At 50.5% G+C, this 57,671-nt stretch carries 51 protein-coding genes, 1 tRNA gene and 2 other RNA genes (2 of these 54 running past the window's edge); 29 read left to right on the top strand and 25 right to left on the bottom strand.

The genetic code is table 11. The features are described 5' to 3' along the window. Positions 1-1,336: the start of an adenylate/guanylate cyclase domain-containing protein gene (locus tag BGX16_RS13085; RefSeq protein ID WP_100426445.1), read on the bottom strand. The gene continues 1,502 nt to the left of window position 1, outside the view; 1,336 of the gene's 2,838 nt are visible here — the first part of the coding sequence; its start codon is at positions 1,334-1,336; its stop codon lies beyond the left edge, outside the window. A gap of 101 nt (positions 1,337-1,437) precedes the next feature. Between BGX16_RS13085 and BGX16_RS13090 the strand changes: the two genes are divergently transcribed. The 6 genes from BGX16_RS13090 to BGX16_RS13115 are packed head-to-tail and all read left to right on the top strand — an operon-like array spanning position 1,438 to position 7,933. Beyond that, entirely contained in the window at positions 1,438-4,350 is a 2,913-nt protein-coding gene (locus BGX16_RS13090) for an FtsK/SpoIIIE family DNA translocase (protein ID WP_100426446.1), read from the top strand. Continuing rightward, positions 4,338-5,312: a DNA-methyltransferase gene (locus tag BGX16_RS13095; RefSeq protein ID WP_100426447.1), complete on the top strand. Its 975-nt coding sequence runs from the start codon at positions 4,338-4,340 to the stop codon at positions 5,310-5,312. Before BGX16_RS13090 ends, BGX16_RS13095 begins: the two co-directional genes overlap by 13 nt. Positions 5,313-5,342: 30 nt before the next feature. Further along, positions 5,343-5,756 (top strand): hypothetical protein, encoded by a 414-nt coding sequence (locus tag BGX16_RS13100; protein WP_100426448.1) that lies wholly within the window; start codon positions 5,343-5,345, stop codon positions 5,754-5,756. Beyond that, positions 5,753-6,289, top strand: coding sequence for a hypothetical protein (locus BGX16_RS13105; RefSeq protein ID WP_100426449.1), 537 nt, complete (start codon positions 5,753-5,755; stop codon positions 6,287-6,289). Before BGX16_RS13100 ends, BGX16_RS13105 begins: the two co-directional genes overlap by 4 nt. Continuing rightward, positions 6,279-6,914, top strand: coding sequence for a nicotinate-nicotinamide nucleotide adenylyltransferase (locus tag BGX16_RS13110; RefSeq protein WP_100426450.1), 636 nt, complete (start codon positions 6,279-6,281; stop codon positions 6,912-6,914). The genes BGX16_RS13105 and BGX16_RS13110 overlap by 11 nt, the downstream gene beginning before the upstream one ends. Then, complete coding sequence (locus BGX16_RS13115; RefSeq protein ID WP_100426451.1) at positions 6,911-7,933, top strand: pseudouridine synthase; 1,023 nt, start codon at positions 6,911-6,913, stop codon at positions 7,931-7,933. Before BGX16_RS13110 ends, BGX16_RS13115 begins: the two co-directional genes overlap by 4 nt. On the opposite strand, the gene BGX16_RS13120 is transcribed toward BGX16_RS13115, so the two are convergent. Continuing rightward, entirely contained in the window at positions 7,848-8,636 is a 789-nt protein-coding gene (locus tag BGX16_RS13120) for a hypothetical protein (protein WP_100426866.1), read from the bottom strand. The genes BGX16_RS13115 and BGX16_RS13120 overlap by 86 nt on opposite strands. 239 nt (positions 8,637-8,875) lie before the next feature. On the opposite strand from BGX16_RS13120, the gene rpsO reads away from it, so the two are divergent. Together rpsO and pnp are read left to right on the top strand one after the other, a co-directional pair. Beyond that, entirely contained in the window at positions 8,876-9,148 is a 273-nt protein-coding gene (gene rpsO, locus BGX16_RS13125) for a 30S ribosomal protein S15 (protein WP_100426452.1), read from the top strand. Between the two features lie 16 nt (positions 9,149-9,164). Then, on the top strand, positions 9,165-11,372 hold the full coding sequence (pnp, locus tag BGX16_RS13130) for a polyribonucleotide nucleotidyltransferase (RefSeq protein WP_100426453.1): 2,208 nt from the start codon (positions 9,165-9,167) through the stop codon (positions 11,370-11,372). Positions 11,373-11,507: 135 nt separating this feature from the next. On the opposite strand, the gene BGX16_RS13135 is transcribed toward pnp, so the two are convergent. From BGX16_RS13135 to BGX16_RS13155, 5 genes are all read right to left on the bottom strand, one after another. Next, the gene (locus BGX16_RS13135) at positions 11,508-12,518 is read right to left on the bottom strand and encodes a glycoside hydrolase family 5 protein (protein ID WP_100426454.1); all 1,011 of its coding nucleotides are present in this window, start codon (positions 12,516-12,518) and stop codon (positions 11,508-11,510) included. Positions 12,519-12,532: 14 nt separating this feature from the next. Continuing rightward, entirely contained in the window at positions 12,533-13,423 is an 891-nt protein-coding gene (locus BGX16_RS13140; protein WP_100426455.1) for a CvfB family protein, read from the bottom strand. Between the two features lie 264 nt (positions 13,424-13,687). Continuing rightward, positions 13,688-14,413, bottom strand: coding sequence for a ribonuclease PH (rph, locus tag BGX16_RS13145; protein ID WP_100426456.1), 726 nt, complete (start codon positions 14,411-14,413; stop codon positions 13,688-13,690). A gap of 1 nt (position 14,414) precedes the next feature. Next, a complete protein-coding gene (locus tag BGX16_RS13150) occupies positions 14,415-15,275 on the bottom strand; it encodes a prephenate dehydratase (RefSeq protein WP_100426457.1) in 861 nt (286 codons plus the stop codon). Further along, the gene (locus BGX16_RS13155; RefSeq protein ID WP_157798058.1) at positions 15,272-15,730 is read right to left on the bottom strand and encodes a C40 family peptidase; all 459 of its coding nucleotides are present in this window, start codon (positions 15,728-15,730) and stop codon (positions 15,272-15,274) included. The genes BGX16_RS13150 and BGX16_RS13155 overlap by 4 nt, the downstream gene beginning before the upstream one ends. 107 nt (positions 15,731-15,837) lie before the next feature. Here BGX16_RS13155 and hemN point away from each other — a divergent pair, with 107 nt between their 5' ends. From hemN to BGX16_RS13180, 5 genes are all read left to right on the top strand, one after another. Further along, a complete protein-coding gene (hemN, locus tag BGX16_RS13160) occupies positions 15,838-17,199 on the top strand; it encodes an oxygen-independent coproporphyrinogen III oxidase (RefSeq protein ID WP_100426459.1) in 1,362 nt (453 codons plus the stop codon). 70 nt (positions 17,200-17,269) lie between these two features. Next, positions 17,270-18,112, top strand: a complete 843-nt coding sequence (locus tag BGX16_RS13165; protein ID WP_100426460.1) for a carboxypeptidase-like regulatory domain-containing protein — start codon at positions 17,270-17,272, stop codon at positions 18,110-18,112. Between the two features lie 64 nt (positions 18,113-18,176). After that, a complete protein-coding gene (locus BGX16_RS13170) occupies positions 18,177-20,678 on the top strand; it encodes an NPCBM/NEW2 domain-containing protein (protein WP_100426461.1) in 2,502 nt (833 codons plus the stop codon). A 1-nt stretch (position 20,679) separates the two neighbouring features. Then, positions 20,680-21,771, top strand: coding sequence for a glycosyltransferase (locus BGX16_RS13175; RefSeq protein WP_100426462.1), 1,092 nt, complete (start codon positions 20,680-20,682; stop codon positions 21,769-21,771). 9 nt (positions 21,772-21,780) lie between these two features. Beyond that, complete coding sequence (locus BGX16_RS13180) at positions 21,781-22,482, top strand: hypothetical protein (protein WP_100426463.1); 702 nt, start codon at positions 21,781-21,783, stop codon at positions 22,480-22,482. Positions 22,483-22,546: 64 nt separating this feature from the next. Here BGX16_RS13180 and BGX16_RS13185 read toward each other — a convergent pair whose 3' ends face one another. Continuing rightward, complete coding sequence (locus tag BGX16_RS13185; RefSeq protein WP_100426464.1) at positions 22,547-23,248, bottom strand: N-formylglutamate amidohydrolase; 702 nt, start codon at positions 23,246-23,248, stop codon at positions 22,547-22,549. Between the two features lie 147 nt (positions 23,249-23,395). Between BGX16_RS13185 and thiS the strand changes: the two genes are divergently transcribed. The 6 genes from thiS (at position 23,396) to thiE (ending at position 28,029) form a co-directional block, all read left to right on the top strand. Beyond that, on the top strand, positions 23,396-23,605 hold the full coding sequence (gene thiS, locus BGX16_RS13190) for a sulfur carrier protein ThiS (RefSeq protein WP_157798059.1): 210 nt from the start codon (positions 23,396-23,398) through the stop codon (positions 23,603-23,605). After that, positions 23,605-24,276: a thiamine biosynthesis protein ThiF gene (gene thiF / locus BGX16_RS13195; RefSeq protein ID WP_100426466.1), complete on the top strand. Its 672-nt coding sequence runs from the start codon at positions 23,605-23,607 to the stop codon at positions 24,274-24,276. The genes thiS and thiF overlap by 1 nt, the downstream gene beginning before the upstream one ends. Further along, the gene (locus BGX16_RS13200) at positions 24,266-25,036 is read left to right on the top strand and encodes a thiazole synthase (protein ID WP_100426467.1); all 771 of its coding nucleotides are present in this window, start codon (positions 24,266-24,268) and stop codon (positions 25,034-25,036) included. Before thiF ends, BGX16_RS13200 begins: the two co-directional genes overlap by 11 nt. A 10-nt stretch (positions 25,037-25,046) precedes the next feature. Continuing rightward, the gene (locus tag BGX16_RS13205) at positions 25,047-25,925 is read left to right on the top strand and encodes a hypothetical protein (protein WP_100426468.1); all 879 of its coding nucleotides are present in this window, start codon (positions 25,047-25,049) and stop codon (positions 25,923-25,925) included. A 14-nt stretch (positions 25,926-25,939) separates the two neighbouring features. Beyond that, a complete protein-coding gene (thiH, locus tag BGX16_RS13210; RefSeq protein ID WP_100426469.1) occupies positions 25,940-27,286 on the top strand; it encodes a 2-iminoacetate synthase ThiH in 1,347 nt (448 codons plus the stop codon). 116 nt (positions 27,287-27,402) lie between these two features. Then, entirely contained in the window at positions 27,403-28,029 is a 627-nt protein-coding gene (thiE, locus tag BGX16_RS13215; protein WP_100426470.1) for a thiamine phosphate synthase, read from the top strand. Here thiE and BGX16_RS13220 read toward each other — a convergent pair whose 3' ends face one another. The 8 genes from BGX16_RS13220 to groES form a co-directional block, all read right to left on the bottom strand. Beyond that, a complete protein-coding gene (locus BGX16_RS13220) occupies positions 28,030-29,262 on the bottom strand; it encodes a glutamate-cysteine ligase family protein (protein ID WP_100426471.1) in 1,233 nt (410 codons plus the stop codon). Next, positions 29,259-30,767, bottom strand: coding sequence for a RimK family protein (locus BGX16_RS13225; RefSeq protein ID WP_100426472.1), 1,509 nt, complete (start codon positions 30,765-30,767; stop codon positions 29,259-29,261). The genes BGX16_RS13220 and BGX16_RS13225 overlap by 4 nt, the downstream gene beginning before the upstream one ends. Continuing rightward, complete coding sequence (locus BGX16_RS13230; protein WP_100426473.1) at positions 30,764-31,465, bottom strand: type II toxin-antitoxin system CcdA family antitoxin; 702 nt, start codon at positions 31,463-31,465, stop codon at positions 30,764-30,766. Before BGX16_RS13230 ends, BGX16_RS13225 begins: the two co-directional genes overlap by 4 nt. Positions 31,466-31,491: 26 nt before the next feature. After that, positions 31,492-32,631, bottom strand: coding sequence for a molecular chaperone DnaJ (gene dnaJ, locus BGX16_RS13235; protein ID WP_100426474.1), 1,140 nt, complete (start codon positions 32,629-32,631; stop codon positions 31,492-31,494). Between the two features lie 119 nt (positions 32,632-32,750). Then, entirely contained in the window at positions 32,751-34,661 is a 1,911-nt protein-coding gene (gene dnaK / locus BGX16_RS13240) for a molecular chaperone DnaK (RefSeq protein ID WP_100426475.1), read from the bottom strand. A 113-nt stretch (positions 34,662-34,774) separates the two neighbouring features. Further along, the gene (locus BGX16_RS13245; protein WP_100426476.1) at positions 34,775-35,428 is read right to left on the bottom strand and encodes a nucleotide exchange factor GrpE; all 654 of its coding nucleotides are present in this window, start codon (positions 35,426-35,428) and stop codon (positions 34,775-34,777) included. Positions 35,429-35,609: 181 nt separating this feature from the next. Then, positions 35,610-37,238, bottom strand: a complete 1,629-nt coding sequence (groL, locus tag BGX16_RS13250) for a chaperonin GroEL (protein WP_100426477.1) — start codon at positions 37,236-37,238, stop codon at positions 35,610-35,612. 47 nt (positions 37,239-37,285) lie between these two features. After that, positions 37,286-37,567: a co-chaperone GroES gene (groES, locus tag BGX16_RS13255; RefSeq protein ID WP_100426478.1), complete on the bottom strand. Its 282-nt coding sequence runs from the start codon at positions 37,565-37,567 to the stop codon at positions 37,286-37,288. 230 nt (positions 37,568-37,797) lie between these two features. Here groES and BGX16_RS13260 point away from each other — a divergent pair, with 230 nt between their 5' ends. Continuing rightward, positions 37,798-38,532 carry an IMP cyclohydrolase gene (locus tag BGX16_RS13260; RefSeq protein WP_100426479.1) on the top strand — a complete coding sequence of 245 codons (735 nt, stop codon included), beginning with the start codon at positions 37,798-37,800 and terminating at the stop codon, positions 38,530-38,532. A 78-nt stretch (positions 38,533-38,610) separates the two neighbouring features. Next, complete coding sequence (locus BGX16_RS15055) at positions 38,611-39,054, top strand: acetolactate decarboxylase (RefSeq protein ID WP_100426480.1); 444 nt, start codon at positions 38,611-38,613, stop codon at positions 39,052-39,054. On the opposite strand, the gene BGX16_RS13270 is transcribed toward BGX16_RS15055, so the two are convergent. Together BGX16_RS13270 and BGX16_RS13275 are read right to left on the bottom strand one after the other, a co-directional pair. Beyond that, positions 39,024-39,770 (bottom strand): amino acid ABC transporter ATP-binding protein, encoded by a 747-nt coding sequence (locus BGX16_RS13270; protein ID WP_100426481.1) that lies wholly within the window; start codon positions 39,768-39,770, stop codon positions 39,024-39,026. The two genes, BGX16_RS15055 and BGX16_RS13270, sit on opposite strands and share 31 nt — an antisense overlap. Next, positions 39,760-41,253 carry an ABC transporter substrate-binding protein/permease gene (locus BGX16_RS13275; RefSeq protein ID WP_100426482.1) on the bottom strand — a complete coding sequence of 498 codons (1,494 nt, stop codon included), beginning with the start codon at positions 41,251-41,253 and terminating at the stop codon, positions 39,760-39,762. Before BGX16_RS13275 ends, BGX16_RS13270 begins: the two co-directional genes overlap by 11 nt. 131 nt (positions 41,254-41,384) lie before the next feature. On the opposite strand from BGX16_RS13275, the gene BGX16_RS13280 reads away from it, so the two are divergent. The 3 genes from BGX16_RS13280 to ssrA all read left to right on the top strand — a co-directional run bounded on the left by BGX16_RS13280 (position 41,385) and on the right by ssrA (position 44,548). Next, the gene (locus tag BGX16_RS13280; protein ID WP_100426483.1) at positions 41,385-41,675 is read left to right on the top strand and encodes a hypothetical protein; all 291 of its coding nucleotides are present in this window, start codon (positions 41,385-41,387) and stop codon (positions 41,673-41,675) included. A 152-nt stretch (positions 41,676-41,827) separates the two neighbouring features. Further along, positions 41,828-44,101 carry a DUF6055 domain-containing protein gene (locus tag BGX16_RS13285; RefSeq protein WP_157798060.1) on the top strand — a complete coding sequence of 758 codons (2,274 nt, stop codon included), beginning with the start codon at positions 41,828-41,830 and terminating at the stop codon, positions 44,099-44,101. Between the two features lie 90 nt (positions 44,102-44,191). After that, positions 44,192-44,548, top strand: a transfer-messenger RNA (tmRNA) gene (gene ssrA / locus BGX16_RS13290). Positions 44,549-44,607: 59 nt separating this feature from the next. Here ssrA and trpF read toward each other — a convergent pair. From trpF to ligA, 5 genes are all read right to left on the bottom strand, one after another. Further along, on the bottom strand, positions 44,608-46,083 hold the full coding sequence (gene trpF, locus BGX16_RS13295) for a bifunctional indole-3-glycerol phosphate synthase/phosphoribosylanthranilate isomerase (RefSeq protein ID WP_100426485.1): 1,476 nt from the start codon (positions 46,081-46,083) through the stop codon (positions 44,608-44,610). A gap of 67 nt (positions 46,084-46,150) precedes the next feature. Further along, positions 46,151-46,474: a hypothetical protein gene (locus BGX16_RS13300; RefSeq protein ID WP_100426486.1), complete on the bottom strand. Its 324-nt coding sequence runs from the start codon at positions 46,472-46,474 to the stop codon at positions 46,151-46,153. A gap of 23 nt (positions 46,475-46,497) precedes the next feature. Beyond that, a tRNA-Ser gene (locus tag BGX16_RS13305) sits at positions 46,498-46,582 on the bottom strand. 97 nt (positions 46,583-46,679) lie between these two features. Then, the gene (locus tag BGX16_RS13310) at positions 46,680-48,377 is read right to left on the bottom strand and encodes a M3 family oligoendopeptidase (RefSeq protein WP_100426487.1); all 1,698 of its coding nucleotides are present in this window, start codon (positions 48,375-48,377) and stop codon (positions 46,680-46,682) included. Beyond that, positions 48,374-50,371 carry an NAD-dependent DNA ligase LigA gene (ligA, locus tag BGX16_RS13315; protein WP_100426867.1) on the bottom strand — a complete coding sequence of 666 codons (1,998 nt, stop codon included), beginning with the start codon at positions 50,369-50,371 and terminating at the stop codon, positions 48,374-48,376. The genes BGX16_RS13310 and ligA overlap by 4 nt, the downstream gene beginning before the upstream one ends. Before the next feature lie 46 nt (positions 50,372-50,417). On the opposite strand from ligA, the gene BGX16_RS13320 reads away from it, so the two are divergent. The 3 genes from BGX16_RS13320 to BGX16_RS13330 are packed head-to-tail and all read left to right on the top strand — an operon-like array spanning position 50,418 to position 53,897. Then, positions 50,418-51,275, top strand: coding sequence for a hypothetical protein (locus BGX16_RS13320; RefSeq protein WP_100426488.1), 858 nt, complete (start codon positions 50,418-50,420; stop codon positions 51,273-51,275). 2 nt (positions 51,276-51,277) lie between these two features. Further along, on the top strand, positions 51,278-52,633 hold the full coding sequence (locus tag BGX16_RS13325) for an aldehyde dehydrogenase family protein (RefSeq protein ID WP_100426489.1): 1,356 nt from the start codon (positions 51,278-51,280) through the stop codon (positions 52,631-52,633). Positions 52,634-52,637: 4 nt separating this feature from the next. After that, positions 52,638-53,897 carry a DUF763 domain-containing protein gene (locus BGX16_RS13330; protein ID WP_100426490.1) on the top strand — a complete coding sequence of 420 codons (1,260 nt, stop codon included), beginning with the start codon at positions 52,638-52,640 and terminating at the stop codon, positions 53,895-53,897. Here the strand turns inward: BGX16_RS13330 and rdgB are convergent. Next, positions 53,894-54,517, bottom strand: coding sequence for an RdgB/HAM1 family non-canonical purine NTP pyrophosphatase (rdgB, locus tag BGX16_RS13335; RefSeq protein WP_100426491.1), 624 nt, complete (start codon positions 54,515-54,517; stop codon positions 53,894-53,896). The two genes, BGX16_RS13330 and rdgB, sit on opposite strands and share 4 nt — an antisense overlap. Before the next feature lie 85 nt (positions 54,518-54,602). Next, positions 54,603-54,972: RNase P RNA component class A (gene rnpB, locus BGX16_RS13340), an RNA gene on the bottom strand. A gap of 34 nt (positions 54,973-55,006) precedes the next feature. Here rnpB and BGX16_RS13345 point away from each other — a divergent pair. Beyond that, on the top strand, positions 55,007-57,274 hold the full coding sequence (locus tag BGX16_RS13345; RefSeq protein ID WP_100426492.1) for a DUF748 domain-containing protein: 2,268 nt from the start codon (positions 55,007-55,009) through the stop codon (positions 57,272-57,274). Next, positions 57,271-57,671, top strand: partial view of a BamA/TamA family outer membrane protein gene (locus BGX16_RS13350; RefSeq protein ID WP_100426493.1) — the 5' end (the start) only. Its footprint extends 1,354 nt past the window's final position; only the first 401 of its 1,755 coding nucleotides appear in the window; it begins with the start codon at positions 57,271-57,273; its stop codon lies beyond the right edge, outside the window. Before BGX16_RS13345 ends, BGX16_RS13350 begins: the two co-directional genes overlap by 4 nt.

Genomic DNA, 57,671 nt, shown 5'->3' on the forward strand with positions numbered 1-57,671 from the left:
CGATCGGGATGCGCTTCCGTTTTCCAAAGCGCATTTCTTCACCGGTCTTTAACGCATTGATCGCATTCGTGTCGGCGGCAAAAAGGGAGTCTAAAACGTCGGCGGAAAGAATGGAATAGTTCGAAAGCCAACGTTTCTTTTTGACGTTGTAGTGAAAGTCGAGAGTGGCTGAAAGCCATAGCGTTTTGCCTTTTGGAAGGTCCTTCAGTTCGCGGGCGAAAGCCTGAATGCTTTCCTTGTCAAAGTCGGTCAGTTCTTCGTCGTCCATATCGAAATCCCCCTCGTTTGTCATGATGGAGATATTCCCGTTCGTATCCTTGTATGCTTGGATTTGCGGCGTGATTTCTTGCAGGGAATCCGGGATGCTGTCTTTGTGGTTCGGGCGAGAGAGGAGAGACGCCTTGTTCTTGAAGACTTGGCGGATCATCGGGTAAGTGATCTGCGGATAGGTGGTGCGGAGAGTGCCAAGACTATCGCGGTAAATGCCGAAAGGCTTGCCGAGATCGATGTATTCTCCCATCTTGATTTGGACTGAATCCGGATGCGTTTTAAAAAGGTGCATGACCGTGACAAGCGATATCGCCGGGTAAATTTGACTGGAATCACGGGGCCAGATTTCTGCATTCGGAAAACGGTAAAGCAGGCGCATTTTGCGGAGAACGCCATCTTCATCGGGTGTTGCGTTGACAACGCCAAAGTTTTTTGCCGCATGGGAAAGTTCCGGGAAGACGTTGTCGAGGAGATCTTTGGATTCCACGTTTTCAAGATTTGTCACCTGTTCCAAGTGGAAGGTCGGTTTGGCGGCGACATCTCTTGCGCGAATATTCGTACTCAGGGGCATCCATTGGGATTGATGCTTGTAATCGGTGCGGGAACTGAATGTGCCGCAGACGATGACGTTTGGATTATCGGCAATCGTTCGCACGAGAACGGAATCGTAGTCGTAGGCTTGGCGGATCTTGTCGAAGTCGTAGCGCCATTCCTTTTCGGGATAAAGAGCGTACAACATTTGCTGAGCACGGATCGCGTTGCGGTTTCCAAAGTCCGCATTCTTAAAAAGAATGTCAAAAGAAATCGATGCGGCACCGCCCTCTTCGAGTTTTTGCACGACTTGAGCGTGCATGTCTCTTGTCCATTCGTTGTAGGGTCCGTATTTGCTCAAAGAATTTTCGTCGATATCAACGATCAGAATGTCTTCCGGGTGATCTTCATTGATTTCGGAAGCATGCTTCGAAAAGGCATCGTAAAAGATGTATTCGGTGCGGAGGAGCATGGAATGCGGAATCAATGCGACGAGGTGCGCAAGGAGAATCCCGGCGAATAGCCCTGCCACCATTCTTTTTATTTTTTTAGGATGCTTGAATTTCACATTCAAAACATAGAAAAGTAGTGCGATTGTCAAATGTGACAAATGGAAATGGCTATATTTTATGCACTATGACGGATAGCAAAAAGAAGATGGATAAAGGTTCCAAAAAGACAAAAAAGAAGGGAAAATCGACGGACCCGAAGACCGTGAAGCGCATTTTTGGTGTGGCGTTCTTCGCTTTCGGCCTTTTCTTGCTGGTCGCCTTGGTCTCGTTTATCGGCAGTGAAAAGAACTGGCTCGGGCCGATTTTTGGTACGCTTTTCCCACAGGCTGTCGTCTATGTGTTTGGAAAGTTCTCGGCAACGGTTCTTTCTGTTTGCGCGATTTGCTGGGGCGTTTGGCTGTTGCTCGCCGGGGAATTTCCGAAACTTTTGCGCACCTGTATTGGATTTTCGGCGTTGTCCGTGCTTTGCCCTGCGATGCTTGCACTGACTTCAACCCTTTCTGGGACGCTGTCGTTAAACACGGATGCGCTTTACGGGGCGGGTGGACGCTTTGGCTATTTTTTGGTGCAGAGTCTGATTTGGCCGATCTTTGGGAGGGAAAATTTTGCGTTCCCGTTTGCGATTTTGTGCGTAATCCTGCTTGCGATTTTTGTGATTTCTTTTGGACTTCGCCCGTCGCATTTTGCCTTTATCAAGATTCCGTTTGATTGTATCGCGGGCTGGTGGGCAAACCGCCCTTGCAGAGAATCCCTGTCGATTGAAAAGGAAGAAGCCCCGGTCAACAAGTCCCTGGCAAAGGCGAAAGAGAAAGCTCTCAAGGCAAAGATCCCCGCTCCGGAATGGGACAGCGATTATACGATTTACTCGGGCAAGGCAAAGCCTTTCCGCGGAATCCCTGGAGCATTTGACGGGACGATTCCCGTGCAGCAGAGCGATACCGTGATCCGCCAATTCTCTCCGTCGAACGAACCGACCGAGATGGACACTCCAAAGCAAAAGGCGCCTGTTGAAAACGCCTCGCCTGCATACGATACTTTGGGCGGTTATGCGAATGCAGCTGAAAAGGAAATCGAAGAAAAGGAACGTTTCCTGCGTGAAAACGAATGGAACATGGGCGCTATGGAAATTCGCAATCTGCGCGATGAAGTCGCTCGACTGCGTCAGGTTCAGCAGATGAACGACTGGGAAAACAATCGCCACGGTCGTCCGTCGATCAAGGGTATCGTGGAACGTCAGGATGGTACGGATCCGGACAAGCCTTTGGAAGAACTGAAGACGAATGTCCAGAATGCGGTACCGGTGGATGTTTTGAATGAAGACGCTCCTTCGGTAGAAGAAACTTCGACTCTTTCGCCGACCGAGGCGGAACTTGCCGCCGCACCTGTTCAAAAATACGATGCCTATGAAATTCCGAAGGTGCCGGATATTCTCGATGTTCCTCCGGAACAAAAGCCCGATTATACGGCTGAGGAACTCGATGAAATCAGTCATCAGCTGGAAGAACAACTCGAAAACTTTAAAGTCAAGGGTAAAGTGCTAGGCATTTCGACAGGCCCGATGATTACGCGCTTTGAAGTGGAACCGGGTCCGGGTGTCAAAGTTTCTCGCTTTGCTTCGTTGCATGAAGATTTGGCGCTAGCACTCAAGGCGAAGTCCATTCGAATTCTTGCGCCGATTCCTGGAAAATCCCTCGTTGGCGTGGAAGTGCCGAACCGCAAATTGCAAACGGTTTATTGCCGAGATATCTTTGAAAGCCCGCTCTTTAAGCCGCAGCCGGATAAGCTCATTATCGCTCTTGGCAAGGATATTACGGGCTATCCGTACACGATGGACCTTTGCCGTGCGCCGCATATTTTGATCGCCGGTCAGACAGGTTCCGGTAAGTCCGTCTGTATCAATACGCTTATGGCGAGCCTTCTCTTTAGCAAGACTCCGGATGAACTCCGCATGATTCTTGTGGACCCGAAGGTGGTGGAACTCAAACTTTATGAAGCTATTCCGCACCTGCTTGCGCCTGTCGTGACGCAGCCGGACCAAGCGGTGAGCGCTTTGAAGTGGGCCTGCGTCGAAATGGACCGCCGCTATGAAGAACTCGCCAAGTGGAAGGTGCGCAACCTGGTCGGTTATAACGCAAAGCGCAAGGAACAGCTCGAACTGATCGAAAGAGCGGAAAAGGCCCGAGCCGAATACGAAGCGGAAAAGATTGTAGCAGAATCCGCCATCGAAAAGCAAAAGGCGGAACGCGCAGCGAAGATCGCCGCAGGCGAAGATCCGGGAAATGATCCGACAATCCAGATTCCGACTCCTCCGGCCGATATGCGGATTATGCCGTCTGAACGCATGGAAAATATGCCCTACATCCTGATCGTGATCGATGAACTTGCAGACTTGATGATGGTCGCCGGCAAGGAAGTGGAAAAGTACATCGCCCGTATCGCTCAAAAGGCCCGTGCGGTAGGTATTCATCTGGTGATTGCGACGCAGCGTCCTTCCGTCAACGTGATTACGGGTCTTATCAAGGCGAACCTCCCGGCACGTATCAGCTTTAAGGTGGCTTCACAGGTGGACTCCCGTACGGTGATGGACCGCGCCGGTGCTGAAAAGCTTTTAGGCCGTGGTGACATGCTTTACCGTTCGGGCGAAGATCCGGAACCGTCCCGCGTGCACGGTGGATTCTTGACCGATGAAGAAGTGGAAAAACTCGCGGATGCCTGCTCCCAGCAGAACGTACATTACGAACGACTCGAAACCTTTGAAATCGACGATCCGTCCGAAATGGGCGAAGACGGCGACGGCGCTCCGGGTTTTGCGGGCAAAATCGATCCGCTCGCCTTGTCGGTGGCGCGTTACGGCATTGAACGCGGCTCGCTTTCGACGTCGGAAGTGCAGCGCCATTTCTCGGTGGGCTTTAGCCGTGCCGGTAAGATCGTCGATCAGCTCGAACGTTTGAATATCTGCGGTCCCAAGCGCGGTTCGAAATCGCGTGTGATGCTTGTGACCGATGAAGCTTCCTTAAGCGAAAGATGGCCGGAATAAAGCCTAAAGTCAGAGCGCCTCGCAACCGGACGATTGCCCTCTCGGAATCGGAACTTTCCCGCTATGCAAAAAAACTTTTGAAGGTTTCGTCGAAGCCGTCTGCATTTGCACTCCAGAATCTTCTCGGAAAAACGATTCTCGGCGATACTTTGACCGTGCTTTCTCGGATTCCTGCTGAAGTTGCAGACTTGATCATCGTCGATCCGCCGTATAATTTGGCGAAGAATTTTAACGGTTCCCGTTTTTCGGCAATGTCCGATGCGGAATATGAAGCCTATCTGGATTCCTGGATGGGGGAACTTGTTCGTGTGCTCAAGCCGGACGGTTCGCTGTACGTCTGCGGCGATTGGAGGTCTTCCTGTGCCATTCAACGCTCCCTGCAAAGCAAGCTCTGCGTCTTGAACCGCATTACGTGGGGCCGTGAAAAGGGACGTGGCGCTTCAGCAAACTGGAAAAATGGCATGGAGGACATCTGGTTTGCCGTCAAGGATCCGCAAAATTACTGCTTTAACTTGGACGCGGTTCGTTTGCGTCGCCGTGTCATCGCTCCGTACAAATTAAACGGTGAACCCAAGGATTGGAACGATTCCGAATCGGGCAAGTTCCGCGATACCGCTCCGTCGAATTTTTGGGACGATATCAGCATCCCGTTCTGGAGCATGCCCGAAAACACGGACCATCCGACGCAGAAACCGGAAAAGCTCATAGCAAAGCTCATTCTCGCCTCTTCCAGGCCGGAAAGTATTGTCTTTGACCCGTTCCTCGGCAGCGGCACCACGAGTGTTGTTGCCAAAAAGCTCGGACGTCAGTTTTTTGGCATCGAACAGAATCTTGAATACGCATGCCTTTGCGAAAAAAGGCTTGAAATCGCGGGCGATGACGCTTCGATTCAAGGCTATACCGACGGAGTCTTCTGGGAACGCAATTCCTTAGGCGCTCAAAAGTCCAAAAAGAATCCATAACGTCAAAGAAGCTTTCTATATTGAGCTCTGATGGTTACCGCTTGTTCCTATATTCTAATCGTTGCGTCTGTTATCGTTTTCGGATACAGCCTTTCGCTGTTGCTCGATAACTTTGGAGCGATGCAAAAGAAGGTCGCGGATTATCGGGAAATGCTTTCGGAATTCGATGAACCGCTCGGCAATACGCGGTGGGTGAATTCCATTCAGAACGTCTCCCTTTTGCTCGGTTATGTTTCGGCGGCTTACTTTGCCGGTTTTGCGTATTGGGTACTTTCGTTGGTTACACTCAAGTTCACCCTGTCGTGCCTGCTTTCCGATCGATTCCACTGCTTGATTTTGAATAACCAGAAAACGGTTTCTAAAAGCATTTACCGGTGGCACAAGTTGGACGCTTTGTCGAATGTTTTGATCTGTTTCTTTATGCTCCTTGCGATGGTCCTATGAAACAGATTTTCTGCATCCTCGCCCTTTTGTTTGTGACTTCCGCATTTGCGCAGAAGTTGCCGTTTGTGGTCGGTGCTGTGGCAGAAACGGGCTATGGCATTTTGAGCGACGGTACGGATGGGGCGGGCCTAAACCGGATGACGCCTTTTATCGGGGCGTGGATCAACGAAATCGGTTATTGCCGTTTGGGTTATGGCTTGTACAATTATTCGCGGACGGATGCGGACGGGGAACATCTTTCGGTCAAGTCTCGCGCGTTTAATGTGACTCTTGGAGCTTCTCTCGGCGGGCCAGGCAGACCTTATTTGATAGGTTCGTTTTCAAGAGCGAAACAGCTTGCCAATATAGGGGATGTGACTTGGAATGAATGGGGCGTTGGTGGAGGTGCGACCTTCCAAATGTTACCGACGGCGGCGATTGTCACCGAACTCGAGTATCGTTGGATCCGTTCGCATTACGATCCGGTAAAGGAACTGCGTGTGGGCGGTACCCGGCTCCAATTCAATGTTGGTTTTGTTGTCTATGTCTACTAAAACGGTTGCGATTTTCGGTGGTGCCTTTGATCCGATTCATCAGGATCATGTTCGCCTCGCGAAGCTTTGTCTCGATATTCGACTTTGTGATGAACTCTGGTTTATTCCGAGCCCGGACCGCTGGGATAAGAAACTTTTTGCGTCGGCGGAAGACCGCTTGAACATGCTGGATCTGGTGATCGGGGACGATTCCCGGATTGCGGTTTCCGAAATGGAATTGCAGATGGAGGATTACCGCGGCTCTTACGTCACCATGAGCACGCTCCGAGAAAAATACCCGGACTTGAATTTTAGACTTCTCGTCGGTGCTGACAGCTACGTCGGCATTCCGCATTGGCGCGACCCGCTGCATTTTTACGGCACCGAATTCAACGGTCCGCGGCTCTTGAAAGAATTCGAACTGATCGTCTTCGAGCGCCGCGGAATCCCTATGCCCGATCCGCAGGAACACAAGGCGAAAGGCTATGCCGATATCTTTCTTGTCGGAAAGGAACAGGGCTTTGACGGCAAGTTTGCAAGCAGCGACATCCGCAAGGAACTTTTCTTCGGCTCGGGAAAGAACCCCGAAGGCCTCGATTCGAAAGTCTTTGAATACATTCGAAAGAACCATCTTTACCGCTTATGAGCAGCGTCCCGCAGACGATGTACTTTGAAAGCGTTGTTCGAAACGAACAGCGGGGCATGACTCTTGCCGATGAACTTTCTGTCCGCTTCACGTACCATTCTAAAGAGGAATGGCTGTCGAAGATCGAACAGGGCCTTGTGACATTGAACGGAGTCGTGGCGACTCCCGAAATGATTGTGATGCCCAAAGACAAGGTCGTTTACCGTGTCGACAATTACACAGAACCGGAAGTGCCGACAGATTTTGAAACGCTTTACGAAGACGATGATTTTTTGATCGTTTCCAAGCCTGCGGGAATCCCGGTGCATCACACGGGGCACATTTTTTACAACACGTTCACCGGCGTGATCCGCCGCGCGTTCAAGAATGAAGAGCTTTCCCCAATGCATCGTCTAGACCGAGATACGGGCGGCATTATGATTTTTGCGAAGGACAAGGATACGGCGAAACGCTTTGAAAAATCCCTCGACTTGATTCTTCTTCGCAAGGTTTACCTGGCGGTTGTCCGCGGGGAATTCCCGGAAGGCGAAATCCTTTGTGAAGAACCTCTTCGTGAAGACCCGAACCATTTCATCCGTATTAAGATGTTTCCGTTTGCAAACGGCAAGCCTTGCAAGACCGTATTTCACAGGGTTGCCGTTTTCCATGAAAAGATCGGCGATATCGAAGCGCCGTTTTCGCTTGTCGAAGCGGAACTCTTTACCGGACGCAAGCATCAGATCCGGGCGCATCTTTCGCATTTAGGCTATCCCGTCGTCGGCGATAAACTCTATTCCTTTGACGGGGATTATTACAAGAAGCTCGTCAGCGGAAATGGACCTTTGACGGAAGAAGATTTTCAAAAGCTCGGGGCAAAAACGCAGATGCTCTTTGCGTACCGTGCACAGATCCGGATTCCGGGAAAGGAACCTCACTGGTTTATTTCACACAAATTTACTTCGGAGATGGAGGCTGTAATTCAACGCCTCCCGCAGCCCTTACCCGACGCTTCAACTCTTGATTCAGAGGCCAGTAGATAGCGGCAAAAAGAACGTATCCGCAAAGCAATACAATCCAATGGTTCCAGCCGAGACGCGTTTCGATGAAATGCATTTCGACGAACATGAACGGAGCCGCGATCAAAAAAAGCGGAAGCTGTCTGCACTGATCGCCTAAGGAATGACGGCTCTCGTAGCTTACGATGGAATTCATCATGGGGAAGCTTGTGCAGAATCCTCCCATCCAATTTTTAATCAGCATCAGTCCGCTCACGACAAAGGCGATTGCCGGCGCTTTGATGTAAACCGGGAGCGGCGTCTTGTAACGGACGCCCGGCTTGTACGTCTGCGTCTGGAAAAGTATGATGCCGAGAATACAGTCGAAAATGCATACACCGATAAAGAAGGCTTCGCTGTCGGGAACGCGCGGCATTAAAAAGGTGCCGAGGCAAACGAAAAAGGCGAGCCCTGCGATAATGCTTAAAACGATTGGAACCTTGGCCTTGTAATGCAGGATCCGCACGATGTGCACATACAAAAGGCACATGAAGCCCGAGATAGCATTGGACGCTCCCATCGGAAGTCCGACTGCGATATAGGCGAATCCGCAGGGAATGGGAATCGTCGCCGTTACCGCTTTCAGTTGCGGGTCCTTCAAATAGGCGCTGATCGTGCCGAGGGCCGAGACGATAATCACGAGCAGCCAATCATAAAAGGCGAAGTGGAAGTTCAAGGATTCGAGCATTTTGAGCTCAAATGTAGCAAATACAGGAAAAAAGTCTTTTTTTACCCTTTTTTGGCCCCGGTTCGCCATTTCGGAGTGCTCACAAAAATGTTTTTTACTATGTTTGACTTCACGTACTTGCATTTTATCTTGGTCCTGCACCAGTTGTCGCCAATTCCACTGGGTGCTTGCAGGGAACTCGGATATAAACATGTAATAGTTACGTGCATTCACAATCAAAACAAAAGGAATGGACTACAATGGCTACCATTACGCAAGAAAAGATCAAGGAACTCACCTCCAAGTTTGGTGCAAATGAAAACGACACTGGTAACGTCCGCGTTCAGATTGCAATTCTCACCGAACGCATCAAGAATTTGACCGAACATGCTAAGACCCACAAGAAGGATCATCACTCTCTTCGCGGTCTTTCCCAGATGGTTGCTCAGCGTAAGACCCTTGTTAAGTACCTCTCCAACAAGGACATCAACGCCGCTCGTCAGTTGATCAAGGATCTCGGACTCCGCGGTTAATCTTTAAGGAAAGCTTATGGAATATAAGATGCTCGCGGCTAAGGAAATGAAGACGCAGCTCCCGGATGGGACTGAAGTCGTCTTCGAAACCGGCCGCCTCGCCAAGCAGGCTTCGGGCTCTGCCGTCGTCAAGATCGGCGACGCGTTCTTGCTCGCTACGGTCTGCTTTGGCCCTGAAAAGGAAGGGGATTTCTTCCCTCTGACCGTCGAATATCGCGAAAAGGCCTACGCTGCTGGTCGCCTCCCGGGCGGTTACAACAAGCGTGAAGCCGGTCGTCCGAGCGACGATGAAATTCTCTCCGCTCGTATCATCGACCGTCCGATTCGCCCGATGTTCCCGGACAACTTCACCCGCGAAGTGCAGGTGATCGTTAACGTTCTTTCCGCTGACAAGAAGTTTGCTCCGGACGTCTTCGGCGTTTCCGCAGCTTCTCTCGCGATCGGCCTCTCCGAACTCCCGTTCGAAGAACAGGTTGCAGCTGTCCGCGTCGCCGTGATCGGTGATGAATATATCGTCAATCCGTCTTATGAACAGGTTTCTGTCGCCGATCTGGACCTCGTGGTCGCCGGTACCGAAAATTCGGTCTGCATGGTGGAAGGCGGAGCTTACGAAGTTTCTGAAGACACGATGATCAAGGCCATCACGACAGGTCATGAAGCGATCAAGGTTCTTTGCAAGGCTCAGGCTGAACTCGTCGCTCAGTTCGCCAAGCAGAAGATGGTCCTCACCCCGAAGAACAAGGGTGAAGTTTACGAAAAGCTCGAAGCGACAGTCAAGGAAGTCATTTTCGACGAATTGAACGAAGCTCTCCATGCCAACATGGTGAAGACTCAGCTCTATCCGAAGATGGCGGAACTCTCGGACAAGGTTTGCGCAGACCCGAAGATTCTCGCGATCATCGGCGAAGGCGACGAACAGGATCCGGCTCTCCTCGCAGACGCAAAGGCTATCTTCTCGGAACTCGAACGCTCCACGATGCGTACAATGATCTTGAACGAAGGTCGTCGTATCGATGGCCGTAAGACCACCGAAGTCCGTCCGATTGAAATTCAGCTCGGCGTTCTTCCGAGTGCTCACGGTTCGGGCGTGTTCCAGCGTGGCGAAACCCAGGCTCTCGTGACCTGCACTCTCGGCACCAAGGCCGACGAACAGCGTTACGAAACGCTCCAGGGCGAAGGCTCCAAGAGCTACATGCTCCATTACAACTTCCCGCCGTTCTGCGTGGGTGAATGCAAGAAGCTCGGTATGTCCCGCCGCGAAATCGGTCACGGTCACCTGGCTGAACGTTCCCTCAAGGCTGTGCTTCCGGTGACGGAAGACTTCCCGTACACGATCCGCATCGTGTCTGAAATTCTTGAATCCAACGGCTCCTCTTCGATGGCTTCCGTCTGTGGCGGTACGCTTTCCTTGATGGACGCTGGTGTTCCTATCAAGGCACCGGTGGCTGGCGTTGCTATGGGTCTCATTTCTGAAACCGGCCACGCTGACGACGAAAAAATCAAGATCTTGACCGACATTACGGGTACGGAAGATCACCTTGGCGATATGGACTTCAAGGTCACGGGTACCGAGGAAGGTATCACCGCGTTCCAGATGGACATCAAGATCAAGGGTATCACTCCGGAACTCATGCGCAAGGCTTTGGATCAGGCTCGTGAAGGCCGTCTACATATCTTGAGCAAGATCAAGGAAGCTATCCCGGCTCCGCGCGACCACTTGTCTCCGAAGGCTCCGACGATGCTCAAGATGCGCATCCCGACCTCCAAGATCCGTGACGTGATCGGCTCCGGTGGCGCTGTGATCAAGGGCATGCAGGCTCAGACCGGCTGCCAGATCAACATCGATGAATCCGGCATGATCGACATCGCTGCTCCGAACGCTAAGGCTGGTGCAGTCTGCCGTCGCATGATCGAAGAACTCACTGCAGAACCGGAACCGGGCCGCATTTATAAGGGCAAGGTCAAGACGATTCAGCCGTTTGGCGCATTCGTCGAAATCCTCCCGGGCCGTGACGGTCTCGTGCACATCTCCGAACTCGCCGACTACCGTGTCGAAAAGGTCGAAGACATCGTGCATGTCGGTGACGAAGTCACCGTCCTCTGCTTGGGCGTCGATCCGAAGGGCAAGGTGAAGCTTTCGATTAAGGCTTTGCAGCACAAGGATCAGCCGGCAGCTGAACAGGCTCAGGGCGAAGCTCCTGTTGCTGAACAGCCGCAAGCTTAATCCCATTTCGTAGAAATGAAAAGTCCCAGGTGAACGCCTGGGATTTTTTTGCTTTAAAATTGATGGATCTTGACTTCTTTTTTCTAGATCGGTTCTTTCAGTTTTCGATTCGGCTTTTACCTTCTCTAAAACTTTTTACTTCAACATAAAATCGCGGAGCGGCTTGTAATGTTCTCCGGTAAAGCCGAAGTCCATTTCCTTATAGCTCCACAGAGCGTGACCGATGCCGTATTTATCAAAGACCTGATGGACATCGCGGAACCATTTGACCGTTTCAAAAGCGTTCGCCAGTTCAATGACTCCGTATTCGCCACAGTACAGCGGAACGCCGTGTGCCGTGGCCGTTTCGACCGCTTCCTTCAAAAATTCTTCGAAGAATTCCGGTCCCATTTTTTTGCACTTTGCACGGAAAATGTTTTCGCCCATGTAACCGAGGGCCAGGGACTCCTTGCGGAAAAAATCCATGTCATCGGTATAAGGGATATCTCTATCGTTGTTCAACGCTTCGACCCAGTAAGCCTTTTGGTGCGTAAAGAGCAGAGGCTCGTACAGGTGGAAGGTGTAGATGATGTTCTTTGACGGAGGGGGAACAAGGTCCTTTACAAAAGAGGCGCTATTCCAGCAGACGCCGCCGTAAATAATCGGAGTTTCAGGAGCGTTCTTGCGAATAGTTTCGACCGCTTTCACTATCAGCTTGTTCCACGGATCGATAAATTCTAGGTTCGTCACTTCGTTCAAAAGTTCAAAGACGACGTTTTCATCTTGCGAATAACGTTTGGAAACGCGGTCCCAAATGCCGAGGAAGCGTTCCTGAGCCTTGGCGTTGTTGAAAAGATTGTTCTTCTCTTGATTTCCGAAGTCGTTAAAGTCGTAGCCCGCCGTCTTGTGCAAGTCAAGAATGACGTTCAGACCGTGCTTTTTTCCCCAGGCGACGGCGTTGTCGAGATACTTGTAATTTTCTTCGAGAAGTTCGCCGTTATCCTTTTCGATGAGGTTGTAATCGAAGGGAATGCGCACATGGTCAAACTTCCAGTTTGCGATCTGCTGAAAGTCTTTTTCCGTGATGAAAGTTTCATAGCGTTCGAGCGTGTAATTGCACTGCGAAAGCCATCCACCGAGATTGATTCCTTTTTTGAGTGTCAACATGGGAAACCTTTGGGTTAGCGGGAACGGAAGTTCTTTTTGGAAATGCGGCGCGGGTAACGACGCGGTTCCTTTTTCGGAGCGAGTCGAATGCCGTCGTTGAGGATCAAGATGCGTCCCTGACGGAAGAGTCCGCCGATGACCTTCTTGAAAGCTTTTTTGGAAAGACCGAATTCCTGCTGGATTTCTTCCGGCGAACTGCTGTCGGAGAACGGGAGACGTCCACCGGCCGCTTCGAGCTTTTTCATGATGCCGTCTGCGGCATCCATCGTCGCATGGTAGCCGACCGGTTTTAAGCTCAGAGAGATACGTCCGTCTTCGCGGATGTTCTGAATGTAGCCTTCGCCACAGTCGCCGATTTCAAACGTATCGGTAATCGTGGAATCCAGATGCAAACGTCCCGAGTAGCGGTAGTTGACGAGGAAGTCCACGTAATCTTCTGCGACGTCGTACACGACGAGATCGACCTTCTGTGAAATGTGCAGGTCGCGCGTGTTGCGGTCGATAAAGGCTTTGATTTTTTCCGTCGCTACAATCCGTGCGGTACGTTCATCTTCCAGGATGTACACGACGCAACGGTCGCCCGGTTCCAAAACACCGAGCTGCTGCTTGTAAGGGAGGAAAAGATCTTTATCGAGACCCCAGTCGAGGAACGCGCCGATGTCATTCACATCTTTGACTTCGAGGACGGCAAATTCGCCGACAGTTGCGTAAGGCTTCTGGGTCGTCGCAATCGGACGGCCTTCGTTGTCGACGTAAATGAACACTTCCAGTTCGTCGCCTTCGCATAAATCGTTCGGAGCCTTGGATCCCGGCAAAAGGACGCGTCCACCGCTTTCTACTTCCAGATAGAAACCTTGCGGTTTGATTTCTTCAACGCGGGCGTATTCAAACTGACCAATATGCATAATAACCTCTATTCCAAAGGTAGAAATTTATAGGCAAGAAGAAATTCCAAATTGGAATATGTTGTTTTGGAAGATGCTTGAGAAGGATTTTTGTTGCAATCTCGAGAATATGGGTGTACTTTATAGATGTGACTGGAAAAGAGCTTCGGCGAAAGGTTCGCAGAAGGCAATGCCTTCGGGACTCGTAGATGTTTCCTTCCGTGGCTCCCGGTTTCTATAAAGCCTGCCTCGCTCGGGGCGGGCTTTATTGTTTTAAAATTCCTGTTACGGAAGTTCGTCGCTTCCGATAGCCTGCATCTGGAGCGGGTAAATTTCCTTGCAGGCTTTTTCTCCGAGATCGATGAGCGTGTTCAAGGTGGCACGGTCAAAATCCGAATGTTCGCCGGTTCCTTGGACTTCGATAAAGGATTTTGCGTCGCGCATGACGATGTTCATGTCTACGTCTGCTGCAGAATCTTCGACGTAGCACAGGTCGAGCAGAGGTTCGCCCTTGACGACGCCGACAGAAATCGCGGTGACCGCATGCTTCAAAATTTGAGTTTCGATACCGAGGTTCTTCTTGATTTTTTTGAGTGCGAGCGCAAGGGCGACAAATCCGCCGATGATGCTTGCCGTTCGCGTTCCTCCGTCTGCCTGGATTACGTCACAGTCGACGACGATCGCATTTTCTCCGAGAGCGTTCAGGTCGGCGGCTCCGCGGAGAGAGCGCCCGATCAGGCGTTGGATTTCCTGGGTGCGGCCCGATGCGCCTTTGCGTTCGCGTTCGACGCGCTTGCCCGTACTCTGCGGGAGCAGGGAATATTCGGCGGTAATCCAGCCACGGCCTTTTCCGGCAAGCCATGCGGGGACTTCCGGGAGGAGCGTCGCATTGCAGATGACACGCGTGTTTCCCATTTCGATTAAAACAGAACCGTCTGCAGAAGAAATAAAGCCGGTGGTCATTTTGACCGGGCGAGTTTCGTTGAACTTTCGACTGTCGATGCGTTCCATGTTAAGCCTCGTACTTTAAGCGTTCTGTTTTTCCGCGGACAAAAGAACCCAAGCGGTAGGTGAAATTCGTGTACCGGTTCAGTTCTTCAAAAGCTTCGATTACCTTCGGATCTTTGGGGTTTGCGAGAATCGACGCGTAGAAGATGTATCCCCAGGGTTTATCTGGATTCGGGCGGCTTTCGATACGGGTCATGTTGATGCCACGCTTTGCGAAGGCTCCGAGGGCGCCGTACAGGGCGCCCGGTTTGTCGTCGTTCGCCAGTTCAAAGAGGATGACCGTTTTGATGTTTTCGGAAGCGGAAACATCGACTGGAGCCTTTTGAATCGCGTAAAAACGGGTGAAGTTCACGCCCTTGATGTTTTCGAGGTTCGTGCGGAGAACGTCTAAGCCGTAGAGCTTGGCTGCATAGGTGCTTGCAATGCCGCCATCGGTCAGATTTTTGCGTTTGGCGACTTCTTCAGCGGAGCCTGCCGTGTCGAAGAAAATGACCTTTTCAATCGAAGGATTTTCTTCAAAGAAGTGGCTACACTGGGCGAGTGCCTGCGGATGGCTCATCACGTGCTTCAGCGATTCGATAGAAGCGCCTTTGTTGGCGCAAAGGCAATGTTCGATCTGGAGCTGGACTTCTCCGATAATCGGATGACGCCACTTGGCGAGCAGGTCGTAGTTTTCGTAGATTGATCCTGCGGTGGAGTTTTCGATAGGAATCGCTCCGCCGTCTGCCTTGCCGGTTTCGATCGCCTGGTAGATTTCTTCGAAGGTGTCCATCGGAAGAACGTCGATGTCTTCACCGAAAAGGTAACGGGCGGCGGATTCGCTGTATGCGCCTCGGCGTCCTTGGAATGCGATTTTCTTTTTCATTGAATTCTCCGCGCGCCCTTGTAACGGGGCTGCCAGTAAGGGTCGGACATCGGGCTGATCATAACGCCCTTGGATGTACTGGCGTGGGTAAAGCTTCCTTCTTCTAGGTACACGCCGACGTGGTCAACGCCTGCGCCACCGCCGAAGAAGACCAGGTCTCCGGTCTTGAGGTCGTCCTTAGCGATTTTTTTTCCCATCTGGTACATTTGGGATGAACTGTGGGGAAGGGAGACGCCTGTTTTTTCCTTGTAGATATTCATGACGTAGCCCGAACAGTCGGTTCCGTTTCGGGATGCCTTGCCGTATTTGTACGGGGTCCCGATCCACGGCTTGATGATGGTCATCCAGTCGGCGGTCGTCCCGGAGGCGTTTGCCATCACCTGGTTTGTATGCTGTTCGCCCTTGGAAAGCCTGTAGGAACCGGTGGTTCGATCATAGCTTGGACGAAGCGGCATCGTGCAGGCTGTAAAAAAGCACACGAGCGAAGCGCATAAAATGGTACAAGAAAGTTTCATTGGCGTAAAATCTAAAAAAAAGCCGGTCTGTTTGTTATATTAGGGTCATGGACAATGGAATGATCGACTTCCTTTTGAAGTATAATACGAATGCTCCCCGTTATACGAGTTATCCTCCGGCGAATCTTTTTCATGCCGCAGAAAGTAAGGCTCAGGTGGAACGCATATGGCGTGATTCCAACGTTCTCAAGCCTCAGAATGTGAGTTTCTACTTTCACATTCCATTCTGTAAAAAACGCTGCCTCTTTTGTGGCTGTACGGCGGAACTCCTTCCGGGCAAACAGGATGAACTCGTCCGCTACTTTAACGCTCTTTTTGCGGAAATGGACGAAAAGCTCCCGTGGATCGATGCTTCACGTCCGGTGACGCAGGTGCACTTTGGAGGGGGAACGCCTTCTGCTGTTCCGTATTCCTTCCTTGAAAAGATTCTGAACAAATTAAGGGAGCGCTTTACGTTCGCCCCGCATGCAGAAATTGCGATCGAATGCAATCCGTCGTTAATCGACGAGCCGCGCCTGCGGGAACTCGCCCAGATGGGCTTTAACCGCGTGAGCTACGGAATCCAGGATTTCGACCCGCAGGTTTTAAAGAACGTCGGACGCGATCCTTCGATCTTGCCGGTGAAGGAACTCTTGACCCTTTCCCGCGAACTGAACTTTACAGGCATCAATCTGGACCTGATTTACGGTTTGCCTTCACAGACCGAAGCCGCTTTCTATAAGAGCGTCGAACTCGCCGCTGAGGCTCATCCGGACCGCATCGCGCTTTTCAGTTATGCGCACGTCCCTTGGGTCAAAAAGGCGCAGAAGGCGCTCGAAAAGTTCCCGCTGCCGACTCCGCACGAAAAGCTCGGCTTTTTCCTCGAAGCGCGCGATATGTTCAAGAAGGCGGGCTTTGTGGACGTGGGAATGGACCATTTCTGCGACCCGAAGGATTCCTTGTCGATAGCGCTTTCCGAAGGCCTTTTGCACCGTAACTTCCAAGGCTACTGCACACGTGCGACGACCGGTGAAGTTTACGCTTTTGGTTCGAGCGCCATTTCGCAGCTCGATAACGCTTACTCGCAGAACATCCACGAAAGCAGAAAGTACGTGGAACTGCAGGAAGCGCACCAGATGACGGAAATTCGCTGCGAGGAAATTTCATACGAAGAACGGATCATTCGCGACGCCATCGAACATTTGATGTGCAACCGCAAATTGAAAGTCTTAGAAGAAGAAAAACGCGTCCTCGGTGCGGGCTGGGATCGGCTTCTCGCTCTCGAAGATGACAAGCTTTTGGTCAAAAAGTCCGATTTTGAGGTAGAAGCGACTGAACTAGGGACTTTGGTCATCCGTTATCTGGCGATGCAGCTCGATCCGCTGATGCAGAAAGTGCAGCGGGAAGGCGTTTTTTCCAAGACGATTTAAGATTCCGGTGGACGGCTTCCCTTTTTTTTTTATTTTTGGACCACTAAAAACATTTAGAGGTAGTTTCGATATGAAAAAAGTTTTGCTCCCTATTGCGACTGCGGCTATTGCACTTTCCCTTTTTGGTTGCGATAAGTCCGGTACGGTTTCTGGCCAGGTTTTGGATGCTTTCACCGGCAAGCCGATTGAAATGCCGACCGTGTGGATGGATTCCACGATCTACGGTACGCAGAGCCAGAACTACGCATATAAGGATATGCTCAAGGAAGGTAAGTTCAAGTTCGAAGGCGTGTCTGTCGGTTCCTATTTAATCAAGGCCCGCCGTAGCAAGTACATTCTCGGTCAGCAAAAGTTCACGACCACGAACGATAACCCGAACCTTGAAATCACCCTTTACGAATATCCGGACACTGTGTCCCCGGGTATGTACATCGCTGGAGCAGAAGGCGGCACGAAGATTACGAACAACTGGGCTATCTTCTCCACGACTTGCAAGGAATCCGTCGCAGGTCTCCGCACGAGCTTTGAACAGGATATGAGCGCTTCCGCTCCGTCCCAGAAGGGCAAGAAGGCATCCAAGAAGGATATCAAGGTGAACAAGCTCCCAGAACCGAAGGTGATGGACGCTTCCCTTGACGTTCTCTACTGCAACCCGGGTTCTGTGACGGTTGCTGTCGAAGCGGCGGCTTATCCGGCTGTGGCGGCTGCTGTTTCTGCTCACGCAGACTGCCAGGGCTTCGACAATGACAAGAAGGGTATTTTCCCGGACGTCTCGAAGAAGACCGAACTCGCTGTCGAATATAAGGCTGAAGGCCTTTTCTCGGTGAAGGGCAACCTTCCGAAGGGCAAGCAGTTCATCGTGTTTTCTTCCAACGGCAAGACTCTCCAGTCTTACTACGTGGAAGTGAAGTAATTCAGATTTAAATCTTGAAACCCGCGGGCATGGCTTGCGGGTTTCTTTTTATCCTCGGGGAGTTATGAAGCAAGATCAAGTTCCGTTTTCGATTACGCGTAAAGAAGGTTGGATCATTGTTTTGACGCTTTTCGTCCTGGTCGCGGCCTTCCTTGTTTTTAACCATCTTTCGGTTCCGTATGCCAGATCCTGGGATATCGAATGGGGCTATTATGCGACTCTCGGTACCTTCCTTATCCTTGTTTCGGGACTCGTGGTGAACGCAAAAGAAATCTTTGGCCGTGTCAAGAGCCATGTGCCCTCTACCAAAAGTTTAATCGTTCTCGCATTCCTTCTTGTGTTCTTTACGCTTTTTTCGGTGAATCACATCGAGAATTCACACCGAGTCCTTTCGGATGAAACGAGCTGGGAATCGATGGGCTTGCAGATGTACTTTGAGCATTCGGGGGGCGTTTGCAATGAAGGCATTTGGAACGACGGAACCTTAGACTGTAAAGTCGAGGTGAACAACTTCAAAGGCAAGACCCTGGCTTTTGTCTATTCCCTCGTATTCCGGTTCGCCGATCCGAACCGCGATACGGCTTTGCTTGTCAATTTCCCGTTCTACCTGCTAAGCCTTGTGGCATTTTTCCTTGCGCTGTCTATCTGGTTTAAGAATGACTGGCTTGCGCTTGCGGCGACGGTTTTTCTCGGTGGCATGCCGATTTACCTGTTGCAGTCACGGTCCGCTTCGACGGAAGTCCTTTATATTGCAATCCTTTCGCTTTTGATGGCTTGGTATGCACTTGTGCCGCCGAAAGAGGTGAAGTGGAAGCATTTTTTGCTGACGGTTCCGCTGCTCGGCCTTTTTTCGGGAACGCGTCAGGAAACGGTCTTTGCCTTTGTGCCGTTTGCGCTGTATTACGTGCGCTATTTCCGTGGGGAATTTTACAGACTTCCGCTGTTTGTGCTTTCAACGATTGCGGTGAGCTGGCCTGCGGTGAATACGATGGCTGCGTACCGCGGTTATGATTTCCAGGGCGGGACTCATGCTGCGCATTCGCTTTCGAACTTCTGGTTCAACCTCAAGACGGACATTGTGAAGATGATGAACTTCGAAGGCGATCCTTCGCACGGGGGAATTCTCCAGAATCCGTTCTATACGACCTTTACGATAATCCTGCTTTTGGCTACGGCCTGGCTCCTGTATCGCATGATTTTCAAGAAGCGTTACCGCCGTGGTTTTGTACTTGGAATCTTCTTCTGCATTCAAATTTTTGTGATTCTTTTGAACGTGTCGGGAACCTTTGAAATCGACATCAACCAGCGTTACGTGCTGGTTGCCCTTCCGCTGTTTGCGCTGATCATGGCGCTCGGTATCGGGGATTTTGTATCCACCTGTTTCCTAGATGAAAAGCGTTCTGCGATTGTGACGGTTCTTGCGGCCATCGTGCTTTCGGTCGGGCTTGCTCTTGTACATGCGCCTAGCTTTGATGCGAACATGCTCTATTACAAGAACAAGCTTTTGGGCGAAGAGAATTATCTGAATACCTATTTGAAGCAGCTTCCGAAAAAATCGATCTACATCTATTCCCGTCCGTGGCAGATGCTCGCTTCGGGACATTCGAGCTTTAGTGAACGCTCCTTTATGGGGTGGTCTGCAGATGATTTTGCGAAATACCAGGCGATGAGCGGTGGAAACATTTACCTTGTCCGCGGTCAGGATGGCTATGGCAAGGTGAACCGCGAATCCCGTGTCGTAGGCTTTAAAACCACGGACCAGATTAACACGATTCTCGAAGGCTATAAAGTGGAAAAAGTCCTTGCGGAAAACCGTCTGTTCGGTTATCCGCTCACGATCCACAAAATCCTTGCGAAGCACGGACTTTCGATTTACGCACAGGGACTTTCGGTGAGCGAATTCGACAGCAACCGTTTTACGATCACGAAGAATTTCCCGGAATCCGTTGCCTATGATGTTTTTGTGGGCGATTCCTTGCTCGCACATGGAGTCTTGGATTCCGCAACGGATTCTTTGATAATCGCGGAACAGGCTCCGGGGCTTTCCAGATACAACTTCAACTTCTACGTTCCAGAAGATACGATTCGCCTTTCGAGAGATGCTTTTGTTGCAGGCGATGCGGTGCAGCTTCTTTCGACGCTCCCGTTTGAAAGCGTTTCGCAGGACTGGGGGGACGCCCAGCGCGATCAGAGCGTGGAACATCACACGCTTCACGTCGGCGGTGAATTCTACCGTTACGGTTTCGGTTCCCATGCAAATTCTCGCATTGTGCTGGATCTTTGCGCAGACGGTAAGTGCGTTGACGGTTCTCTTAGCGGGACGCTGCATGCGGTCGTCGGTCTTGATGAAGAAAGCGCTTGCGGTGACGGTGCGGAATTTGCCGTTCACGTTGGAGACCGTGAAATCTGGCATTCGAAGCGTTTGTATTCGGGAGATGCGATGAAGCTCCAGATCCCATTGGAAAAGGCTTCGCTTTTGGAACTTCGAGTGATCAAGGGCGACAACATGGATTGTGACCACGGCGACTGGGCTAACGCCTGGATTTCGAATATCGGAGACCGTTAGCATGAAGATCTTGGTGGCGCCGCTTGATTGGGGCCTTGGACATGCGACGCGTACGATTCCGATAATCTATCAGTTTCTTTCGCGCGGTTGGAAGGTCAATCTGGCGGTGTCTGGTCGTGTTGCCGCCTTGTACAAAGGCCAGTTTCCGAATTTGGAACAGATTCCGGTTCCGGGATATCGGATTGAATATCCGAGGCGCGGTTTTGAAATGCCGCTTTGGCTTTTGAAAAATTCCACACGTTTGATGAGCGTGATTCTTCAAGAGCAGAAGGTAGCACAAAAACTGGTGCGGGAACGCGGTTATGACGTAATCTTTTCGGACAACCGTTTTGGATTCCACGCCGAAGGCGCTTACAATATTTACATGACGCATCAGCTGAGTATCGCTTTTCCGGGACCGTTTAAGGCCTTGGAAAAAATCGGTGTAGCTTGGCACAAACGGGAAATGTCCCGCTTTGATACCATCTGGGTTCCGGATTTTTCGGAATATCCTGGAATGGCGGGAAAGCTTTCGCACGTGCCAAAGGCGAAGGCGGAATACGTCGGAGCGCTTTCACGCTTTGCGGATATGGACTTTTTGAATATGCATTGGGAAAAGAAGTATCGCTTCGTCGCGATCCTCTCAGGCCCAGAACCCATGCGCTCTTCATTTGAAAAGGCGCTTCTCAAAGCCTTCGAAAAAATCCCTGGCGAACATGTCATCATTCGAGGATTTCCGGGCGACGCCGCGTTGCCGAAGGCTCCGTCGAATGTCAAACTCTTCAATCATCTAGAAACTGTAGAATTTGCAAGGACCGTGCAGAGCGCGGAATATTGCATTTCCCGTCCGGGCTACAGCACCGTGATGGACATGATTTACCTGGGCGCAAACTGTATTTTTGTGCCGACGCCCGGCCAGACGGAACAGCTTTACTTGGGAAAGACTTTGCACAGCGCTCGAAAGGCGGGACTTTTGAAGCAGGATGAAATCTCTGCCAAGACCTTGACTGCGGCGATGCGTGAAAAGCACAGATCGTGGGACTTTAACGCGTCCGGAAACCAGCTCTCCCAGGCGATTGACCGCTTGGAATCGAAACTTTCTTCCACTGTTTAAGAGGATTCAATGAAACCCTTTACCGTTGCATTCCCGCTCCCGTGTACGCTTGAAGACGCTCCGAAGTTCCTGCTTGAAAAGCTGAACCTCGACACGTCGAAAAAGCAGGTGATGATTCCGGGCTCTTCGATCTTCTATGCGCCGATTCTGCAAGGTGCTGCGGAAGGCCTTGAAACGATCTTTGCAGAACACGCACCGCTTTCGGATGAAGAATCCAAGGCTCTCGCCGCGCACAAGAGCCTTTTCTTTGTGGAATTCTTTGTGAAGAATCCAGATGAATTCAAGTCGTTCCTGTTTGCGGCCAAGAAGATTTTGGACGCGGGTGCTCTCGGTGTTTACGTGGAAAATTCGGGTTGCGCCTGGAGCGCCAAGGCTTTTGCGGACCTTACATCGGGCGAAGTGCCGATGGAAGCTTTTGTGAATGTGATCCAAACTTCGGATTCTCTTTTCACTCTTGGACTTGAACCTTTCAATTTGCCGGACCTTTGCACGGCGGTAAAGGACCCTTTGTCTGTAGATGAATGCCGCGCCGTTTTGATGGCTGCTGCCGCTTCGATTTTTGAAGATGGCGCAGAATACGGTTCGGGCGAAAAGTGGAAGGACGAAGATCGTGAATTCGAATTCAAAAAAGAATCCAAGGCTCCGTTCGGCAAGGACGCTCCGGAATTCAATTCGCAGGGTTACGCAAGACTCGTGCTGCGTTCCAAGTAAAAGCTTAAAACCAAAAAGAAAGGCTCGCCCATGGACGAGTCTTTTCTTTGGAATTTCGAAAAAACTATTCCGGCAGGGATTCGGCGAGGAGCTGCGCCACGTCTGCTGGATTCGAATGGGTGAGCATCCCCTGGTTGAATTCGATTTCGAAACCCAGATACTCCGAATCCTTGTACTGCTTGCGAAGTGCGGTCGCGTGTCCGTCGGTCTTGCCAAGGTACGGGTAGTTAAAACGGACGCGCAGTTCCGGGAAGTAGGTTTCCAGGTTTTTCTTGAGAGCCTTGGCGTAGGCGGCTTCCTTTTTGCGGGAAGGGTCGTACAGAATGCCGATGTCCGCATTGCGCACCTTACCATCGAGTTCCGGGGTAAAGCTATGGATGGAAAGGTGAATGATTTGGGAAGGATTCTTTTTGGAAAGCTCCGCCTTGACCGCACCGAGAAAAGCGTCGCGGAAACCGTCCCAGTAGCCTTCCATGCGTTGCTTTTCCACATCGGTCGCCTGTTCGGTGAATTCCGAGTAACGGTGGTTCTTGTTGCTGTTGCGGTTCAGGTCGATCGCAAGGCGGGTATAGGCGCCCTGGATTGCGTACGAGGTACGGAGGATTTTTGCGAGTTCCCAAAAAACGTCTCCGGCACCGATGTCGTAACCGCGGTGCGTTTTTAAGACAGCTTTTGCTTCCTTGCTTTTGAAGTGAGCCTTCAAAAATTCTGGAACGGCGTTCGAAGCGTGTTCACTACTCAAGAAAAGGACGGATTTTTTCTGCATAGCCTATATTATAGAAATTCGTACGCTTCACTCCAGCGAAATAATATTTATTTTTTAGCTAGATCATACGGGAGCTGGTGTGTACCGGCTGAGAGGAAGTTTTTAACTTCGACCGCACCTGATTTGGATAATGCCAACGGAGGTACTATGATAAAAGTAAACGGTGTCGATATCGATACGGATGGAAAATCCTTTGCGGGAAAATCCATCGCCGAATATCTTTCAACCACAAATTTTGATTCGAAACGGATTGCCGTTGAAAAAAACGGTGAAATCGTTCCTAAGGCAAAGTACGCAGAAACGCTCCTCGCGGATGGCGACACCTTGGAAGTGGTCAGCTTTGTAGGAGGCGGCTGATGTCGAACCTCCCTTCTAAAGAAGAAATGTTCCGGGCTCTAGTCGAACGACAGGGCTTAGAAAATGTGCAAAAGTTGCAGGCGGCGACGGTGGCGGTTTGCGGCCTTGGCGGTCTAGGTTCGAATGTGGCGATTGCGCTTGCTCGCGCTGGAGTGGGGAAGCTCATTTTGGTCGACTGCGATACGGTGGATGTCACGAATTTGCACCGTCAGCAGTATAAGGCGTGCCAGGTGGGGATGCCCAAAACGGACGCTCTTTCCCAGAATCTGAAAGAGATCGCGCCTTACATTCAAATAGAAACGCATTTTGTCCGCATGACCGAAGAAAGCACGCTCGCCCTGGTCGACCGTGCAGATGTTGTCTGCGAAGCCTTTGACAAAGCCGAAGCGAAGGCGATGCTTGTGAACACGGTCCTCGAAAAAAATCCTGGACAGGTTCTGGTTGCCGCATCGGGAATGGCGGGCTTTGATTCGGCGAATACCATCTTGACCCGAAAGGTCATGAAAAACTTTTACCTGTGCGGAGACGGCACAAGCGACGTGAATCAGGGCATTGGACTGATAGCCCCGCGCGTGATGGCTTGTGCAGCGCATGAGGCTTTGACAATTATCCGCATTCTTTGCGGAATGGAAAATAAAATCGCAAAGAAGGAATGTGAAAATGGAAAATGATAAACTGGTGATTGGCGGTCATGCATTCGGATCCCGCTTTATTCTAGGTTCCGGCAAATATTCTTTGAAGCTTATCGAAGCGGCGGTGCAGTATGCGGGTGCAGAAATCATCACGTGTGCGGTGCGTCGCGCAAATACCAAGGAACATGAAAATATCCTCGATTACATTCCGAAGAGTGCAACTCTTTTGCCGAATACTTCGGGTGCGCGAAATGCGGAAGAAGCGGTGCGTATTGCACGCCTTGCCCGTGAACTCGGCTGCGGTGATTTTGTAAAAATCGAAATCATGCGCGACTCCAAATATCTTTTGCCGGATAACTATGAAACGGTGAAGGCTACGGAAGTCCTTGCGAAGGAAGGCTTTGTCGTAATGCCGTACATGTATCCGGATCTGAATGTGGCGCGTGATCTGGTGAATGCAGGCGCTGCTGCTGTGATGCCGCTTGCGTCGCCGATCGGTTCGAACCGGGGTCTTGCGACGAAGGATTTCATCCAGATTTTGATTGACGAAATTGAACTCCCGATTATTGTGGATGCTGGCATCGGTAAGCCGTCTGAAGCATGCGCCGCCATGGAAATGGGCGCAGCCGCCATTATGGCGAATACGGCTCTTGCCACAGCGGGCGATTTGCCTCGTATGGCCGCTGCCTTTAAGTCTGCAATCGAAGCTGGTAGAAACGCTTACCTTGCTGGCCTTGGCCGCGTGCTTTCCCGTGGAGCAAGTTCCAGCGACCCGCTCACAGGATTCCTCCGCGACTAAGGACTTTTATATGAATCGTTTTGCTTCCGCTATTTTCGTTCTTACCGTCGCGGCTGCGGCTTATGCGACTACTTGTCTCGATGCATATCGCTACGCTGATATGGGTGTTCATAGTTACATTCAAGTGTACGATGCGTATGTAGATAGCTCGTATCAATATTGGGCCGATGATGACTTCGTAATGTCAAAATATGAGTACGAGAATGGAGCAATATCTAAGATTACCAGGAATGATTCAGGTAAAGAAGTTGCTCAACAAATCAATATTTTTAATGATGATTCAAAGTTAAGCGGAACCGGAGAAGAATTCTACTATCAGAAAAGTATCAACGGGGATACGATTTCGGTTTTATTCAAAATATTTGAAGATGGAAAGGAAATCGTTTACGACCTGGGAAAATATTTTACTTCGGGTAGTATCAGCTATTCCAAAGAGTATAGGGAAAAGTATTGTGAAGAAGGGTCTTGCTATTCGGAGCTTAATGTTTACACGTATATAAGCAACGACACTTTGTATGATATTGTGGTTCAATCTTATGAAGATGGCTATTTGGACACAACACAGCATGAAATTGTGATTCTAGATTCTCAAGATTCCTTAAAATGTTCTGAGTGGTATTATGATGATGAAGATAGGGAATTCTACGAACACACAAAAATAGAAGTCATTGATGATGAAGGTGGATTTGTTGTTGTTTCTACGCGATTACACGATGGGTATTTAAGAAAAGATTTTATGCGTTATGTGAATGGTAAAGTTCCTGAAAATGAGGGCGTAACTCATGTTGGACGTCGCGCCATTGTAAATCCTACACCTAGTAAAATGTTTATGCGAGATCTTAAAGGTCGTAAGCAGAACAAACGCGTACCTTATCACGTTATCTTTTAAGTGGTTGAATTTTTATGTCTGAAAAAGAATATCACGACGAACGTTTTTTGATAGATTCCGAAGCCCTGTCTCCAGCTGTGCTCGAACGCAAACATCGTTTGGAAAAGGACCCGAATTCCCGAACCAATTTTATGGAATACATGAAGGGAATGGAAGTTCTCAAGTCCGATATTTACGGACGTGTGATGGGCCATGTTGATACTTATGATTATTCCAAGTACACGGCTGCCGATGTGCGCCGAGCCTTGGAACATGACACTTGCTCGATCGAAGACTTTAAGGCTCTTCTTTCTCCGGCAGCGGCTCCGTATTTGGAAAAAATGGCGCAGAAGGCAAAACTCGAAACGAGCAAGCACTTTGGCAATACGGTCTATTTCTTTACGCCGCTCTACATCGCCAACTACTGCGAAAACTACTGCGTCTATTGCGGCTTCAACTGCTACAACAAAATCAAACGCGTCCAGCTTTCCATGGAGCAGATCGAGCGCGAAATGAAAATCATCGCCGACAGCGGCATGGAAGAAGTGCTGATCCTTACCGGCGAAAGCCGTGCCAAGAGCAGCGTGGAATACATCGGCGATGCCTGCAAGATTGCTCACAAGTACTTCCGCATGGTTGGCGTTGAAGTCTATCCGATGAACACGGACGAGTACAAGTACCTGCATGAATGCGGCGTTGACTACGTTACCGTTTTCCAGGAAACTTACGACAAGGTCCGCTACGAACAGCTTCACTTGCTTGGCCACAAGCGCGTGTACCCGTACCGCTTTGACTCTCAGGAACGCGCCCTCATGGGTGGAATGCGCGGTTGCGGATTCTCCGCTTTGCTCGGCCTTTCCGATTTCAGAAAGGACGCCTTGGCGAGCGCTTTGCACGTTTACTATTTGCAAAAGAAGTATCCGCATGCGGAAATGAGCCTTTCCTGCCCAAGACTTCGCCCGATTGTGAACAACGACAAGATCAATCCGTTAGATGTTCACGAACGTGAACTTTGCCAGATCCTCTGTGCATACCGTATCTTTTTGCCGTTTGTCGGCATCACCGTTTCGAGTCGCGAAAGCAAGGAATTCCGCAATGGCATCGTCAAAATCTGTGCCACGAAGATTTCCGCAGGCGTCTCCACGGGCATCGGCGATCACGAAAGCAAGTACAAGATGGATTCCTGCAATCCGCGTACAACCGAAGAAAACGCCGCGAAGGCGGCTGCCCAAAAAGGCGAAGCCGTTCCAACAGAATCGGCTAATGATGGGGAAGGCGATGAACAGTTTGAAATCAACGATTCTCGCAGCTTCGGAACGATGTATAAGGATATCAGTAACGAAGGCTTGCAGCCGGTTCTCAACGATTACCTTTATGTGTAGTGTTCAAGTTGAATTTGGAACCATTGAGTTGCAATATTGAAAAAGATTTTTTTAGCGTGATGGAAAACGCTCGAGAAATTTTGCTTGGAAAAGACTAAAATTGTTAGTTTTGCACTATGAAAAATCTGGATACGACTCTTTATTTTGTGACCGACAGCACGGTGGTGCCGGAAGAACTTTTTTTGCCTTCTGTGGAGGCGGCTTGCAAGGGCGGAGTTTCCATGATCCAGCTCCGCGAAAAAAAATCTTCCACTCGAGAGTATTTGCAGTTGGCGGAAAAGGTCCACGCGATTACCAAACGCTTTCAAATTCCGCTGATTATTGATGACCGTGTCGATGTCGCGCTTGCCATCGATGCAGAAGGCGTTCATGTGGGGCAGTCGGATATGCCGGTTGCAATCGCCCGTAAACTGATGGGACCGGATAAAATTGTCGGGGCAACGACCAAAACGGTTCCGCAGGCTTTGGAAGCTTACCAGGCTGGAGCGGATTACCTCGGAGTCGGAGCGATTTACCCGACGACGACTAAAGTCGTGACGATTCTCACGAGCGTCGATACGTTGAAGGAAATTGTAAAAGCGGTTCCGATCCATGTGAATGCAATCGGCGGACTGAACAAGGAAAATATCCAGGTGTTGCAGGGAACCGGAATTTCGGGCATCTGCGCTGTCTCTGCCATACAAAAAGCAGCCGACCCGGAGGTGGCTGCTCGAGAACTCAAGGCTGCGTTCCTTGCGTTGTAATTACATGTAAAGCGTATTTGTCGCAAGCGAGTGGGCGAGTTTCGCATACTCCTGCACAAAGGCTTTTTGGCTCGGCTTTTCGCCGAGCTTTTTCACGAGCACAGTCGCGAGCGTTCCGCGGTTCAGAATCTTTTCAAGGACCGTCTGGGATTCTGCGGAAATATCCGAATGCACTTTTTGAAGGATGGCTTTTAAAAGGTCCTTCGCCTGCATTTCGGAAGTTTCCATTCCAAAGATTTTCAGATAATCGGCATCCTGAATCAGAGCTTCTTCCGCATCCTTGACGGTCGCAAAAAGAATCTTGACGAGCTTGTCCGTGTCGAATGCTTTTTGCACTTCGAGAGAGGCAAACGTTCCCTTCGCAAATCCCTTGAGAATAGCCATTTCAAATTCCGCAAGGGCGACGTCCGCCTTGGGGCATTCCTGAATGTCCACCAGTCGAATTTCCACCGCTCCACGGTCAAAGCGTGCAATAGCTCCGCGGCTGTTCAAGAAGAAATGATTCAGCAGATGATCCGTATCGTACGGCGCAATATCACGTTTGACGACTTCAAAGATTTTTTCGTTGTAATCCGCTTCGGTAAAGATCGCTTCCGGAATCACCTTGCCGGTAATGCTAGGAATTTTTTCCTGATTGTGACGGTACGTTTCAATGCGAGCATCCTTGTAGCCTGTGTAACGGCTATCGAGATAAGGACTCGACGCGGCAAATGCCGGAATCAGCGGCAAGAGCAGTCGAATCGCCGCGTGAAGCTTCCCGAATTCTTCATCGCCGCAGAACGAAATATTCAAATGCGTGGACTGCAAATTGGCCCAGCCGTGACCGCGGCAGTCAAAGATGCGATCGTACGCTTCGTAGATCTCGTTGCAGTCATACGGCCAAAGCGTTGTTTCTGTCATCGGATCCATAAACGGATGCGCTGCGGTCGGCAAAAGCTCTGCGTCGATCTTTGAAAGCGTTTCGTTCGCCGCAAGGATTTCCTGGTGGAATCGATCGCTCCAACCGGCAAAACTGTTCGCCGGTTCTGCACACTTGAATTCAAGAACGTGGGAAACGAGTTCGTTCGAAAGCCCGACGTCACCGTGTTGCAAGTCCGAACGGTTTTCGCCGTTTTCGTCTTTGCCGAGAACCGCATCGACGCGGGGCAGAACTTTGCCGGTTTCTTTAGAAACGATCATATATTCGAGTTCAAGCCCGAACCGATCGAAGAGATGCCAAGGAGAATTGCTCATAAGATGTAAGAATCGATTCCGTGATGTTGCAGCAAACGTTGCTGTGCCGAGTTCATGCGTTCTTCGATGCGGCGGCGCAGGGAGTGCATGATCGTGAGATAGACCTTTTCTCCGCCGATTTGGTCTTCGATGTTGTCATCGATGCTCGGGTTGTCATTGACTTCAATCACCATCGGTTTGCCGTTGACTTCTTTGAGGTCGACGCCATACAGACCGTTGCCAATGAGGGAGGCAACGCGAAGGGCCGCCTTGATGATGCCGTGGGGAACTTCGTCAAGAGGCACGCAGTCAAAGAGGCCGCAGATGTCGTCTTCGTTTTTGGAGTTCCAGTTGTAAATCTGCCAATGGTCCTTGGCCATGTAATAACGGCAAGCGTAGAACGGTCTGCCGTCGAGAATGCCGATTCTCCAGTCGAATTTCGTCGGGGTGAATTCCTGGGCAATGATCAGGTCGCTGCTTTCGAACATCTTGTCGAGATTCGCCTGTAGTTCCTTTTCATCCTTGACTTTGACGACGCCCATGGAGAAACTCGAATCCGGAGCTTTCAAAATCATCGGAAAACCGATTTGCTTGGAAAGCTCGTGGCGGTTTTCGGAATGGGCGATAATCGTATGTGGCGCGGGAATCTTTCCGACCGTCATCAGTTCCTGCAGGTAAACCTTGTTCGAACAGCGGAGAATGCTGTCCGGGTCGTCGATTACGGCGATTCCCTGGGACTGTGCACGGCGTGCGAATGCGTACGTGTGATGGTTCACATTGGTCGTTTCGCGGATAAAGAGTGCATCGAATTCGCCGACGCGGTGGTAATCTTTTTTGGTGATGAGCTCGACGCGGAAACCCGTTTTTTCGGCGGCGGCGATAAACTTTTGAATCGCTTTCGCATTGGACGGCGGTTCCTTTTCTTCCGGGTTGACGAGGATTGCGAGGTCGTAGAGATAGTCGTCCGTGTGAGCCGATGAAAAGCGGTTCTTGTCGAAGTATTCCTTAGCGAACTGGTCCACCATTTCCAAATGGGAATCCGGAATTTCGTTCACGCAGATCGGGCGGATACTCTGAATAAACCATTTCTGTTTAAACACAAAGTGCGCACGCAGAAGCGGAGCCTGGAACTGTCGGTAAAGCTCCTGTGAAAGTTCTAGATATTGCGGGCTCACGTTCTGACCGAAGTAAATCGACAGGGTGAATTCCGAGCCGGTAAGCTTGTGCAGACTTTTCTGGATCAAGTCGTCGATTTCTTCTGAGATGTTCTTGACAACAGCAGGTGCTTTGAAATCACGAATGCTTTTGACGTTCGGAATGACTTTGTGACCACGGGCTTCGGCGAGCAGGGATACGTAGTAGCCTTTGCTTTGGTAGCTGTAGTCTTTGCACAGGTTGAAGACGCGCACGTTTCGCATCTTCGTGAATTCTGTATTTGTCAAGTAATCCTTGGCAGATACGACCTGCACTTCAGAAACGTGAAACTTCCAGTTCTTCGGATTGTTGACAACGATGAGTTTTTTCATTTCTTTTTTGGTTGTACGGCAAGTATTAAGCTGTCGTAAGTGAGAATACCTAAGAGAATACTATGTACGAGTCGATTACGTTCAACTGCGTAATAGTGATCATGGGCAATTGGATTTGTACAGTCCGGATCAGCAATTAAGAATTTCTTCTCTTCGTTTTCACCGTAGACGACAACAAAGTGACCCATCGGGTCGCCGTGGATATCATCAAAAACGGACATGTTGTCCGAGTTCGTATATTCCCGTTTGCTCTGATACAGAAAAGTAGTAGAAACGCCCGCAATCAGGGGAACGTTCTTTTTGAAATAGCGGTCGAAAAGCCCCGGTTTGAAGTCTTTGAGGCTTACGATTCCGCCCAATTCAATAAATCGGAGATACGCCTTGATGGCGACGCGGAGCTTGGCACGATGCTTGGCCGCATATTCCTGCCGCAGCTTGTCGGCAAGCGCTTCCATAGATAAATTAACCCACGTGGGATCAAAGATCTCTAGGTTGACAGAATGGATGGTTGCATCGAATCCGCGCTTTAAGGCGTCGAGGCCGAGAAAGACTCCTAGGGTTCCGCCTCCTTCGAGCATCTCAATCTCGCTGATCAGCCGATGGAGGGAAATCTGGTAACCGTAGTGATGGTAGATCGCGTGCAGGCTTGTAGGCCCGCACGTCACGTCATCCGGTTGTGGAAGAATCTTGACATTCATGATTCACCCGGATTTTGAATTCTTTTTTACGAGAAGAAACCTTTGATCTTTTCAATCAGGCTTTCGTCCTTCGCATTGTCCTTGTCTTTGCGAAGTTCCGCTAGCTGCTTGTAAAGGTCCTTTTCCTTCGAAGAAAGATCGGTCGGAATGGCCGCATTCACTTCGACGAAGAGGTTTCCACGCGCACCACGTCCGTTCAGCGGAGGAAGTCCCTGTTCCTTCAGACGGAACACGGCTCCCGGCTGCGTACCGGCTGAAACCTTGATCGAAACTTCGCCACCGTCGAGAGTCGGAATGCGAAGGTTTCCGCCCAAGACGAGCTTGTAAACAGGAACGTCGATGGTGCAGTGCAGGTCATCGCCTTCACGCGTGTAAAAGTCGTTCTTCTTTTCGGCGATGACGACGAGCAAATCGCCCGCAGCGCCGCCGCGAGGACCGCAATGGCCTTCGCCGCGCAAGTTCAAATACTGGCCTTCCGAAACGCCGACCGGAATCTTGATCGAAATCGTTTCTTCTTCGAGAACGCGACCTTCGCCGTGGCAAATAGAACACGGCTTGCCGATCACTTCGCCGAGACCGTTACAGTCCGGGCAAGTCGTTTCGCTCACCATTTGGAAGAACGAACGCGTCACGCGGCGTACACGGCCTGTACCGTGGCAAGTAGGGCATTCCTTCACATTAGAACCGCCCTTGCCGTTACATTCCGTACAAGGCGCATAACGCTTTAGGCGGACCTTCTTCGTCGTACCGGTGAGAATTTCTTTATACGAGAGAGCGATCTTGATTTGCAGATCCTGTCCACGCGGAGGACCTTGACGACCACGGGAAGACGAATGGAATCCGCCGAAGCCACCGCCGAAGATGTCGCCGAACTGGCTGAAGATATCTTCGAAGTTGCTGAAACCGCCGCTGAAGCCGCCTGCGCCTGGACCGCCTGCGCCCGGCATGTTAAAGCCGAACTGGTCGTATTGGGCGCGCTTCTTTGAATCGGAGAGCACTTCGTAAGCTTCAGCAGCTTCCTTGAACTTTTCTTCTGCTTCCTTGTTGCCCGGGTTCTTGTCCGGGTGATATTTAATGGCGAGTTTTTTGTACGCGTGCTTGATGTCGTCGGCGCTTGCATCTTTGGAAACGCCTAGGACTTCGTAGTAATCTCTTTTCTCTGCCATGATCCAAATCTCTCTTAAAAAGTCAGATTAAAATTTCGTGTTCAAAATTACAAAAAAAAGGATTCCCCCCCCGAGGAGGGGAAAATCCTATAGGTTATCTAACCAAGGAGAATACCGGATTACTTCTTGTCGTCGTCGACTACGGTGTAGTCAGCGTCGATTGGACCGTCCTTGCCGTTGTCCTGTTTCGGTTCGGCGTGCGGTTCTGCAGAAGCACCAGCGTTCGGAGCGCCCTGGGCAGCACCAGCCATGGAGCTGATCATGCTCTGGAGCTTGTTCACGGCGGCGTCAATTTCTTCCTTCGAGCCGTTGTCCTTCTTGGACTTGATTTCGTCGATGGCGGCCTGGAGCTGACTCTTCGTGTCAGCCGGAATCTTGTCGCCATTATCCTTCATCATCTTTTCGGCCTGATAGACAACCTGTTCAGCCTTGTTCTTGGCTTCTTCGCGTTCGCGGTCAGCCTTATCCTTTTCTGCGTTTGCTTCGGCGTCCTTCTTCATACGTTCGATTTCGTCTTCGGAAAGGCCACTGGAGGTCGTAATCTTGATGGACTGTTCCTTGCCGGTTTCCTTGTCCTTAGCGCTCACGTGCACAATGCCGTTTGCGTCGATGTCGAAGGTGACTTCGATCTGTGGCACGCCACGCGGCTTCGGGCTGATACCCGTCAAGTCGAAGTGGCCGAGGGTGCGGTTGTCGCGAGCGTAAGTACGTTCACCCTGAAGAACGTGAATCGTCACAGCGGACTGGTTATCTTCTGCGGTCGAGAACACCTGGCTCTTCTTGGTCGGAATCGTCGTGTTGCGGTCGATGAGCTTCGTCATCACGCCGCCGAGGGTTTCGATACCGAGGGAAAGCGGGGTCACGTCGAGGAGAAGGACGTCCTTCACGGAAGAGTCACCGGAAAGAACTGCACCTTGGACAGCTGCGCCGATCGCGACAACTTCGTCCGGGTTCACGCCCTTGTTCGGTTCCTTGCCGAAGAATTCCTTCACCTTCGCCTGGACTGCCGGGATACGGGTAGAACCGCCGACGAGGAGAACTTCGTCGATGTCGGAAAGGCTAAGGCCAGAGTCTGCCAAGCACTTCTTGCACGGTTCAATCGTACGTTCGACAAGTTCAGCGGTGAGCTGGTCGAACTTGGCGCGGCTGAGGGTCAGGTCCAAATGCTTCGGACCGGTAGCGTCTGCCGTAATGAACGGAAGGTTAATGTTCGTGGAAGTGGTGGCGGAAAGGTCGATCTTCGCCTTTTCTGCCGCATCCTTCAAACGTTGGAGAGCCATCTTGTCGCTCTTCAGGTCGATGGAGGGATTTTCCTTCTTGAATTCGTCGTTGATCCAGTCGATGATGACTTCGTCGAAGTTGTCACCGCCGAGCATGGTATCACCGTTCGTAGCCTTCACGGAGAACATACCGTCGTCGATTTCGAGGATCGAGATATCGAATGTACCACCGCCGAGATCATACACGGCAACCTTTTCGCTCTTCTTGGAGTCAAGGCCGTAGGCGAGGGCAGCAGCCGTCGGTTCGTTCACAATGCGGAGAACGTCGAGACCGGCGATCTTGCCTGCATCCTTCGTTGCCTGACGCTGGGAGTCGCTGAAGTAAGCCGGAACCGTAATCACAGCCTGTGTCACCGGCTGGCCGAGGTAATCTTCAGCGGTCTTTTTCATGGACTGAAGAACCATGGCGGAAATTTCCGGAGGTGCGAATTCCTTGTCGCCGATCTTCACGCGGACAAGATCGTTGCCCGAACCGATGAGTTTGTACGGCATGTGCTTTTCTGCATCGGAGCATTCGCCGGCATGACGGCCCATGAAACGCTTGATGGAGTAAATCGTGTTTTCAGGATTGGTAATTGCCTGACGCTTTGCGACGTGGCCGACGAGGCGTTCGCCGTTCTTGCCGAATGCAACGATAGACGGGGTGGTGCGGAAACCTTCCGGGTTTGCGATCACGACCGGCTTACCGCCTTCCATCACGGCGACGCAACTGTTCGTTGTACCGAGGTCAATACCGATAATCTTGCTCATAACTGTAATCTCCTTAAACTTTTTTATTTCCGACCTAGTTTTAGCAAAATGCGTGCCAAACTCGTCAGATGCTTAAATTTGTTGAATTTCGCGGGCTTCTCACACCCTGTGTTTCATTTTGAAGCAGAACCGGACGAAACGATTACCTTGGCGGTCTTCAAAAGCTTGTTCTTGAGCTTGTAACCTTTCTGGAAAACCTGCACCACGTGGGATTCCGGAACGGTATCCGATGGCTGGTTCATCAGGGCTTCTTGTTCGTTCGGGTCAAATTCCTGGCCGACCGGGTCGATTTGCACGAGGCCAGCGTCCGTGAGGATTTTATAGAACTGGTCGTGGATCATCTGGATGCCCTTGGAGAATGCGTCAAAGTCTTTCTGTTGGTTGTTTTCCGGAGCCGCGGCGCGTTCGAAGTTGTCGAGTACTTCGGAAAGCTTTTCGAGGAGTTTTCCGTTTGCGGTTTCGATCAAATCGAGCTGTTCCTTGGCGGTGCGGCGGCGGAAATTGTCGAATTCCGCCATCAAACGGACGAACTTATCTGCTGCAGCATTTGCCTGTTCCTTCAGCGCGGCATTTTCTGCCTGGAGCTTCTGAAGTTCTGCGTCCTTTGGATCGATTGGCTGAGCTTCTTCTGCCTTTGCTTCTTCGGCGGCTTTTTCTTCTGCTGCCGGAGCTTCTTCCGGCTTAATGCCGGCAATCTCTTCTGCCTGCTTCAGAATGTCGTCGTTTGCTGCGGATTCCTGTGGGTTCTTTTCCTGTTCTTCTGCCATGATTTTATTTAAGCCTTTATGTTAAAAATCGTTTTGTAAAAGTTCGCATTTCTAAATGCAAAATCCATGCCAAAGCGAAAAATGGGGGATTTGAAGCGTTTTGAATCTTTAGGTGTTTCGTTTTGAAACGAAAAAGACCGTGCGTTAGCACGGTCTTTCAAAGTCTTGAGCTTTGGAACGATTACATCATGCCGCCCATGCCTGCACCCATCTGCGGTGCGGCAATCGGCTTGTCTTCCTTCTTTTCCACGATCACGCAGTCCGTAGAGAGGAGCATGGAAGCGATGGAAGAAGCGTTCTTCAAAGCGGTCTTCGTGACCTTCGCCGGGTCAATGACGCCAGCCTTGATCAGGTCTTCATAAGCGTCGGTCTTGGCGTTGTAGCCGTAGCCGTCCTTGCCTTCCTTGACCTTGTTCACGATCACGGAGTCTTCGAGACCAGCGTTCTTCACAATCTGACGGAGCGGTTCTTCGATAGCGCGACGGATAATCTTTGCGCCAGTTGCTTCGTCTGTGTTTTCGAACTTGAGTTCGTCGATAGCGCTTGCAGCGCGAATGAAGGCAACGCCGCCACCCGGAACAATGCCTTCTTCGACAGCAGCACGGGTTGCGTGCATAGCGTCGTCGACTCGGTCCTTCTTTTCCTTCATTTCAACTTCGGTAGCAGCACCGACCTTGATCACAGCCACGCCGCCAGCGAGCTTTGCCAAGCGTTCCTGGAGTTTTTCACGGTCGTAGTCGCTCGTCGTCGTTTCGATCTGTTTCTTAATCTGGTTCACGCGAGCCTTGATAGCGTCGGCGTTGCCAGCACCTTCGACGATCGTCGTGTTGTCCTTCGTAATGGTGACAGACTTTGCACGGCCGAGGACGGTAATCGGAGCATCTTCAAGCTTTGCACCGGTTTCTTCGGAAACGAGTGCGCCGCCGGTGAGGATTGCGATATCCTGGAGCATTGCCTTACGACGGTCACCGAAACCCGGAGCCTTCACGGCAGCGACCTTCAAGGTGCCACGGATCTTGTTCACAACGAGGGTTGCGAGAGCTTCGCCATCGACGTCTTCGGCGACGATGAGGAGAGCCTTGCCCTGCTTAGCGACCTGTTCAAGGATCGGGAGCAAGTCTTTCATGGAGCTGATCTTCTTGTCGTAGAGCAAGATGAACGGATCTTCGAGGTTGACTTCCATCGTGTCCGTGTTCGTTGCGAAGTACGGAGAGAGGTAGCCGCGGTCGAACTGCATACCTTCGACGACGTCGAGGGTGGTTTCGGCGGTCTTGGATTCTTCGAGAGTAATCACGCCGTCCTTGCCGACCTTTTCCATCGCGTTAGCGAGAAGTTCGCCGATTTCTGCGTCGTTGTTAGCGGAAATCGTAGCGACCTGGGCGATGTGTTCCTTGCCGTTGATCTTCACAGCCATCTTGGCGAGCTTTTCGATCACAGCGTCAACTGCCTTGTCCATGCCGCGCTTGATGTCCATCGGGTTTGCGCCGGCTGCGACGTTCTTGAGGCCTTCACGGGTGATAGCCTGGGCGAGAACGGTTGCGGTGGTCGTACCGTCACCAGCGGCGTCGTTCGTCTTGCTGGCGACTTCCTTCGCCATCTGAGCGCCGAGGTTTTCAAACGCGTCTTCGAGTTCGATTTCCTTGGCAACGGAAACGCCGTCCTTCGTCACGGTCGGAGCGCCGTATGCCTTGCCGACCATCACATTGCGACCCTTGGGGCCGAGAGTGACCTTCACAGCATTTGCGAGCTGGTCTACGCCCTTCATCAACTTTTCACGTGCTGCAACATCAAACTTCAATTGCTTAGCCATTTTGTAAATCTCCTAATTCTTGAAATATTTTGAGGTCTGTCCGTGTATTAGAGGATTGCGAAAATATCGCTTTCACGAACGATCAGATATTCTTTGCCATCGACGGTCACTTCCGTACCGCTGTACTTGCCATAAAGAACCTTATCGCCGACCTTGACGTCCATGGCGATAGCCTTGCCATTTTCGTCCTTCTTGCCCGGACCAGCGGCGATAACGGTGCCCTGCATCGGCTTTTCTTTAGCGTTATCAGGAATGTAAAGTCCGCTGACGGTCTTATCTTCTGCCGGAGCCGGTTCAATGAGAACTCTGTCTGCAAGTGGCTTAATCATAGTGGGTGTACCTCTTTGTTGAAATGTTTCTCAGCTTTCGCTGCCTTTGTTCAGTCAAGGACTATGCAAGAATCGTGCCAAAGCATAAAACGGGATTTTTTAGGGCTTTTTGGGGATATTTTGGGAAAAGTGTTTCACGGAATGTTTCAAAATGAAACAAAAAGCAAAATGGCGAAAAATGAAACGAAAACGGCGTTCCTTTTCTATATTTGCCGCAAAACAACGAGGTCATGATGAGCTATCAGTCTAAAGCAGAAGAAAATTTCCAGAATCTTTCCAAGAATCCGTATCCGGGTCGCGGAATCGTTCTCGGCACGTCTCCGGATGGAAAGTCCTTTGTTCAGGTCTACTGGATCATGGGCCGCAGCGTCAATAGCCGCAACCGTGTTTTCGAACTGGAAGATACGGGCTTTGTGAAGACCAAAGCTTTTGATGAAAGCAAGCTCACCGACCCGCATCTCATCATTTACTATCCGGCTCGCCACCTGCCGAATTCCCACATCATCACGAACGGCGACCAGACGGACACGATTTTTGACGGCATCCGCTTGGGCGGTTCTTTCGAAAGCGCTCTCGCCACCCGTGAATACGAAGATGATGCTCCGAACTTCACCCCGCGCATTTCCGGCGTCACGTACCGTTCCGCAAGTCCGTATGTGTACCAGCTTTCGGTCCTCAAGTCCGAAGACAATTCCGAAGATGCAGGCTGCATTCGCGAAACGTTCAGCTATGAAAAGGCTCTTCCGGGCCTTGGCCACTTCGTCTCGACCTATGTGACGAATGGCAGCCCGATTCCGTCTTTCGCAGGCGTTCCGCAGTGGATGCCGATTTTTGACACCGCAGAAAAGACTCTGGATGCTTATTGGAAGGCTCTCGACGCAGACAATAAGGTTTCTTTGCTTGTGAAGTGGATTGACCGCGACACGTTCGCCGCGAAGACTTTGATTGTGAACAAGCTAGGCTAAGCCTTTTAGTGAACACGGCTAAACGCGCCTTTTGAAGATGCCCGAAAGTTGGTGACGACTTTCGGGTTTTCTATTTGAATGAAAAACAAAGACTTTAGGGGAGAATGCGTGTATCAGATTTCCACGTTGAACGCATTACCGCTGGGTTATACCCGAAAGGTCGTTACCGTTGCGGACCTTTTGGCGCATGGCGATACGGGCCTTGGTACTTTTGAAAATCTGGATGGGGAAATGATCGTTTCGACGGGAGTGCCTTTTGCATCGGTTGGATGGTTGAAAGGCTTTGGTCTGAACAGCATGCACATTGTGCGAATCGACTGTTTCTTTGAAAAGGTGGATGCCCGTTCGGAAAACGGTCTAAGAACCCAGCACGTGGAACTGAAAGAGCTGCTCGGGATGAATCAAAAAGCCTTTACTTTTGAAAGAAACTTACTCCCTGAACAAGGCGTCCTAGAAGGACATCAAGCAGGTGGAGCAGGGAAAGGGTTAATTTACTTTTTTAACGCTGAAAGAAATTCCTGAAGGCGGGCATCCTTGGGGTGGTCGAAAATTTCTTCCGGAGAACCGTCTTCCTTGATGATTCCATCCGAGAAGAAGAGCACGCGATTGGCGACTTCTTTGGCGAAATTCATTTCGTGGGTTACGACGAGCATGGTCATGCCGGATAGGGCGAGTTCCTTCATGATTTTGAGAACTTCTCCGACCATTTCCGGATCGAGCGCGCTTGTGGGCTCGTCGAACAGGAGCACTTCTGGATTCATGGCAAGAGCGCGTGCGATTGCGATGCGCTGCTGCTGTCCACCGGAAAGTTGTGCCGGATAATGATCGGCCCTGTCGGAAAGTCCTACGCGCGCTAAAAGTTCGCGAGCTTTTGTTTCGGCTTCGGCTTTGGAGAGGAGACCGAGCTTTGCCGGGGCAAACTGGATGTTTTTGAGGGCGGTCATGTTCTTGAACAGGTTGAACTGTTGGAAGACCATTCCTACGCGCTTTCGGATGTCCGGCTTAGAAGTCTTTTTTTGAAGAATGCTTTCTCCGTCAAGGAGAATGTCGCCACTTGTCGGATTTTCGAGAAGATTCAGCTGGCGTAAAAAAGTGGATTTTCCACAACCTGAAGGCCCGATGATTGCAATGACATCGCCTTTGTGAACATCCAAGGAGACGTTCTTGAGAATCTGCTTTTCGCCATAAGCTTTGCAGAGATTCTTGACCTGAATCAAAATTTCACTATTAGCGTTCATTTTTCTTCATCCTCTTTTCAAGCTTAGAGACGACGGTAGAAAGGCCCGCAACGAGTACAAAATAAATTGCGGCGACGGCAAGAAGCGGGAGCATGGCTTCGTATGTCATGCTGCGGATAATGTCTCCGCCACGGGTTAGGTCGGTGAGACCAATGTAGCCGACAATCGAAGTTTCCTTGATGAGGGAAACGAATTCGTTTGTCAGGGCGGGCATGGAATTTTTAAAGGCTTGCGGATAGACGATGTAGAAGAGGACTGTGCGGAATCGGAGACCGAGGCTGCGACCCGCTTCGATTTGCCCAGGATCCACACCCTTGATGCCGCTGCGGATAATTTCGGAAACGTAGGCTCCGGAATTCAAGCCGAATGCGATGATGGCGACAAGAATCTTGTTGATGTTGACGGATGAAAATACGACATAGTAAATGATCAAAAGTTGGACCATCATCGGGGTTCCGCGAATGACGGCGAGATAAACTTTGCCGATGGCGTTAGGAATTTTGTAACGTCCGTTGTATTCGTTGTTCACGCGGAACATGGCGATGAGGAAGCCGATGACAATGCCAAGAAGGGCTGCGAAGAAGGAAATGAGGAGCGTGTTTCCGAGGCCTTGGACGATAAATTTCCAACGGGCATCCTTGATGAAATTCTTGTAAAAGTGTTCGGAGAAACTTTCTTCAAGCTCGTCGTTTTTTTCTCCGCGGACGATGACGACGATTTTGGAAAGCGTGTAATTGTCTGTAAAATGGATGGATTTTTTGCGTTCTTCGGTCACGGAGAATCCGGCAAAACCCATGTCGGCCTTGCCTGAGGAAACGGCGTTGATGATCGCGTCGAATTCAATATCCTGGATTTCAAGGGTGCGCCCGAGGAAATCGGCGATATAATAGCAGATGTCGATGTCTAAACCGATGATTTGGTTGCCTGCGTGATATTCGTATGGAGGAAATTGCGCGTTGGTCGCGAGAACGAGCTTCGGACCGTTCTGGACTTTTGGCGTGTAACGGAATTCGCTTGTGCGGTTGATGTATCGGTTGAATAGGGAATCGTAAATTCCGTTCGCCTTCATCTCTCGGATGGCGAGGTTGACGCTGTCGAGAAGGCTTTTATTTTCCTTGGCGATGACTCCGGCGTAGAATTCTTCGACAAAAACTTCGTCGAGGATGCGAAGCGATGGGTTTTGCTTGACAAAAGCCTTTGCCGGTTCGTCGTCGCTCATAACGGCATCGATTTTTCCTTGACGGAGAGCCTGGATCGCATCGGCGAGTTTGGTATAGCGTTCCACATCGATCTTGGCAGTGTCTCCTCCGAAGTCCGATGCATAGATGTCGGCGGTGTTGCCGATCTGGACGCCTACTTTTTTGTGGCCTAGGTCTTGGATGGAAAAAACGCGGTTCTGGAGGGCGTTTTGGGAATTTTCGCAGGCGGTGATGGCGAGCGAGATAAACAAACTTGTAAGGAATAGAAGTGTGTTCCGGATCATCTGTTTCGATTTGTTTAATGGGTTCTGCTTTAAATTTAGTTTATATTTAACAGAGATTTTTTGAAAAAGTGGGTTTATGAAGGAAATGAGCGTTATTCTAAGCGTGTAATTCAAAATCCTGTGAGGCGAAAATGAAATTGCGCAAAATTCTTTTGGGTATCTCGGTCCTTCTCGCGATGGGAAGTGTGAGCTATGCGGCAACGGCAAGCGAAACCGTTGACAAGGCTGCCGCCGGAACCGAAAAAGGCATTAAAAAGGGTGCTGCCGGAACTGAAAAAGGTGTCAAGAAAGGTGCCGCCGGTGCTGAAAAAGGTGTCAAAAAAGGGGCTGCCGGAGCCGAAAAGGGAATCACGAAGGCGGCAGAAGGCACCGAAAAAGGTTTGACCAAGGCTGCGAACGCGGTTTCGAATTTTTTCAAGTAATCAAGCTTATTCGTATTCTAAAAGTCCAGAGGGAATCCTTTGGGCTTTTTGGAACTTTTCTCTTTTTAACACGACTTTAACACGTTTTTTGCCCATAAAAAGGCTTTCTTTTTCCATCTCAGAATATTTTAATTCTAAAAAGGAGATGGGCTGTGAAAAAGGTCTTGATTTCTACGGCGATGGTCGTGTTAGGATTCGGTTCTGCGTTTTCGCAAACTTGGAGTCCGGTTTGTGAAGCGAAAGGGCATACGCTGATCGCTTCGTCGGATCATTTTGAAATTTGCAAAAAGGCGACTTTTGACGACGGGACTGCGAACAATGTAAGCGTATCATTAAGCGATGCAGAGACCGCCTTGAAAACGCTTGAATATATTTTTTCCGTTTACCATGATTCCTTAAAATGGATGCTTCCGCAGCCAAGCTCTGCCAATCTGAAGTGCAAGAGCGTTGCTTATATTTTTGAAAATTCAAAAATGGGAGCTTTATATGGTGGGTCGAATTCGGAAGCCTGCCTGAATGGAGAATGCTCCCCGGGGCTTTGGCTTGGAAACGGCGCCTTATCGGATACCTGGGGGCTTGCGCATGAATATGCGCATGGCATGCAGGGCGTGGCAGGATGGATGGGGAATAATTCCCACACGGGCTGGATTGCGGAATCCCATGCAAACTGGATGGCGCATCAGGTTTACCCGACAGATGCGCATTACTGTTCCGAGGCTCTGATCAATTTTCCGTACCTGTATTACGGTTCTACCCGAGACCGCTACTGCAACTGGCAATTTATGGAGCATTTGAAGGAAGAATTCGGGGGTGGCTATGCTGGCGCCATGGAATTCAATCGGATCTGGATGGAATCGGTGGGGGACGACGGAACGGAAGCGCGTATGTTGCAGACTCCGTTCACCGCAATGATGATGGTGTATGGCTGGAGCCTCGATTCTCTAAACAAACAGTTTGGAAAGTTTGCCATGAAAAATGCGACCCTTGAATATGCGCCGGCAAAGAAGGCTCTTTATCAAAAAACTTGGGGCGATTATGAATTCGAAACACGCCGTGCGACAGGTTGGGGGGACATTTATCGCAGACATCCCCGTGTGACCATGATGAATCGCTTGGATTCGGCAAATAATCGCTATATCTCCCCAAGTTATTGGGCTCCGCAGCGTTTGGGATACAATTTGGTGCGCATTTATCCGGATTCAACAGGAAAGGTGACGGTAAAATTCCGTGGCATTGTACAGCATGAAAAAGTGGTCAGCGGCTATACCTGCTTTGGCGATAATACGGATTACTACGACAAAGTTTATCATTGGTGCAATTATTCGCCGGATACGATTCCCGAAGCGGCGAGCCAGTGGGCTTTTGGACTTGTTGCCGAAGGCTCGGACGGATCGCCGCGTTACAGCGAAATGAAGCTCGATACGGCGGGAAATATTTCGATTGAGGTGCAGAATTCTGATAAGGCGCTTTGGCTTTCCGTAACCGCGGCTCCTTCGAAAATGCATACGATCCTTTGGGACCAGTTCTATTACAGCATTTATCGATACCCTTATATGATTGAAGTGGAAAACGGTAAACCGGAAGGATTCCAGGAGAACGCCTGGGTTCCGAGTAGTACTGCGAATTATTCCAGACATTCCAATGGAGGTGGCTGGGTTAGCAATAGCGCAAGCGTGGCTTCGACGGTTTATGTGGGCCCGAATGCCGTGGTAAACGGCGGAAATATCAGCGGCAATGTGCGGATAGAAGACTTTGCCGTGGTGAATGGTGGAACGATTAGCGGAAGTGCGGTCCTTCGTGGACGTGCTTTGGTTACCGGAGGAACGATTTCCGATAATGTAATCCTAGAAGATGACGCTTGGCTTATCAGTGGAAAAATATCCGAAAATGCGAAAGTCGGCGCCTTGTCGATGATCGTCAACAGTACTATTGGAGGGAGTGCAGAAATCTACGGCGTGATGTGGGCTGTTGCCGATAAGACGGTGAACGGAACGGCTCAGCTTCGTGGTGATTTGGAAAATAATTTTACGTCGACGATTTCGAAAGGCGTGTTTTATGGCGTGGTCGATGATGGTATGCTGACCTTGGACAATTACGGAGCGAACCGTACGGAAGCGGTTCCCGAAGTGACGGCAAGTATTGAAAATGCGGCTTGGTATGAAATTGAAGACGACAAGACTTCGGTCAAGGATCGGACCCCTGTGGCGGAAAAGCTTTCGGCGGTGAAAATCGGAGAAACTCTAGTGGTGAAGCTCCCGACAGGCTCCAAGATGCTTTATGTAACGGATTTTCGCGGTAAAGTTCTGAAAAGCCAAAAGGTGGATTCTCGTTCGGTGAATGTGGAAATTCGAGATTTTGCGAAGGGAAATTACATCTTGATGGTGAAATCGTCCGAGGGACTCCATAATGTCCGCTTTACAAGGTAAAAACGGGATTTTTCTGAAGTTCCATGTTGGAATAAGGGAGAGGACTTGAAGCCTTTCCGAAAATTTCGTAAATTGGAAATGTGATTCTGCGGGGGTGCTCTGGTTTCGACAGGGCTGCTGAAGCGTGAGTTGCGTGCCGAGGGTCTGGCTGGCCTCGTAAAAAAGCCGGAAAACAATAAGTGCTAACGAAGATTACGCACTCGCTGCTTAATTTATAGCAACGCTGGAACTGGAGCCCCTCCCACGGGATTCAGACCTCCAGTCGCAATGTGGGATAGGATGGCGTCATGCTCTGGGGCGACTTCCAAAATTTACAGAGCTGGCTGGAACCTGCGCCGACCTTCTTGGGCGTAGAGACCGGTGAGACCTTAAATACGAAGGGAACGCACGTAGGAATGAACGGGGACGTGGTTTTGGACAGGAGTTCGACTCTCCTCACCTCCATCTTCGAAAAGCGGTCGCTCTAGGAGCGACCGCTTTTGCATTTTAAAGATTCTGTATAATCTTTAACGGATTGCCTTAAAGAAGGCGCGGAGCTTGTCTGCATCCTTCTTTCCGTGGGTAGCTTCGAGGGATGTCGAAAGATCGACGAGTTCCGGTTCAAAGCGCTTAACGATTTCTGCGATGTTTTCCGGGGAAATGCCTCCGGCCATCCAGAGAGCTTCCTGGGCACGCACGGCGTCCACAAGAGCGTCATCGATGCGTTTTCCCGTTCCGCCGACAACATCGGGCACGTAAGCGTCGATCAGAGTACGCGGAAGGCTGTGCTTGGAAGCTGCAATCAGAGCTTCGACTTCGGACATGGACTGCAGACGGACTGTGGAGTAGTAGCCGATGTTTGCACTTTCTGCTTCTGCAGGAATCGCTACGCCGTGGAACTGGACCGCGTCCAAAACGCCTTCGGATGCAAGTGCAATCGCGGTCTTTTCTTCGGCGGTGCCGTGGTCTGCAACGACGCCCACGCAGAGAGGCGCCTGCCCTTTGAATTTTTCTTTCAAGCTCTGGACGATCTTTCGCGTGTCGGCTTCGTTTGTGTTGCGCGGGCTTTTGCTGTAGAACATAAAGCCGAGCATGTTTGCTCCGAGTTCCGCTGCGAGAAGCGCGTCTTCGACGTTCGTAATGCCGCAGATTTTAGCGAGAGGCTTGCCGGGGAAGTTCTTGCGGATTTCTTCACGCTTTTCGGCGTATGCTTTCCAAAATTTTCCGTAGCCGTTTGGTTCTGCGCCGAGGAAGGCGCTGACGAGATTCTTGGCGGAGTCTGGCGACTTTGCCGCTGCTTCTCCGATGAGAATGCCTTCAAAGCCCAGACGGCGGGCGAAAGCGGCATCGCTGGGTTCCTTGACGCCGCTTTCGAAAACGGCGCGAGGTCCGAGTTCTTTGCGGAATGCGGCTGGGATCAGCGGATCGATGTGGAAGTTGCGCAGGTCGCGGGCGTTCACGCCGGCGACGCATTCACCGTCTTTTTGTACAAGCTTTAACTTGCGAAGATCGTCTTCGGTGCGGACTTCGACAAATGGAGTCATGCCGAGTTCTCGTGCGCGGTTCGCCATGGCGCACAAGGTAGAATCGTCGAGAATGCGGGCGATCAAAAGGACTGCATCAGCACCAAAGTCGTAGGCGACGTCGATTTCTTCTGGGGAAAGGAGAAAATCCTTGCGCAGAATGGCACAGTTCGGAGCCGCAGCGGCGACTTTCAAAATATCGGCGAGGGATCCGTTAAAGTAATTGCCTTCTGTGAGAACGGAAATCGCGCTGGTACCGGCTTCGGCATACTTGCGAGCGGTTTCGACCGGGTCGAGTCCCATGGCAATGTTTCCTTTGGACGGAGAGGAACGCTTGACTTCAAGAATGGTTCCCGGCTTTGCGATAAACGGGTGCAGTGGGCGAGTGCGTTTGGGACGTTCGAATCCAAAACAGATTCCCAGACGTTCGATATCCGCTTTGCGCTTGGCTACGATTTCTGCTAGAATGTCTCGACTCATAAGAACCTCTCAAACAAAAAGGCAACTCGAAAGAGTCGCCTTTTTTGATAAACTGAATTTTTCAGGATTAGATGCCGAAAGCGTCGTTTGCTGCATCAAGAGTGCTTGCGCTGTCTTGAGCCGGAGCTTTTGCATTTGCCTGCTGAATTTCGGCAACCTTAGCATTTTCGCGGGCTTCAGCTTCTTCCTTGGAAAGGATCGTAAGCTTGTTGTCCTTGAATTTGTCCATTGCAATCGTCGTCGGCTTCATTTCAAGCGTCAAATAGCCAGATCTGGCCTGTTCGTTGATGAAGCGTGCTTCATGAGCCATCATGACAACAGCACGAAACGTGGAGCCTTTGCAAGCTTCGCTAGCGTAGATATCGTCAAGGTAAACACGATGATTAGACATAAGCCACCTTGTTAGGTTTTTAGAAGAGGGAGAGGGATTCGAACCCTCGTTACAATTAAGTAAACACGCTTTCCAAGCGTGCGCCTTCAACCACTCGGCCATCCCTCCAAAGGATGCGTGTCAAATATAACTAAAATGGGCGCTTCGTCAAGACGAAATGCCCAAAAAAGTGAATTTTTTTTGAAAAATCCAAAAAAAAGTGAAATCAGTGTTCCAAACGGTGTAGTTCGTCGGAAAGATCGCGAATCAGCGGTTCAATCGTTGCTGCAGAGAAGTCAAAACGGATATTCGCCTTTGCAAAAAGTTCCGGGAGCGGACGGCTTGCACCGAGAGCTTCAGCCGCAAAAAGGTCTTCAAGACCCTTCTGCGGGTTCTTCTTGAAGTTTTCCCAGACCTGTAGGGCACCGAGCTGGGCTATTCCGTATTCGATATAGTAGAACGGGACTTCGAAGATGTGCAACTGCTTTTGCCACAGATAGGCGCGTTCGTCGTCGAGACCTGTGTAATCCACTCCTGCTTCGTAACGGTCCATCACCGAGAGCCACATTTCCTTTCGGTCTGCGGCGGTGTGGTTCGGGTGGGAATACATCAAATGCTGGAAGGAATCGATCGAAGCGACCCACGGGAAGAGCCAGATGATTTCTTCGAGTTCATCGGCACGGCTGCGGTTTGCGTCTTCGGGGTTCGGATAGAACGGAGAAAGATCTGTGGAACCGATGAGTTCCATGCTCATGCTTGAGACTTCGGCGAATTCCGAAGGCACATTGTGGTAAGCGGTAAGCGGAAGGCTCGAAACGCCAAACTGTTGGAATGAGTGACCACTTTCGTGGAGCAGTGTGTAAATATCTCCATCCGTTCCGGCCGCATTCATAAAGATGAACGGACGTTCGCTTTCTTCAAAGCCGATCTGGTATCCGCCCGGAGCCTTGCCCATACGGCAGTCCGGATCGATCAGGTGTTCGCGTTGCATGGTGCGGAACCAGGCGGAAGTTTTCGGGGAAAGTTTGTCAAAAATCTGACCGACTTTTTCGATGAGTTCGGCACCTGTCTTGAAAGGTTTGAGCGGCGGGCGAGAAAGCGCGTCGACCTTGGTATCCCATGGACGAAGCTTTTGAAGATTCATCTTTTGAGCCTTGGACTTGTAAATGTCCTTGAGGTACGGAAGGATGATCTTTTCGATGCTTTCGTGGAAGGTGCTGCAGTCTGCCGGAGAATAGTCGAAGCGGGACTTTGCCTTGAAAATGTAATCGAGGTAATCTTCGTATCCCGAGTTCTTGGCAATTTGGATGCGGAGCTTGAAGAGCTTGTCGAAGGCTTCATCCAAGCGTTCCTTGTCTTGGAGACGACGGCGGGCGATTTTTTTCCATGCGTCTTCACGGACAACGCGGTCCGTGGAAGTGAGGAACGTTGCCATCTGCTGGAGCGTTTTGGTTTCACCGTTGTGTTCGACGCTCATCGTGCTCGTGATCTTTTGGTAGTCCTGGATCGCGGTCGTTTCTTTTGTCGAAAGAGGAATGTTCTCTTTGCGGAAAAGTTCGAGGCTCGTGCGCACATCACGCAGGTACACGCCGAATTCGTGTTCGAGTTCTGGGACGCTTGGATGTTCGATCAGTTTGTGTTCGAGTTTGTTGTTGTAATCTTCACAGATCGGGTCGATGTTTTCGACAAAGTCCATGTAGGCTTTGGCGATGGCTTCGTCTTGCGTATGGGACGTCATGTCCACATAGCGACGGCAGCTGACTTCGGAAAGAACCGTGGTGAGTTCGTTCCACTTGAGAAGCCAGGCGCGAAGCGCTTCTGCATTTTCCGGGATCTTTTCGATCAGAAGCTTTTCGTAATATTCGGTAACTTGCTTGGTATTATCTGCCTTAAAATCAGCAGGAACAAAGGATCTTTTCATCATGCTTCCAAATTAGATAATTCTTGTAAGAGCCAGGCTTCGTCGTGGATAGGGATGCCGAGTTCCTGCGCTTTGGTGAGCTTGGAGCCCGCTTCTTCGCCGGCGAGCACCCAGGTTGTTTTTTTGCTGACCGAGCCGGAGACCTTTCCGCCATTGTCTTCGATCATTTTGCGGGCGGTGCTCCGGTCGAGAGTTGGAAGCGTTCCCGTGAGAACGGCGGTTTGACCGGCGAAATGGTCCTTGACTTCGCCTTTGAATTCTGTGGGAAGTCCAAGGGAGACAAGGGCGTCGATTTCCGCTTTAAAATTCGGGTCGCGGAAAAAGTCATAAACGCTTTGAGCGATGCGGGCGCCGATGTCCGGAATGTCGGTGAGCTCTTCGAGGGTTGCTGCTTCGAGCTTTTCGAGGGTGCGGAAGCGGCGGGCGAAAATGCGAGCCTTGGTGCGACCTACAAAGCGGATTCCGATGCCAAAGAGGAAGTTTTCAAGGCTTAGGGATTTGCTCTTTTGGATAGCGTCGATTACATTCTGTGCGCTCTTTTCACCGACGCGTTCAAGGCTGACAAGGTCCTCTTTTTGAAGTCTGTAAAGATCGGAAATCTGGGAAATCTTTTTCGCTTCGATGAGTTCTGCGATGAGGGCTGGTCCGAGATTTTCGATATTCATCGCTTCGCGGGAAACGAAGTGTTCAAAAAGACATTGTTTAGTCGCGGGACAGTGCAGATTTTCACAGTGCAAATCTACAAGGCCTTCTTTCTTTGCAATGGGCATTCCGCAGACCGGGCAGCACTCGGGCGGCTCGATCGGACTAGTGCCTTCAGGGCGTTTGGAAAGATCCACTTCAATGATTTTCGGAATGATATCGCCGCCCTTTTCAACGCCGACGGTATCGCCGACACGGATGCCCAAACGTTCGACTTCATCAAAGTTGTGGAGAGTCGCACGTTTGACCGTTGTACCGGCGAGCCAAACCGGGTCAAAGTTTGCGACCGGCGTGATGCGTCCCGTGCGACCGACCTGGAAATCAATTGAACGGACAGGCGTGTAAGCGCGTTCCGCTTTGAATTTGTAAGCGAGCGCCCAACGCGGACTTTTGGCGGTGGAACCGAGTTCCTGCTGCAGATCGAGGTCGTTCAGTTTAATGACCATGCCGTCGATCGGGTAGGCGAGAGAATCTCTGCCGGCGAGAATCTGGTCTGAAATCTGCATGATTTCTTCGACGCTGTGAGCGATCCAAAAATCGTTCGTGTGGAAGCCGTAGTATTCGAGAAGCTTTAAATTGTCGGAGTGCTTTTTGTTGCCGACGCTTTCGGGAATGTGGTAAGCGATAAAGCGGAGCTTGCGCTTGGCGCATTCCTTGGGGTCTTTGAGCTTGAGGGTTCCTGATGCGGTGTTGCGCGGGTTTTGGAAGCCTTTCTGACCGCGGGATTCGAGTTCGTCGTTCAAAAATTCGAAAGTCTTGAATTCCATGTAGACTTCGCCGCGGACTTCCAAGTCTCCATCGGGCGCGCCTAAGAGCTTATGCGGTACATCTTCAATGGTTTTGACGTTTGCGGTCACGTCATCGCCGATAGCACCGTTTCCACGGGTCGCTGCGCGGACAAGAATGCCGTTTCGATAGGTCAGTGCCATGCTGATGCCATCGATTTTTCGTTCACACACCCATTCCTTTGCGCTCGGAACACGGTCCATCGCCTGGCGGACGAAGTCTGCGACTTCTTCCTTGCTGTAGGCGTTCGAAATCGAGAGCATGGGAATTGCATGGGTGACTTTGGCGAAGTCGTTTAGAAGGTCGCTGCCGACTTTGCTTGTGAGCGAATCCGGATTTTTCCATTCCGGGTGGGCAATTTCCAAAGCTTCGAGCTCTTTGATGCCCAAGTCGAAGTCCTGGTCGCTCATCGGGGAGTAACCGTTTTTGTAATAGGCGTCGCTCGCTTCTTTTAATTGTTTTTGAAGTTCACGATACCGGGAAAAATCTGCGGAATTTTCTTGTGCCATGCTCAAAAAATAACATTTCGAGATTTCCTTTTCTATTTTATGCAAGATGAATTTCCGTAAAAACATTTTGCTTTCTTTTAGGATTTTGGCTGTTGCCGTTCTCGTTCCTGCTTGGGCAGCTAAACCGGTGGAATTTGCCTCTTCGAAAGCTTTTTCGTCGGAGGCGCTGTTTGGAAAACTCGACTCCATTGGAAAAGGCGCGACCTGGATGGAATGGGATACGGACGGAATTCTCGACCCCGAAATTCAGGCCTTGGTGGCCGACAAGAAGGGAAATATCCGTGCCGATGTGGAACACGGCTGGTACCTGAACGTTCCGGGCAATTCCAAATTCGCTGTGCTCCGCAAAAAAAGCGAAGGCGAATCTCTGACGTTCTACGACGTGGCAAAGTTCACCACGAAAAAGGTTCCGCTCGAAATCTCCGAACCGCTTGACCCGAAGAAGGTATTCCGCGATTACCGCGAAACGATCCGCGGGCATTTCGTCCACCTGGACGATACGAATTTACAGGTGACCGTCCGCGACAACGAAATTCAATTTTCGTACTTGAAACCCGACAACCAGGCGCTGTCGACGGTCTATAATTTTACAAGTCTTCCGGAACATCAGAAGCAGGCGGAAATCCAGAGTCGCCGCGCTTTTTACGCCTACGAATATTCCCTGATGATTCAAGCGTTTATCGCGAGCACTCGTGGACTTTTCAACTGGCAGATTTGGCATTGGTACAACTCGGATTGGACGGAACAGTCTCAAATTTCGGACAGGGAAATCGCTTCGATTCTCGCTTCGCCGGATCAGGGAAAATTTGTCCGAATCTTCTTTGATAAACTCGCGGACGGCGATACGGTTGAAATGCTCTCGAACGCCCATGGCTCCTTTATTCTTACCATTCGCCGGCGTTAAAAATGACTCCTTTTTTGGAAAAGGCTTTGGCGGTTTTTGAATCGGGAAAACTTTTCGATGTCGAATATCGCATTCAGAATTTGAAAGCGCTTTACGCTTGGATTCAAGAACAGGAATCGGAAATAGAAAAAGCTCTTTTTGCTGATCTTGCAAAGTCGAATCACGAAGCGTTCATGACGGAAATAGGGATAGCCCTTTCGGAAATTTCCTATGTGAAAAAACATTTGAAAAAGTGGGCTCGCCAACAGCCTGTGAAAACGCCGCTTTCGCTTTTTCCGGCGAAGAGTTACAAGCTTTATAGGCCTTACGGTCCGGTGCTCATTCTTTCGCCGTGGAATTATCCATTTTTACTCGCTGTGGAACCTTTGATATCGGCGATTTCGGCAGGGAATTCGGCGGTCGTAAAACCTTCTTTTAAAACGCCTCATGTGTCGAATTTGCTTTTGAAGCTTGCGGAAGAAGTGTTTCCGAATGGGGATGTGCAAGTTGCTTTGGGAAATCACGCGCTAGCCGATACGCTTTTGTCGGAACCTTTCCGGTTGATTTTCTTTACGGGAAGTCCAAATGTGGGACGCCACGTGATGGAACTCGCTTCTCGGAATTTGACTCCGGTCGTGTTGGAACTGGGTGGCAAAAGTCCTTGCGTTGTCGATGAATCGGCAAATCTTGAACTCGCCGCTCAAAGAATTACTTTTGGAAAACTCACGAATGCAGGGCAAACCTGCATTGCACCGGATTTTCTTTATGTGCAAAAATCGATGAAGCAAAAGTTGGAAGCTCTGCTCGTGAAAGCCTTCAAAGCGTTTGCCCCGCAAGGCGCGAACACGGAAACGCTTGCCAATATAATCGACTTTCCGCATTTACAGCGTTTGCAAAATTTAGTGCAGAATGAAAAGGTGCTCCTCGGCGGAAAAGCTTCCGGTAAAAAGTTTGCCCCGACCCTTCTTTCGGATGTCGCCTGGGATTCTCCGGTGATGCAACAGGAAATTTTTGGTCCGATACTCCCGATCCTTTCATTTGAATCCGAAGCGGAAATGCTTGCGAAACTCCAAACGCTTCCGCATCCGCTGGCGTTTTACGTTTTCACGTCGAATAAAAAGCGCGTTCAAAACATTCAACGGGAATTGCACTTTGGCGGTATGTGCGTGAACGATACGCTGATGCAAATCGGTTCTCCGGAACTTCCTTTTGGCGGAGTCGGGAACAGTGGAATGGGGCGTTACCATGGGGAAGCGGGATTTAAAACCTTTTCGCACGAGGAAAGCGTTCTAGAACGGGGGACCTGGCTGGATTTGGATTTCCGCTATCCGCCGTTTACGGATGCGAAAAAGAAACTGGTCCATTTCTTTTTGAAGTAGAAAGATGCCGAGAAGAACGGGTGTTGCGGATTTGCCTTTGCATTCGGGGACAGTTCCCCGGTGGCTTGCCGATCGCATGCGTGACATGGGGCGGTTGATCGCAGAATCAATCGTTGAAAATTACGGGAAAAAAGAATTCTTGGTACGCTTAAGCGATCCGCTGTGGTTTCAGTCGTTTGGCGCTGTCCTTGGCATGGACTGGCATTCGTCGGGAATTACGACAAGTGTGATGTATGCGCTCAAGAGAGGCTTGAATCCGATAGCAAAGGAACTCGGTATTCGCGTTTGCGGTGGCCGTGGCAAGTATTCTCGGGAAACGCCGCAAGAACTTTGGGAAGTCGCAAACGCCACAGGCCTAGACGGGTACGCTTTGGAACGCACGAGTAAACTTTGTGCCAAAGTGGACAATACCGCCGTCCAGGACGGCTTTCAACTTTACCAGCATAACTTCATCGTAACCGATGAAGGAGACTGGGCCGTAGTGCAGCAGGGCATGAACTCCGGAGCGAAATCTGCCAGACGTTACCACTGGTGTTCTTCAAATTTAAGATCCTTTGTAGAGGATCCGCATACCGCCGTGATTGGCGAAAATCGCGGACAAATTTTGAATTTGACGGCAGAGAAGGCTCGGCGCACCCGGTCTTCGATTTTAGATTTTTCCCACGAAGATCCCGGGCGTATGATGCGCGAAATAGTGCAGATTGTACAGCCGAACGCATCCATCATCGTTCCGGCTCAGACCGACCTGTTCTTACCTACACCCGATCCGATTATCGTGAGCACGAACCGTGACTGCCGAATGCCTGCACACCATGAGGTTCGCCCGGAAGATGTGGACTTAAAACGCTTGGGCGGTGTCCTTGCGACTGCTTACGAATCTGAACCGAAGGACTTTGAAAGTTTACTGCTCACGCCGGGTCTTGGACCGCGTACCTTACAGTCGCTGACGCTTGTGAGCGAAGTAATCAACGGCACTCCTTCCCGCTTTCATGACCCGGCCAGGTTCTCCTTTGCGCACGGCGGAAAGGACGGTCATCCGTTCCCCGTACCGACCCGGGTTTACGACGAATCGATCCGCGTTCTCGGGGATTCCATTGAAAAGGCAAAGTTGGGCGACCGCGATAAAATGGAATGTTTGAACCGTTTGTATCAAACACAGCTCGCTGTGGAAAGGAACTGTTCTCCTCTAGCCGATTTCGACAAGACGATTGCGCATGAAAAAGCCCACTCCGAAGAATGGGGTGGGCGAACGGTGGGCGATTAAGTTAAATCCGCCTGCAAGGCTCGAATCGCATTTCCGCGGTGGCTGATGGGCTTTTTTTCTGCGAGTTCCATCTGGGCGAATGTACGGGTTTCTCCATTTGGAACAAAGAGCGGATCGTATCCGAAACCCTTATCGCCGATCGGGGCGAAGTTGATTTGTCCACGGCATTCGCCTTCATAGATTTTAGGTTTGGAAATTTCGAATTTTCCATCTGCATTTTGCGAAACGGTCTGGTACGAAAGGACGCAGAAGTAACGGGCGCTGCGGTCGGTTACGCCTTCGAGCTTTTTCATAAGCTTGACGTTGTTCGCTGCGTCGTCATCATGGTGACCGCAGTAGCGAGCGCTGTAGATTCCCGGTTCTCCGTTCAGGGAAAAGACTTCTAAGCCGGAATCGTCGGCGAGGACGGTCGCTTCGATCCCTTTTTTCGCGAGCCATTCGGCTGTGGTATTGGATTTGATAATCGCGTTTGCGGCAAAGGAATCTCCGTTCTCGTCGATATCTCCGTCAAAACCGATATCTTTTAAAGTTTTGAACTCGTTGTGTTCCGTTCCGAGAATGAAGGCGAAGTCGCGGATCTTGCCCGGATTGCCTGTGGCGATCACAAATAAGCGTTTCATTTTGTTTCGACCGTGTCTTGTTTGGGTTCGGGCGCAACGATAGCTTTTTTTAAGGCGAGAGCCTCTCCATTTCGAAGAGGCTCTCATAAAAGGGACGACTATAAGCCGGGTTTTGTGCCGGCCAAAGGTCGGCGATGACCATCTATCTGGATCCGCTATTACTAGCGGCCTCAAGCAACCTACCCGAATTCCAGCTGGAAAAGGCTACCCAGGCACTCCGAAGAGTACGGAACTCTGCTTGGTCTTGCACCGGATGGGGCTTGCCGTGCCGTTCCTGTCACCAGAAACGCGGTGAGCTCTTACCTCGCCTTTTCACCCTTACCTCTTGCGAGGCGGTATGTTTTCTGCTGCGCTATCCGTCGTATTTCTACGCCTGGACGTTATCCAGCATCCTGCCTTGCGGTGCCCGGACTTTCCTCCCTCGTTTTCACGAGAGCGGCCATCCGTCGTCCCACTTCAAATGTAGCATAATTTTCTATCCTTTTAAATATGAAAAAAGCGCTTCGTCTCGTCGGAATTGTGGCTGCGATCCTGGTTGTTTTAGTGATAGCGGCCTGTTTTACCGCTCCCAAGATCGCCAAGGGCTATATAGAGGACCACTCCAAGGAACTCGTAGGCCGTCGACTGCAGATCGGGGACATTTCTTTTAACCCGTTGCGCTTTACGATTTCCGTCGACGACTTTACGCTTTTCGAAAAGGACGATTCAGCAAAGTTCGTCGCCTTCAAACAGTTCTATGTGAACATCGACCCGTCTTGCCTCTTGATCGGGGACATCTGTCTTTCGGAAGTGAAGATCGATTCTCCTTATGCGAGAGTGATGAAAAATGGCGGAATCTTTAACTTTACCGATATTTTGAACAAGTTTGCCGCTTCGGCGGATTCTGCGAAGGCAGAGGCTGTCCCTGCCGTTCCGGTGGATACTCTTGCGGCAGATTCGGCAAAGGTGAATGTGGCGGAACAGGTGAATGCGCTACCGTTCGGCATTTCGATCCAGAAAATCGCAATCCTTTCGGGTGACGTGATCTTTATCGATCAGGAAGTGAATTCGAATATTTCGATTCGAGACTTCTCGGTCAAGATTCCTGAAGTTTATTTCTCGAATCAGAATACATCGGCAGGCGTGAACCTGGAATTTGTAAGCGGCGGATCGCTCGGTGTGAATGCAGACTTGAATATGGAGAAGGGCGACTTTGCGGTGAACGTAAAGCTGAACCAGTTTGCCATCGGAATGGTCAAGCCTTATCTTGAAAGTGTCTTGAACTTTAAGGATCTTTCGGGTGTCGTCTGTGCGGATATTTCCGTTGCAGGCAATCTCTCCAATGTAATGGCTTCGACGGCGAAGGGTACGGTCGTCGTGGACGATGTCGTGCTGACTGAAAATTCAGGCAAGACGATCGGCGTTGCGCATATGGGCGTGGGAATCGCCGAGGCGAATCTGAACGAAAACCGTTTTGTCATCGACTCGGTCATGGTGAAAGGCGCATACGCCCACTTTGACCTGAATCAAAATTCGAACAACATCAAAGTGCTGCTCTCCGCAAAGGCGAAGACCCCGTCGAAGGATTCTGCCGCCGTTGCCGATTCGGTTTTGATGGCTCTTCCGGATACGGTTCAGACCGCCGTTTCTGCAAAAGAAGATTCTGCGGATGCTCCGGCGAAAAAGCTCGATGCTCTGCTGAAACTTCTTTCCGTTTCGGACACCAAGTTTACGTTCAACGATAACACGATCAAGGGAGGCTTTAGCTACACGGTTTCGGGCATTTCTGTGAACGCTTCGAATGTGGCATTCGACAGGCAGGCGAGCGTGAATGTAAGCGCCACCCTTCCGCATGGAGGTTCTGCAAAAGTTTCGGCAAAGCTCATGCCGGCAGACCAGACTTCTTTGAAAGCAAACATCGCCGTGAAGAATGTGAACATGGTGGATTTCTCCAAGTATTCCGAACATTATACAGGTTATCCGCTGACCGCAGGATCCTTTGGCTTTGCGTCGGATAACGTCATTCAGAATTACAATATCGACAGCAAGAACATGATCGATATCTACAATTTGACGGTGGGCGATAAGCCTTCGGATGCAGAGCCGGAATACATGGTTCCGATGAAGATAGGCCTTTACATTTTGAAGGATAAAGATGGAAAAATTTCGTTCGACGTTCCGGTGAAGGGGAACTTGCAGGATCCAGAATTCTCTTACGGTAAAATTATTTGGCAGACCGTGATGAATTTGATGATCAAGGTGGCTCTTTCTCCGGCGAAGCTTCTTTTAGGATCTTCCGTTCCGAGTGATTTTGCCTTTGACATCGCTGCAGACGACTTTACAAGTGAACAGTACGGTGTAGCTTCGGAATGGACAAAGGTCTTGTCGAAAAAGCCGGGAGCCAAGCTGACGGTTCTTCAGGTTTACAATCCGAAGAAACAGATCGAAGCCTTTGCGCTTGGCCAGCAGAAGATAGCCTATTACAAGTCTCATACAGGCAAAACGAGTTTGACCCCGGTCGATATGAAGGCCGCACTTGAAACCGCAGAAGATGAAGGTTTTAAACAGTTTGCCGCTACATGGAAGCGCCCCAGTGATGAAGCTTTGATGGCTCAGTTGAACGCCCTTGCCGAAGATCGCAACGCAACGCTTTTGAAGGCGCTGAGCGCACAGCCCGGTGTGACCGCTAAGAATTTGAAGGTGCGTTTGGCAACGCCAGCTGAACGAGGCTCGATTGGTAAAAAATCTGAATTCCGTATGTCGGTGGAACTTCCGTGATCCTTTTCTTTGTCTTGTTTCTTGCCGCATTTGCTGTTGCGGATATTTTGCCCGAACCGGCGTTTACCCGTCCGAGTGCGGACTCTCTCAAATATTTTAGTGTGGATTCCATTGTGGTCATCAACGGGGATGCCTTTGACGATTCCAAGGCTTACTCGTGGGCTGACCGCACGCTTTACGATATCGGAAATACGATTCACATTGAAACGCGCAAGTCCGTGGTGAAAAAGCTCTTGCTCTTTGACAAGGGCGACAAGGTGAATTTGTATGAACTTATCGAAAGCGAAAAGAACTTGCGAAGCCAAGCGTATATCGCCGATGCGCATATTCATCGCAAGGTGACGCCCGACGGCAAGAATATTCTTTATGTGCAAACGAGCGATAACTGGACGTTGTC

Source organism: Hallerella succinigenes (assembly GCF_002797675.1).
Taxonomy (GTDB): Bacteria; Fibrobacterota; Fibrobacteria; order Fibrobacterales; family Fibrobacteraceae; genus Hallerella; species Hallerella succinigenes.

Coding starts and splice junctions, on each gene's coding strand:
- BGX16_RS13090 (WP_100426446.1), top strand. CDS start 1,438: ATGACGGATAGCAAAAAGAAGATGGATAAAGGTTCCAAAAAGACAAAA.
- BGX16_RS13095 (WP_100426447.1), top strand. CDS start 4,338: ATGGCCGGAATAAAGCCTAAAGTCAGAGCGCCTCGCAACCGGACGATT.
- BGX16_RS13100 (WP_100426448.1), top strand. CDS start 5,343: ATGGTTACCGCTTGTTCCTATATTCTAATCGTTGCGTCTGTTATCGTT.
- BGX16_RS13105 (WP_100426449.1), top strand. CDS start 5,753: ATGAAACAGATTTTCTGCATCCTCGCCCTTTTGTTTGTGACTTCCGCA.
- BGX16_RS13110 (WP_100426450.1), top strand. CDS start 6,279: ATGTCTACTAAAACGGTTGCGATTTTCGGTGGTGCCTTTGATCCGATT.
- BGX16_RS13115 (WP_100426451.1), top strand. CDS start 6,911: ATGAGCAGCGTCCCGCAGACGATGTACTTTGAAAGCGTTGTTCGAAAC.
- BGX16_RS13120 (WP_100426866.1), bottom strand. CDS start 8,636: ATGCTCGAATCCTTGAACTTCCACTTCGCCTTTTATGATTGGCTGCTC.
- rpsO (WP_100426452.1), top strand. CDS start 8,876: ATGGCTACCATTACGCAAGAAAAGATCAAGGAACTCACCTCCAAGTTT.
- pnp (WP_100426453.1), top strand. CDS start 9,165: ATGGAATATAAGATGCTCGCGGCTAAGGAAATGAAGACGCAGCTCCCG.
- BGX16_RS13135 (WP_100426454.1), bottom strand. CDS start 12,518: ATGTTGACACTCAAAAAAGGAATCAATCTCGGTGGATGGCTTTCGCAG.
- BGX16_RS13140 (WP_100426455.1), bottom strand. CDS start 13,423: ATGCATATTGGTCAGTTTGAATACGCCCGCGTTGAAGAAATCAAACCG.
- rph (WP_100426456.1), bottom strand. CDS start 14,413: ATGGAACGCATCGACAGTCGAAAGTTCAACGAAACTCGCCCGGTCAAA.
- BGX16_RS13150 (WP_100426457.1), bottom strand. CDS start 15,275: ATGAAAAAGAAAATCGCATTCCAAGGACGCCGAGGCGCATACAGCGAA.
- BGX16_RS13155 (WP_157798058.1), bottom strand. CDS start 15,730: ATGCCGCTTCGTCCAAGCTATGATCGAACCACCGGTTCCTACAGGCTT.
- hemN (WP_100426459.1), top strand. CDS start 15,838: ATGGACAATGGAATGATCGACTTCCTTTTGAAGTATAATACGAATGCT.
- BGX16_RS13165 (WP_100426460.1), top strand. CDS start 17,270: ATGAAAAAAGTTTTGCTCCCTATTGCGACTGCGGCTATTGCACTTTCC.
- BGX16_RS13170 (WP_100426461.1), top strand. CDS start 18,177: ATGAAGCAAGATCAAGTTCCGTTTTCGATTACGCGTAAAGAAGGTTGG.
- BGX16_RS13175 (WP_100426462.1), top strand. CDS start 20,680: ATGAAGATCTTGGTGGCGCCGCTTGATTGGGGCCTTGGACATGCGACG.
- BGX16_RS13180 (WP_100426463.1), top strand. CDS start 21,781: ATGAAACCCTTTACCGTTGCATTCCCGCTCCCGTGTACGCTTGAAGAC.
- BGX16_RS13185 (WP_100426464.1), bottom strand. CDS start 23,248: ATGCAGAAAAAATCCGTCCTTTTCTTGAGTAGTGAACACGCTTCGAAC.
- thiS (WP_157798059.1), top strand. CDS start 23,396: ATGATAAAAGTAAACGGTGTCGATATCGATACGGATGGAAAATCCTTT.
- thiF (WP_100426466.1), top strand. CDS start 23,605: ATGTCGAACCTCCCTTCTAAAGAAGAAATGTTCCGGGCTCTAGTCGAA.
- BGX16_RS13200 (WP_100426467.1), top strand. CDS start 24,266: ATGGAAAATGATAAACTGGTGATTGGCGGTCATGCATTCGGATCCCGC.
- BGX16_RS13205 (WP_100426468.1), top strand. CDS start 25,047: ATGAATCGTTTTGCTTCCGCTATTTTCGTTCTTACCGTCGCGGCTGCG.
- thiH (WP_100426469.1), top strand. CDS start 25,940: ATGTCTGAAAAAGAATATCACGACGAACGTTTTTTGATAGATTCCGAA.
- thiE (WP_100426470.1), top strand. CDS start 27,403: ATGAAAAATCTGGATACGACTCTTTATTTTGTGACCGACAGCACGGTG.
- BGX16_RS13220 (WP_100426471.1), bottom strand. CDS start 29,262: ATGAGCAATTCTCCTTGGCATCTCTTCGATCGGTTCGGGCTTGAACTC.
- BGX16_RS13225 (WP_100426472.1), bottom strand. CDS start 30,767: ATGAAAAAACTCATCGTTGTCAACAATCCGAAGAACTGGAAGTTTCAC.
- BGX16_RS13230 (WP_100426473.1), bottom strand. CDS start 31,465: ATGAATGTCAAGATTCTTCCACAACCGGATGACGTGACGTGCGGGCCT.
- dnaJ (WP_100426474.1), bottom strand. CDS start 32,631: ATGGCAGAGAAAAGAGATTACTACGAAGTCCTAGGCGTTTCCAAAGAT.
- dnaK (WP_100426475.1), bottom strand. CDS start 34,661: ATGAGCAAGATTATCGGTATTGACCTCGGTACAACGAACAGTTGCGTC.
- BGX16_RS13245 (WP_100426476.1), bottom strand. CDS start 35,428: ATGGCAGAAGAACAGGAAAAGAACCCACAGGAATCCGCAGCAAACGAC.
- groL (WP_100426477.1), bottom strand. CDS start 37,238: ATGGCTAAGCAATTGAAGTTTGATGTTGCAGCACGTGAAAAGTTGATG.
- groES (WP_100426478.1), bottom strand. CDS start 37,567: ATGATTAAGCCACTTGCAGACAGAGTTCTCATTGAACCGGCTCCGGCA.
- BGX16_RS13260 (WP_100426479.1), top strand. CDS start 37,798: ATGATGAGCTATCAGTCTAAAGCAGAAGAAAATTTCCAGAATCTTTCC.
- BGX16_RS15055 (WP_100426480.1), top strand. CDS start 38,611: ATGAAAAACAAAGACTTTAGGGGAGAATGCGTGTATCAGATTTCCACG.
- BGX16_RS13270 (WP_100426481.1), bottom strand. CDS start 39,770: ATGAACGCTAATAGTGAAATTTTGATTCAGGTCAAGAATCTCTGCAAA.
- BGX16_RS13275 (WP_100426482.1), bottom strand. CDS start 41,253: ATGATCCGGAACACACTTCTATTCCTTACAAGTTTGTTTATCTCGCTC.
- BGX16_RS13280 (WP_100426483.1), top strand. CDS start 41,385: ATGAAATTGCGCAAAATTCTTTTGGGTATCTCGGTCCTTCTCGCGATG.
- trpF (WP_100426485.1), bottom strand. CDS start 46,083: ATGAGTCGAGACATTCTAGCAGAAATCGTAGCCAAGCGCAAAGCGGAT.
- BGX16_RS13300 (WP_100426486.1), bottom strand. CDS start 46,474: ATGTCTAATCATCGTGTTTACCTTGACGATATCTACGCTAGCGAAGCT.
- BGX16_RS13310 (WP_100426487.1), bottom strand. CDS start 48,377: ATGATGAAAAGATCCTTTGTTCCTGCTGATTTTAAGGCAGATAATACC.
- ligA (WP_100426867.1), bottom strand. CDS start 50,371: ATGGCACAAGAAAATTCCGCAGATTTTTCCCGGTATCGTGAACTTCAA.
- BGX16_RS13320 (WP_100426488.1), top strand. CDS start 50,418: ATGAATTTCCGTAAAAACATTTTGCTTTCTTTTAGGATTTTGGCTGTT.
- BGX16_RS13325 (WP_100426489.1), top strand. CDS start 51,278: ATGACTCCTTTTTTGGAAAAGGCTTTGGCGGTTTTTGAATCGGGAAAA.
- BGX16_RS13330 (WP_100426490.1), top strand. CDS start 52,638: ATGCCGAGAAGAACGGGTGTTGCGGATTTGCCTTTGCATTCGGGGACA.
- rdgB (WP_100426491.1), bottom strand. CDS start 54,517: ATGAAACGCTTATTTGTGATCGCCACAGGCAATCCGGGCAAGATCCGC.
- BGX16_RS13345 (WP_100426492.1), top strand. CDS start 55,007: ATGAAAAAAGCGCTTCGTCTCGTCGGAATTGTGGCTGCGATCCTGGTT.